Consider the following 56,890-nt stretch of genomic DNA (forward strand, 5'->3'; position numbering starts at 1 on the left):
TGCGACGCGATGCGCGACAGCAGATCGTCGAGCTCCACCGCCGGTGCAAGCGCGGCTTCGGCTTGAGCCGGATTGGCCGGCATCGGACTGGCGGGCGCGGTGGCCGGGGCGCTGACAGTCGCCGTGCTGCTGCCACCCAACAGCACCCCTGACGATGGCGACACCTATGCGCTAACCGCATTCGGCGACATGCAGGGGGACGTGCAATGAGCGAACGCAGCATCAGGATCCTGCTTGCCGTCTCGTTGGCACTGAACGTCTTCGTGCTCGGCGCCGCCGCCGGCGCTGGCTATATATGGCAGGCGCAGCAGGGGCAGCGCGACAGAGCGGGCGACCAGCGCGGCCTGCGCTTCGCCGCGGCCGGCCTGTCGCCCGACCAGCGCAAGGCGTTCCGCCAGGCGCTTCGCAGAGGCGCGGCGCCAGTCGGCTGCCGACATCGAAGCGGCTCGGGTCGGCCGCGAGGCGGTGGCGCGCCTGATCGAGGCTGAGCCGATCGACGCAGCGGCGGTCAATGAGACGCTCGCCTCGGTCCGGCAAGCCGATATGGCGCTGCGCGGCCGGCTCGAACAGGCAATCGTGACCTTCGCGACGGGACTGACGCCAGCCGACAGGGCGCGACTTGTCGACGGCCTGCGCGGCCGCAGCAACATGCTGCGCCGAGCGGGCGAAAAATAGAGCTGGAAACAGCGACGGATTCCAGTCGCTGCCGCGTTGAAGCCTCCAAAAGCAATGCTGACGGAGGCACCATTGGCAAGTCCGAGCGATGTCGCGGTTGCGCTCAACCGCTTCGGCCTGGGCGCCCGGCCCGACGACGAGGCGCCGGCCGACCCGAAATCCTGGCTGATAGCGCAGTTCGAAAGTTACGACGCAAACCCGGCGGTCTTTTCCGGCGCGCAGGACTCGGCCACACTCGGCGCCGGCTATGCCGCAGCGATGCTCGAGGCCAAAGACGCCGACGCGGCCGCAAAGATGGCCGCCCGCAAGGCGGCACGCCAGGAGGCTCAAGCGCTTTATCGCGACGAGGTCGACCTGCGAGCACGCGCGGCGCTCGAAACATCGACGCCCTTCATCGAGCGGCTCGTGCATTTCTGGTCGAACCATTTCGCCATCTCGGCGGAGAAACCGCAGGTGACCCTGATCGCCGGCGCCTTCGAGCGCGAGGCGATCCGCCCACATGTGCTCGGTCGCTTCGAGGATATGCTGCTCGCCGCCGAGCGCCACCCGGCGATGCTGTTCTATATCGACCAGGTGCGCTCGATCGGTCCCAACTCAAAATTTGCTAACCGCGCCGCGAAACGCAACGCCAAGCGCAAACCCGGCATCAACGAGAACCTGGCCCGCGAAATCATGGAACTGCACACGCTCGGTGCACGCTCCGGCTACAGCCAGGCCGACGTGACCGAATTCGCACTGGCGCTGACCGGTTTCAGCACCGGACGCGCTAAAGGGCGAGGCCAGGCCGGCGCTTTCACCTTTCGACCCGGGCTGCACGAACCGGGCCAACGCACGATCATCGGCCAGACCTACGACCAGCGCGGCGACAAACAGGCGCTCGCCGTGCTCGGCGACCTCGCGGCGGCCGAGGCAACCGCAACGCACATCGCAACCAAGCTGGCGCGCCACTTCATCGCCGACGAGCCGCCGGCCGCGGTCGTGACGCGGCTCGCCGAAGCCTTTCGCCGGTCAAAGGGCGATCTCGTCGCGGTCTACCGCGCGCTCCTCGACAGTCCAGAAGCCTGGCAACCAGCAGCGGCGAAGTTCAAGACGCCGTGGGAATGGACGATCTCGGCGCTGCGCGGCCTGGGCCGCAGCGAACTCGGCAAGCCGCGTCTGGCGCAACTGCTCAACCAACTCGGCCAACCGGTATGGCGGCCGCGTTCGCCGGCCGGCTATGACGATGTTGCCGGGAGCTGGGCAGCACCCGACGCACTGGTCCGCCGGGTCGAGGTGGCGCAGCGCCTCGCCGCGCAAGTTGGCGATATCGATCCGCGAGATCTCGCGCGAAAACTCTTTGCCGGCTCACTCAGCGACCTGACGATGGCCGGGATCGAGCGCGCCGAGAGCCGGCGCACCGGCATCGCGCTGCTGCTCGTGTCGCCCGAATTCCAACGAAGATGACTTTCAGCGAAGATGATTTCCAGAGGAGATGACCAAGATGGAACGCCGTCAATTCCTTACTCTCGCCGGCGCCGGCCTCGGCTCGATGCTGATCGCGCCGCGCATCGTCTTCGCCAATGTGGAAACCGATCGCCGCTTCGTTCTCATCATCCAGCGCGGCGCCGCGGACGGGCTGGACACCATCGTTCCCTATGCCGACCCCGCCTACCGCGCACTGCGCGGCCCATTGGCCATCGACGATCCGATAAAGCTTGACGGCACGTTTGGCCTGCATCCTTCGCTCACCGGTCTCCGCAAGCTGCATCAGGACAAGCAGGCGCTGTTCGTCCACGCGGTCGCTTCGCCCTATCGCGAGCGCTCGCATTTCGACGGTCAAAATGTGCTCGAAAGCGGCGGCAGCTCGCCCTACGAGCGCAAGGACGGTTGGCTGAACCGGCTGGTCGGCATGCTGCCGAAGTCTCGCGGCGAAGCAATCGCTTTTGCACCGACCATCCCGCTGGCGCTGCGAGGCGAGGCAGACGTCACCTCCTATGCGCCGTCCGCCCTGCCGGAGGCGCCGGACGACCTGATGACACGCGTCGGCAAGCTCTATGACGCCGACGAACAGCTGCATGCGCTGTGGAGCAGCGCGATGGAGACACGGGCGTTGGGCGCGGTGAACGCGCAGCGCAAGGACGCAGCGAGCGTCGGCCGCACCGGCGCGGGCTTCCTCGCCAAGGCCGGCGGACCGCGCGTTGCCATGATCGAAACCAGCGGCTGGGACACCCATAGCGGCCAGCAAGCCAGGCTGGCCAACCAGCTCAGAGCGCTCGACGCGCTCATCGATGGGTTGCACGTTGGCCTCAGCGATATCTGGAAGGATACGACCGTGCTGGTCGCCACCGAGTTCGGCCGCACTGTCGCCGTCAACGGCACTGGCGGCACCGACCACGGTACGGCATCGGCTGCGATGATCGCTGGCGGAGCGGTGAATGGCGGGCGGGTGCTGGCCGACTGGCCGGGACTGTCTACCGGTGCACTCTACCAAGGACGCGACCTCGCCCCGACGCTCGACCTCGACGCGCTGATTGCGGTGACATCAGCCGAAACGTTTGGTCTCGATCCGCAAGAGACGATGCGCAGGCTCTTTGCAGGAGGTCGATTCGATCCCGCGATCTCCAACATCGTGCGCAAATAGGACTGGCGTACTCAGCCGGTCCGGTTATCCGACGAACTGCCGGGCCAGCACCAGCACGACGGCGCCGGCCAAAAACATCGCCATAAGCCCGCTGCGCAGCGAGACCAGCCCGGCGACGATCAATGCAGCCCATTCCGCCGGCCCGCCGCCAAGTGCTGCCGGCGCCACCAGCGTCGTCAGCACTGCGGCAGGCACAGCGTTCAGCCCGGCCTCGACGCGCGGATGGATGTTTTCGAAGCGCGAGATCACCAGATGGCCGCCGATGCGGGTCAGATAGGTCGCGATCGCGCCGGCGATGATGATCCACAAGGTCGTGCTCATGGCCGCGCCTCCACGCCGCTGTGGCGCGGCGGCAGGATGACCGCGAGCAGCACGCCGGCCACGGCGCCAATCGAGACGTGCCAGGGCGAGCCCACCGTCTTGTAGGCGATGATGGAGGCAGCAGCACTGGCGACGACCACCGGCAGCCACAGTGGCCGTTTGCGAAAGCCCATGACCAGTCCGAGGAAATAGATCGGCAGCAGAAAATCGATGCCCAGCGCATGGGTATCGGGAATAAGCCTGCCGAATACCGCGCCAAGCGCGCTTTCGGTCACCCAGAACACATAGACCGGCAGGCCAAGCCCCATATACCAGGCGAAGCCGACCGTCTCGCCAGCCTCCGCCTTGCGCTCGGCCACGGCGAACTGCGGATCGGTGAGCAGGAAATAGCCGACCGCCTGCTGCACCGGCGGCCAGTGCGCGATGCGCCGGCCGATGCCCGCGGAGTAAAGCACATGGCGGAAATTCACGGCGAAGATCGACAGCACGATCAGCCATGGCGCGACATGCTGCCCGAACAATTCGATGCCGACCATCTGGCTGGCGCCGCCGAAAACCATGGCGCTCATCAGCAAGGCTTCAAGCACCGAAAATCCGTTGTCTACGGCGAGCGCCCCGAACAGCAGTCCAAACGGCGCCGCCGCCACCACGACGGGCATGCTGAGCCGCACGCCTTGCCAGAAATCGCTTTTTGCGCGGTTTTCGGAGATTGCTTCCGCCGACATCAGCCACTCCTCGGAGCACCGCTCGTCCTTTTGGACGATCAAAGGACGCTCTAACACTTTGAATCCACGCGTCGGGCCATCCGAAAATCGATCCCGATTTTCGGGCCGATGCGGGGGGAAAGCTGGTATGTAGGGAGCGCTGTCAGCCTTGTCACACCAATTCGCTTGAGCCAACAATCAGCGGAAGTGATCCTCGTCGCAGGTTCAGGCGTGCGCGTTTCGGCCAGTGCTCAGTCCACCGGGACCTTGGCTTCGATCGCCCTGCCCCAGTCGAGCAGCGGCTTGGCCCGCAAGGCGAAATCGACCAGCTCGTCGACCAGCGCCGGCCCGTGGATTCCCGCAGGGTCGACTTCGTGCCGGACGGCGAAATGCCGGTTGCGGATGGCCGCCGCGAGATCGGCCGCCGTGACATGCTCGAAGCCGCGTGGCGCGCGCTTCATGCAGCCTTCCGCATCGAGTTCGAGGCGGTTTTGCTTCAGCGCCTCGATCAGCGCCCGGAATTCACCCGGCCGCGCCGCGATGGCCTGGCGCATCGCCAGCAGCAGCGCCGGCCCCGGCTGCCACCAGGCAACGCCGGCAAAGCAGCGCTCAAGCCCGATATGGATGAAGAACACGCCCTGTTCCATCTTGGTGCCATCAGGCGAGAGGATTGCCGACAGATGCCGGTTGTAGGGCCGCTTGTCCTTGGCGAAGCGCACGTCGCGAGTGATCCGGAACAGCGACTTCTTGCGATTGCCGCGCAAACCCAGCCCTGCCGCTGCGAAGCGCTCGGAGAGCGTTTCGACCAGATCGCCGAAGGGGTCGCGCAGCTCGCTTTCGAAGAGGTCGCGGTTTTCCAGAAACCACTCCCGGCTCTGATGAAAATCGAGCGCCTTGAGGAAGGGAATGGCCTTTTGGCCGAAACCGGTGAACGCGCCTTCCATCACGCCTTGCCGATCCGCGCCAACCACGCATCCTCGTCGATCACTTCGATGCCGAATTCGGTGGCGAGCTTGAGCTTGGAGCCGGCACCTGGCCCGGCAACGACGAGATCGGTCTTCTTCGACACCGAGCCGGCGACCTTGGCGCCGAGCTTTTCGGCCATCGCCTTGGCCTCGTCGCGCGACATCTTTTCCAGCGCGCCGGTGAAGACCACCGTCTTGCCGGAGACCGGCGACGACACGCCACCGACCGGCTCCTCGTCGAGCACTGTTACTTCCGCCAGCAATGCATCGAGCGCCTGCCGGTTATGGTCTTCAGCGAAGAAATCGACCACCGCCTCGGCAACGATCGAGCCGATGCCGTTGATGCCGTTCAACTCCTGCCAGGCAGCGTTGCCAGGGTCACCCTTGCCGGCCGGCATGACGGCGCTTTGCCCGGTTTCGCGGAAAGCGGCAAAGGAAAGGAAATGGCGGGCCAGCCGCTTGGCATTGGTCTCGCCGATGTGGCGGATGCCGAGCGCATAGAGGAAGCGCGAGAACTCGACCTGCCGCCGATCGTCGATTGCCGCGAACAGCTTGCGTACCGAGGTCGCGCCGAAACCGTCAACGTTCTCGAGCTTGGTCAGCGATGCTGCCTGCCGCTTCTTCAGCGTAAAAATGTCGGCCGGCGAATAGATGCGTAGTGACGGATCCTCGGCGTGGAAGAAGAACTCGATCTGCTTCTCACCGAGCCCCTCGATATCGAAAGCACCCCGAGAGACGAAATGGCGCAGACGCTCCACCGCCTGCGCGGGGCAGATCAATCCGCCGGTGCAGCGCCTGACTGCTTCCCCCTCCTCGCGCACGGCGTGGCTGCCGCAGGCCGGGCAAAGCACTGGGAAAGCATATGGCACACTGTCAGGCGGCCGCTTTTCCATGACCACGTCGATGACCTGCGGAATGACATCGCCAGCACGCTGGATGCTCACCGTGTCGCCGATGCGAATGTCGCGGCCTTCGCGGATCGGCTGGCCGTTGTTGCCGATGCCCTTGATGTAGTCCTCATTGTGCAGCGTCGCGTTGGTCACCACGACGCCGCCGACCGTCACCGGCACCAGCCGCGCCACCGGCGTCAGCGCGCCGGTGCGGCCGACCTGGATGTCGATGCCGGTCAGGATCGTCGTCGCCTTCTCGGCCGGGAATTTGTGAGCGATCGCCCAGCGCGGCGAACGCGAGACGAAGCCCAGCCGCTGCTGCAGCTCGAGGCTGTTCACCTTGTAGACGACACCGTCGATGTCGTAGCCAAGCGTCGCCCGGTTGGATTCGATCAGCCGGTATTGCTCGAGCAGTCCCTCGACGCTGTCGAACAGCTTCATCAGCGGATTGACCCTGAAGCCAAAGCGCTCGAACGCCGCCACCATGCCCATCTGCGTGTCGGCGGGCATGGCGCTCACCTCACCCCAGGTATAGGCGAAAAACCGCAGCGGCCGGCTGGCTGTGATCGAGGTGTCGAGTTGGCGCAAGGAGCCTGCCGCCGAGTTGCGCGGATTGGCAAAAACCTGCTTTCCGGCCTCGGCATTGCGGCGATTGAGCTCGGCAAAGTCGGTGAGGCGCATATAGACCTCGCCCCGCACTTCCAGCAGATCGGGAAAATCGCCTGAGAGCACGTTGGGAATCTCGGCGATGGTGCGGGCGTTGGCCGTCACATCCTCGCCGACCTGGCCGTTGCCACGCGTTGCCGCCGTCACCAGCCGTCCGGCCTCGTAGCGCAGCGACAGCGACAGGCCGTCGATCTTCGGCTCGGCAGTCATCGCCAGCGGCGCGTCGGCGCCGAGCCTGAGGAAACGGCGGATGCGGCCGACGAAATCGATCACGTCCGCATCGGCGAAAGCGTTGTCGAGCGACAGCATCGGAATGGCATGGACGATCTTGCGGAATTTCTCCGACACCGCCGCGCCGACTTTGCGTGAAGGCGAATCCTCGCGCACAAGGGCAGGAAACCGCTGCTCGATGGCAAGGTTGCGCCGCCGCAGCGCATCGTAGGCCGCGTCCGAAATCGTCGGCGCGTCCTCGGCGTGGTAACGCTGGTCGTGGGCGGCGATTTCCTCGGCCAACCGCTTCAGCTCGCTGGCTGCTTCACTTTCGCTGAGTGAATCGACTGGTTTTTCGAGCATGCACGGCTCCTCGACGCTGACCCGGAACGATTTCCTGGGCCATGCGCGAAATCAAATTGCTACAGCGTCCTTGCGCGTTCGAAGGACGCGCGGCGCGCCACAATAGATCAGGATTTTGAGAAAATCATTGCTGAACAGCAGGATGGAGCCACATCCTGACTCGATCCACAACGCCGAGCATGAGCTCTGCTATGCCGCGGTGTTTTCGCGAAGCAGCCGCTCGGCGGCCGCACGCGCCTCGTCGGTGATGGTCGCTCCGGCGAGCATCCGCGCGATCTCTTCCTGGCGCGCCGCCCGGTCCATCTCGGCGATGCCGGTGGCGACGCGATCGGCGCTGCCGGATTTGGAGATCAGGAAATGCGTCGCCGCGCGTGCCGCCACTTGCGGCGCGTGCGTAACCGAAAGCACCTGCACGCGTTTTGACAGCCGCGCCAGCCTTTGGCCGATGGCGTCCGCCACCGCGCCGCCAACGCCGGTGTCGATTTCATCGAAGACCAAGGTCGGCGCCGAGCCGCGGTCGGCCAGCGCCACCTTCAGCGCCAGCAGGAACCGCGAAAGTTCGCCTCCGGAGGCGACTTTCATCATCGGGCCCGGTCTTGTGCCGGGATTGGTGCGCACCCAGAACTCGACCTGATCGATGCCGTCTTCCATGCGGCTCTCGGCCTCGCTTGCCATCTCGACGATGAAGGCTGCCCGTTCGAGCTTCAGCGCCGGCAGTTCGGCCATCACCGCCCTGGTCAACCCGACCGCCGCCGCATGGCGAAGCGACGAAAGCTGGGCAGCGGAAATGTCATAGGTCTCGCACGCGGCGGCGGCCTGCTTCTGCAGCCCGTGCAGGCGCTCCTCGCCGGCGTCGAGATCGGCGAGATCGGCGGCCATCGTATCGCGCAATTGCGCCAGATCGTCGACCGCCACACTGTGCTTGCGTGAGGCGGCGCGCAGCGAAAACAGCCGCTCCTCGGCCTGTTCCAGCCGCCGCGGATCGTACTCGGTGGCGCGAAGTGCCGCTTCCACGCCCGATTGCGCTGCGTCGAGCGACAGCATCGCCTCATCGAGCGATTTGACCACGTCGTCGAGCAGGCCGGGCGCCTCGGTCACCTTGCGCTGCAGCCGTCGCAACAGGCTGGCGAGTTGCGGCAGGGGCGAAGACGGGCCCGAGAGCACATCTTGCGCATCGTGGATTTCCGAGGCGATCTTTTCCGCCCGCATCATCGAGGCGCGCAACTCGGCGAGGTCGGCTTCCTCGCCTGGCTGGGGATCGAGCTTCGTCAATTCGGCGACCGCGGCGCGCAGATAGTCGGCCTCGCGGGCCGCCGCTTCCACCTTGGCACGATGCCGCGAAAGTTCCAGTTCGCAGGCCCGCCAGTACCGCCATGCCTCGCCGGTCGCCCGCACAGCGCCGAGATGACCGCCAAAACTGTCGAGCAATTCGCGATGGGCACCGGGATCGACCAAGGCACGCTCGTCATGCTGGCCGTGGATCTCGACCAGCGCGTGACCGACATCGCGCATCAGTGTCACGCTGGAAGGCTGGTCGTTGACGAAGACGCGGGTACGGCCATCCGCCGTCTGCACGCGGCGCAGGATGATGTCGCCATCGTCCTCGATAGCGTTGTCGGCAAGCAGCATGCGGGCAGGATGGTTGCGCGGCACGTCGAACACGGCGATGACTTGGCCCTGTGCTGCGCCATGCCGCACCAGCGAGGCGTCACCGCGGGCGCCAAGCGCCAGCGACAGCGCATCGAGCAGGATGGATTTTCCAGCACCGGTTTCGCCGGTCAGCACCGAAAGACCGGACGAGAAGTCGATGTCCAGCTTCTCGATCAGAACGATATCGCGGATCGACAGTCTGGAAAGCATGGTGACGCGCCGCTCAGGCGCCGGTGATCAGCTTCCCGGCCTTGGCGATCCACGAGCCCGCATTCTCGCGCGGCTCGAGCCCACCAGTCTGCAGGAGCTTGTAGGAATCCTTGTACCACACGCTGTCGGGATAGTTGGTGCCGAGCACAGCAGCGGCAGTCTGCGCTTCCGATGTCAGCCCCATCGCGTAGTAGGTTTCGGTAAGACGCGCGAGCGCTTCCTCGACATGGCGCGTGTTGGAATAGGTCTCCACCACGACGCGGAACCGCTTGACGGCGGCGATGTATTCACGGCGCTCGAGATAATAGCGGCCGATCTGCATCTCCTTGCCGGCGAGCTGGTCGTTGGCGAAGCGGATCTTTTCCTTGGCGTCGTCGACATATTCGGAATCGGGCCAGCGCGTCACCAGATCCTGCATCGTCTGCACGGTCTGACGCGCTTCCTTCTGATCCTGGGTGACATCCCTGATTTGCCGGTAATAGCTCAGCCCGATGATATACTGGGCATAGGCAGCGTCGTCGGTCGACGGATAGAGCGTGAGATAGCGCTTGGCCGAACCGATCGCCTCGGTATAGTTGCCTTGGCGATAGTCGGCAAAGGCGCCCATCACCATCGATTTGCGGGCGTATTCGGAATAGGGATGCTGGCGGTCGACCGCACCGAATTTGCGGCTCGCCTCCTGCAGGCGCCCGGCATTCAGATTGGCGAGGCCCTGATTGTAGAGAACGTCTGCCGGCTCGGTCTGCTCGACATAGGTCGACAGGTCGACATCCTTTTCGGACGACATGCAGGCCGACAGGAACAGCGATGGAACAACCACCGAAAGCGCCAGGAAAACAGCCCGATGCGGCGCTTTCGATTGACCAATTCGCTTAAAGAACATGATTGGATTCCGCCCTTTCGGCGTCATTTCAGTCGACATCTCGCCCTGGGGCAGCAGGCATAACCATAATCGCCGTGCCCGGCAACGCTATCTCCGGCCATTCGCACATTTTTGTGGCAGCCTGGCGCAACCCGCACACTTGCGTGATTTCGCCGGCCGATGGTGCATTCATGCAACACAGGCCGGCGGCCATAAAACCCGAAAAACGTAAAGAATCAGATCATCCAGGGCGCGTAGACAGGTGCATAGACGGCGCTCTTTTCGACGGTGCGACCGCGCTCGCGGCGTGTCGTCTCGACGATCTCGAACGCCGAACGGTCCGACAAAAGGCGGCGCAGGGCTGCCGCATTCAGCCTGTGGCCGCCGCGATAGGAACGGAAGCAGCCAATGAACCGGGCGCCGGCCAGCGCCAGATCGCCCATGGCATCCATCGTCTTGTGGCGCACGAATTCGTTGGGATAGCGCAAGCCTCCGATGTTGATCACGCGGTTGTCGTCACCGATCACCAGGGAGTTTTCCAGCGAGGAGCCGAGCGCATAGCCGGCTGCCCACAGCCGCTCGACGTCCTTCATGAAACCAAAGGTGCGCGCCCGCGCGATATCGCGGCGAAAAATGTCGGCGTTCATGTCGGATGCAAAGAGCTGACGGCCGATCGCCGGGCTTTCGAAATCGATCTCGATTTCGAAGCGCGTGCCGTCATAGGGCCTGAACTCCGCCCAGGAGGCACCGTTCTCGATGCGAACCGGCTTGACCACCCTGATGTAGCGGCGCTTGACCGGCAGCGTATCGATGCCCGCCTGGTCGATAGCCTCCACGAACGCCATGGCGCTGCCGTCAAGGATCGGAACCTCACGGCCGTCGATCTCGATGACGACATTGTCGATGCCGAGCCCGAAAACCGTGGCCATCAGATGTTCGACTGTGGCGATGTGCTCGCCTGCCGGATCGCCGAGCATGGTGCACAGATCGGTGGCGCCGACCTCGGAAACAAGTGCGCGGAACTCCCGGACTTCGCTTCCATTCGAAAGCTGGAACACGACACCCGCATCAGCGTCTGCCGGCAGGAAATGAACGGTAACGGAATTGCCGCTGTGAACGCCGGTGCCGGTCAGCGTCGCACGCGATCTAAGTGTCGTCTGATAGTCGTGCAAAACAAACCCCATAGCCCATACTGCCTACGTCCGCTTCATAAGCCCAAGGGCGCGGCTCTTTGATCGGCAGGCAGGGCCACTTCCCCGAATCCCAGCAAACCGAAATTGATCGCGGCGAAGATAGTGGTCCGGCAGGAAGTCTCCAAATCACGGTTTCTTACTTTCTGTAACCGCGATCCGAACCGGATACGGTCTCATAACTCCTTGTTTTACAGGCACTTTTAGCGTTAACAGGCAAACAATTTCTTGTCTGCCTGTTAACAACTGTTACGGCCCGTTAACAGGTTAGTTGGCCTGGCGGCGCAGGAATGCCGGAATCTCCAGCTGATCGTCTTCCTGGACAGCCCTGCTCTGCGGCGTCAGCCGGCCCTGGTCGTCCAACTGGCCGCGGCGTGGCGCGTAAAGCTGCGGATCCTGGCTGGCAAGGCGGCGCACTTCGGGTGCCGCCTGGCGCAGTTTCGGCTCGCGCGGCTGCGCCGGCTGCAGCCGTGCAGGCTCTTCTTCGCGACGGGTAAGGCCGTTGGTCAGGCGCTTGAGCAGTCCCATCGGTCCGCTGTTCTCGTGGTCGGCCGGACGGCTTTTGGCTTCCACCTCGGCTTTCACCACCGGCGGAAAGTCCTCGACGCGCGGCATGCGCTGGGGCGCTGCCGGCTGAAGCACTTCACGCTGCGGCGCGGGCTGCATCGTTTGCTGAACCATTGGCTGCAGCATCGGCTGCGGCTGGGCCGGCGGCGCCTGGAAGATCTTGCTCTGCGGGCGGAAATCTTCCGCCTGGGAGGCCGGCGCGGGACGCGCCATCGCCGCCGCATTCGCCTCGGCGAGCTGGATTGCCTCGGCGACCGGATCGGCGGCGCGCGGCTCGTAGCCTCCCTGCTGGACAGGCGCCGGACGGCTTTCCGTGACCGGAGCGGCCGGACGGCTGACCGGCTTTGGCGGAGCCGTGCGGATGGCGATCGGCGCGGCAGCGATTTCTGCCGCCGATTTGTCGATGCCGGTAGCAACCACCGAGACGCGGATGACGCCTTCGAGATCCTCGTCGAAGGTCGCACCCAGGATGATGTTGGCTTCCTGGTCGACCTCCTCGCGAATTCGGGTCGCCGCCTCGTCGACTTCGAACAGGGTCAAGTCGCGGCCGCCGGTGATCGAGATCAACAACCCCTTGGCGCCCTTCATCGAGGTCTCGTCGAGCAGCGGATTGGCGATCGCGGCTTCGGCGGCGGCCATGGCGCGCCCCTCGCCGGAAGCTTCGCCCGTCCCCATCATCGCCTTGCCCATCTCGCGCATGACCGAGCGGACGTCGGCGAAGTCGAGGTTGATCAGCCCTTCCTTGACCATCAGGTCGGTGATGCAGGCGACGCCGGAATAGAGCACCTGGTCGGCCATGGCGAAAGCGTCGGCAAAGGTCGTCTTGTCATTGGCCAGCCGGAACAGGTTCTGGTTGGGGATGACGATGAGGGTATCGACGCATTTCTGCAATTCCTCGATGCCCAGATCCGCCGTCTTCATGCGGCGCTGGCCTTCGAAATGGAACGGCTTGGTGACGACGCCGACGGTGAGAATCCCCTTCTCGCGCGCCGCACGTGCAACGACCGGCGCGGCCCCCGTGCCGGTGCCGCCGCCCATGCCGGCAGTGACGAAGCACATATGGGTGTTGGAGAGATGATCGACGATCTCGTCGATGCATTCCTCCGCCGCGGCGCGTCCGACTTCCGGCTGCGACCCCGCACCCAGGCCCTCGGTGACATGCGCGCCGAGCTGGATCAGGCGATCCGCCTTGGACATGGTCAGCGCCTGCGCATCGGTATTGGCCACCACGAACTCGACGCCGCGCAAGCCGGCGGTGATCATGTTGTTGACGGCATTGCCGCCGCCGCCGCCGACACCGAACACGGTGATACGCGGCTTCAGCTCGGTGATGTCCGGCTTTTGCAGATTGATGGTCATTGTCTCCGTCCTTTGCCTTTCCCGCCGCTTCGCCGCTGCGGCCGCCTATGGGGCTGTCCCCGTCAATTTAAAAACTGTCTCTCAACCACTGACTCATTCGATGCAGTTTTCCGCCAGTTCCGGTCATCCTGAGACCAGAAATTCCTTTCGCCGGATGGCTCTCGAAATTCGCCATCTGCGGGTAGATCAGAAGCCCGACTGGCGTCGAGAAAGCCGGCCCCTTGGCCGCCTCCGGCAGGCCCGCTACACCGAGCGGACGGCCGATGCGCACATTGCGTCCGAGAATGCGGCGCGCTGCCTCGGGCAGGCCGGAAAGCTGGCTGGCGCCGCCGGTCAGCACGACGCGCTTGCCGGCCGCGTTGCCGTAGCCGGACCTGTTCAGCCGGTCGCGCAACAGTTCGAGCGTCTCGTCGATGCGCGCCCGGATGATGCGCGTCATCACCGAACGCGGGATCTGAAGCGGCACCTCGCCGTCCTCGCCGATCGGCTGTATCGAGACCAGGTCGCGGTCGTCGGCACTGCCGGGCAGCGCCGAGCCATGCATCACTTTCAGCCTCTCGGCGGCATCGAGCGAGGTTGACAGGCCCTTGGCCATGTCCAGCGTAACGTGGTTGCCGCCGATGGCGATGGCGTCGCCATGAACGAACTTGCCTTCCGAAAACATCGAGATCGTCGTGGTGCCGCCGCCCATGTCGATGCAGGCTGCGCCCATCTCCAGTTCGTCGTCGACCAGTGCGGCAAGACCGCTGGCATAGGGCGTCGCCACCATGCGCTCGACCGACAGGTGCGAACGGTTGATGCAAAGCTCCAGATTGCGCAACGGTGCCGCGTCACCCGTCAGCACGTGCATGTCGACGCCGAGTTGGTCGCCGACCATGCCGCGCGGATCACGCACGCCGCGCTCGGCGTCCAGCGAAAAGCCGACGGGAAGCGAATGGATCACTTCGCGCTCGGCCCGCAGCGCCTGCTTGGCGCCGGCGGCAAGCACGCGCTTGATGTCGGCCTCGTCCGCCTCATGGCCGCCAAGGTTGATGGTTGCCGAGAAGCTTTCGCTCTTCAGCCGGCCGGCCGTCATATTGACGATCAGCGAATCGACGGTCAGCCCGGCCATGCGCTCGGCGGCATCGACGGCAAGGCGAATGGCGTGCTCGGCCCTGTCGAGATCGATGACGACACCCGATTTCACGCCTTGCGATTTCTGGTGGCCGATGCCGATAACCTGTATGCGATGCGAGCGCCCGCGCAGCAGCATGCCGTCCTCGCGCGGCTTGAGCTTGGCCACCACGCAGCAGACCTTGCTCGAGCCGACATCCAGCACCGTCATGATGCCGGATCGGCGCGACGAGGCATCGCTGTTGCCGCCAAGCCAGCTCATATCTTCGTCTCCGGCTTGCGCTTCGGCATTTTCGGCTTTTCATTGAGCGCGGCCTGACGCTGCGTCGCCGCCTCCGGCGTCAACTGGACGACGAGGCGATCGGAAAGGCGCATGTCAACGGCGGCGATATCGCGCGTCAAAAGCCCGTTCTCTCGGTCCATCCTCAGCAGATCGGCGATCGCCTGGTCCTCGCCATCCTCGGGGAGCTTGACCGTGATGCCGTTTTCCAGCTTCAGGTCCCAACGTCGTTCGCCGATGCGGATGTAGCCTTTGATCCGTGCGGCAAGCTCTGGGTATTTCTTGATCCTGGCCAGGAAATCCGGCGCCTTGGCCGGGGCGCCGGTGCCGACGATCAGCGGCAGCAGCGACTGCTTGCCGCCGGAGAATGGCGCGATCACGGCGCCGGAGCGCTCGATGACCGAAAGCTCGCTGCCCTGCTGCCAGAGCGCGAAGGGCTCACGCTCCTCGATGCGCACCTCCAGCGTGTGCGGATAGACCTTGCGCACCGCCGCAACCTCGACCCAGGGCAGCGTGGCGATGCGTTCCCGCGCGGCTTCGGCATCGAAGCCGATCAGCGACGTCCAGCCATCGAACTGCATCCTGTCGAGAATATCGATCTCGGAGGTTGCGCGGTTGCCGACGACCTTGATCTGGTCGACGGCAAAGCCCGTGCGCGCGGTGATGCCCTGGACGATAGCGTCGACATGCCCGCCGAGATAGGCGCCATAGGCACTGCCCGATACGAGCAGCGCCGCCGACAGCACGGCTGCGGAAAACGGCGGCACCTCGAAGTCGTCCTCGCCCAGACGCGCCAGCATGCGCGCCGGCCGGCGAAGCAGGCGCGGCAGCACGAAATGGTCGAACGACAACGCCACACCGAACAGCGTCGGCCCGGCCGCGCCCTTCCCCTTGCCCTGTCCCCACCTCAACGCAGACACGAAGCGTCCTCCACCATCCAACTCAACAAATCGCCGAACGAGTGTCCCGCCTGCGCGGCGATCTCAGGCACCAAGGATGTCGGCGTCATGCCGGGCTGAGTGTTGACCTCGAGCCAGACAATTTCGCCGTTCTCGGAGTGTCGATCATCATAACGGAAGTCCGACCGGGAAACGCCCCGGCAGCCGATGGCTTGGTGAGCCCTGAGCGTCAGTGTCTGTATTTTTTGGTAAATATTCGGTGAAATTTTTGCAGGGCATTCGTGTTTTGATCCGCCCGCGACGTATTTTGAATCATAGTCGTAGAAGGAATGGCCGGTCGGGATAATCTCGCAGACGCCGAGCGCCACATCGCCCATCACCGCGCAGGTCAACTCCCGCCCGTGCACATAGCGCTCCGCCATGACGGTATCGCCATACTTCCAGTCGGACGAGCCGATGACCTGCGGCGGATGCGACTGCCCTTCGTGCACGATGACGACACCGAAGCTCGACCCCTCATTGACCGGCTTGACGACGTAGGGCGGCTTCATCGGGTGCTTGTTCTGGATGGCGAAGCGATTGACCACCTTCGATTCGGCAACCGGTATGCCGACAGACTTGGCGATCTTCTTGGCTTGTTCCTTGTTCATGGCAAGCGCCGAGGCGAGCACGCCGGAATGGGTGTAGGGGATGGCAAGATATTCGAGGATGCCCTGGATGGTGCCGTCCTCGCCGAAAGGACCATGCAGCGCATTGAAGACAACATCAGGCTTGAGCTCAGCCAGCACCGATCCAACATCGCGCGAGACGTCGACGCGAGTGACCTGGTAGCCTTCCGTCTCGAGCGCATCGGCACAGGCTTTCCCCGAAGACAAGGACACGGGCCGCTCGGACGAGAATCCACCCAGAAGGACGGCCACGTGCTTGCTTTTCATTTCCCGTCATTCCCTGTCACGGCGGGCCCTTTCACTGCGGGTCTGCATCTCACACGCCCCGGAAAGGGCCATACACTCAAACGCTCGGAGCAGTCCCTGCTCTGATGATTTCTGCACCATCGGCCCCCGAGTTTTCCCGGCAGGCAGCCCCTGACGGAAAAACGCTGGTGACGCGTCGAAACGACTCAAATCAGGAAACGCTTCAGGGCAGAGAATCAGAGAGTTGAATCGCTGGCAAGTCCTTACGATTCCGCGAGATTCACTTTCCGCAAAAACGGCCGCGAAAACTGTGTGTTGAGTCCTTACAGCAACTGCCCGAGGAATTCCTGGACCTCGTGCCCCGGCCGGAACTTGCCGATGCGCTTGATTTCCCAATGCAGCCGGATGCCCGACCTTTCGAGCACGCGCGCGCGCACCGTCTCTCCAAGATATTCAAGGTCGTAGCCGGTCGCGGTTCCCGTGTTGATCATGAAGTTGCAATGCATCGGCGACATCTGCGCGCCGCCGATCATCAGCCCCCGACAGCCCGCCCTGTCGATCTCCTTCCAGGCCGAGGTGCCCTCCGGATTCTTGAAGGTCGAGCCGCCGGTCTTTTCGCGGATCGGCTGCACGGTCTCGCGATGATGCTGGACGGCGTCCATCGCCGCCTTGATCGCGGCCTTGTCTGCCACAACGCCTTCGTACACCGCCGATGTGAAGATCAGCCCGGCAGGTGCTGCCGAATGGCGATAGGCGTAACCCATATCGGCGTTGCTCAGCGTGTGCACATTGCCCTTGCGGTCGAGCGCCCGCACCTCGACGACGCGCTCGCGCGTCTCGACGCCATTGGCGCCGGCATTCATCCTCAGCGCACCGCCGATGGCGCCCGGAATGCCGTGGTAGAACTCAAAGCCGCCTATGCCAGCCTGATAGGCGACAGCGGCAAGGCGTTTGTCGGGCGTGGCCGCGCCCGCCTTGATTGTGGTTGGCGCAATCACTTCGGCTTCGCCAAAGCCCTTGGCCGAAAGCCGGATGACGAAGCCCGCAATACCGCCGTCACGGACAAGCAGGTTCGAGCCGATACCGACGGTGGTCAGCGGTATCTCTTCGGGCACTGCTCCCAGGAACGCAGCGAGATCGTCTTCGTCGGCCGGCTGGAACAGCGCGTCGGCCAGCCCGCCGGCGCGGAACCAGGTGATCTTGTCCATCTCGGCATTGGGCGTGATGCGGCCGCGCAGGCCGGCAAGCCGGCCGCCAAGCTTGTCGATCAATGCCTGGCCACGCATCATGAGGCAGTACCGCCGAGTTCCCTGGGCAGCGCGTAGGCCCATTGGGTGATGTTGCCGGCACCGAGGAAGACGATGAAATCGCCTGGATTGGCCAGGTCGCGGATAACCGGCGCAATCGCCGCGGGGCCTTCGATGTAGCGCGCGTCGCGATGGCCGCCGGAGCGGATGCGCGACACCAATGCCTCGGACGTCACCCCGTCGATCGGCTCTTCGCCTGCCGCATAGACCGGCGCCACCATCACCGTGTCGGCATAGTTGAAGCAGACGGAAAACTCGTCGAACAGGTCGTGAAGCCGGGTGAAGCGGTGTGGCTGGGCAATCGCGATGACGCGGCCCTTGGTGGCATCGCGCGCCGCCTTGAGAACCGCCGTGATCTCGACCGGATGGTGGCCGTAATCATCGAACACATCGACGCCGTTCCACGAACCGGTACGGGTGAAGCGCCGCTTGACCCCGGCGAAGGACGACAGGCCCTTCCTGATCGCCTCGGCCGAAAGGCCGAGCTCATGCGCGACGGCGATCGCCGCCGTCGCATTGGCGACGTTGTGACGGCCGGGCATCGGCAGGCGCAGGCCTGATATCGTCGACTGGCCGCCGGTCTTGCGGTCGCGGATCACCACGTCGAATTCCGAGGTCGGGCCATCCATGCGGTGATTGATGAAACGCACGTCGGCCTGTGCGTTCTCGCCATAGGTGATGACGCGCCGGTCCTCGATGCGGCTGACCAGCGCCTGCACCTCGGGATGGTCGGTGCACATGACGCCGAAGCCGTAGAACGGCACGTTTTCGACGAACTGGCGAAAGGCCTCGCGCACCTTGTCGAAGGAGCCGTAATGGTCGAGATGTTCGGGATCGATATTGGTGACGACGGCAATCTCGGCCGGCAGCTTCAGGAACGTGCCGTCGCTCTCATCGGCCTCCACCACCATCCATTCGCCATCGCCCATGCGGGCGTTGGTGCCGTAGGCATTGATGATGCCGCCATTGATCACGGTCGGATCGAGCCCGCCGGCCTCGAGCAGCGTCGCCACCATCGAGGTCGTCGTCGTCTTGCCATGCGTGCCGCCGATGGCCACCGCCTGCCGGAAGCGCATCAGTTCGGCCAGCATCTCGGCGCGACGGACGATGGGAAGCAGTTTCTCGCGTGCCGCCTTCAGCTCCGGATTGGATTTCTTGATCGCCGTCGAGACGACGACCACTTCGGCATCCCCGATATTGTCGGCATGATGACCGACAAAGCACTCGATGCCCTTGTCGCGCAGCCGCTGCACATTGGCGCTGTCGGCCTGGTCGGACCCCTGCACCTGGTAGCCGAGATTATGCAGCACCTCGGCGATGCCGCTCATGCCGATACCGCCGATGCCGATGAAATGCACGAGGCCGATCGTCTGCGGCATCTTCATGCGTGCGTCTCCTTCCTGAATTCCGATACGCTTTTCTTCGACGCAATAGCCTCTGTCAGATCGGCGAGCAACCGTGCCGCGTCCGGTTTTCCGGCCGATTTCGCCGCCGCTGCCATTGTGGTCAGCCGCTCCGGATCGTCCATCAGCGCTCCGACCAGCGCGGCGATGCGCTCGGAGGAAAGCGTCGATTGCGGATGCACTTCGGCGCCGCCTGCCGCGGCCAATGCCGCGGCATTGGCGGCCTGGTCGTGGTCGAGCGCATGCGGATAGGGCACCAGCAGCGCCGGCCGGCCGATCACCGCGATTTCCGATACGGTCGATGCGCCGGATCGTGACATCACCAGGTGCGCCGCAGCCATGCGCGCCGCCATGTCGGTGAAGAAGGGCGACACCTCAGCCTCGACGCCAAGGACGGCATAGGCCGCCTTCACCCGCTCGACATCGTCGGCACGCGCCTGCTGGGTGATATCAAGCCGCTTGCGTTGTGCATCGGAAAGCTGTCGAACCGCCGCCGGCACCGCATCGGAAAAGAACTGTGCGCCCTGGCTGCCGCCGAACACCAGAAAGCGGAACCGCTGCTCCCCGGTCGACGCCGCATAGGGCGTCTTTGCCGCCTCCAGCACTTGCGGCCTGACCGGATTGCCGGTCGTCACCGTCTTGGCGCCTGCAGCGCTTGAATCTTCTGGCAAAAACCCGCCGGCGATGGCATCGACACGGCCGGCGAGCGCCCGGTTGGCGCGCCCCATCACCGCGTTCTGCTCGTGGATCAGCGTCGGCACCTTGCGCCGCGTCGCCGCATAGAGCGGCGGCAGCGTCGGATAGCCGCCGAAACCGACCACCACGGCTGGCTTGACCCGACCGATCACGGCCGATGCCTGCCGCACGCCGCCCCAGATCTTCCAGAAGGCGGCGAGCACGGCGAAAGGATTTTTCGAGCCGATGGTCGCCGACTGGATCGGATGGATGCCCGCCGCCGGGAACTGGCCGGCAAAACGCTCGACACGATCATCGGCGGCCAGATGCACCGTCCAGCCGCGCCTGATCAGCTCGTGCGCCAGCGCCTCGGCCGGGAAGAGATGCCCGCCCGTGCCGCCGGCCGCCAAAAGGATCGCGCCCCTCGACATTTCACTCCGCCGGCATGGCGCGCTGCGACGGCGCGAAGCCCAACTGCTTGCGCTTTTCCGGCCGCTTGCGCGTCAGCGCCAGCACCATGCCCATCGAGATGGCGATGGCGATCTGCGAGGAGCCGCCATAGGAGATGAACGGCAAGGTCATGCCCTTGGCCGGCATCAGCTGCAGATTGACGGCCATGTTGATGACCGACTGCAGACCGAAGACCGTGACCAGGCCGCCGACCGCATAGCGTGTGAAATCGTCCTGCTCCTTGAGCGCGGTGCCGAGGCCGCGCAGCACGATGAAGGCGAAGATGATCATGATGAAGAAGCACATGATCAGTCCGAACTCCTCGCCGGCCACCGAGTAGACGAAATCGGCATGGCTGTCGGGTATCACCCGCTTGACGGTGCCCTCGCCCGGACCGACGCCGAACCAGCCGCCATTGATCAGTGCATCGCGGCCCATGTCGACCTGGAACGTGTCGCCCTCGCCGGTCATGAAGCGATCGATGCGGCCGGCGACATGCGGGAACACGGTATAGGCAGCAAACACGCCGCCGATGCCGACAGCGCCCAGCGCGATGATCCACAGCCATGGCAGTCCGGCCATGAAGAACATCACCCCCCAGGTGCCGAGCACCAGCATGGTCTGGCCGAAATCGGGCTGCGCCACCAGCAGCGAGATGACGAGGGCCAGCAGCAGCATGGCGAACAGATTGCCTGGAATGTCGGGCTGGCGCTTGTGTTCGGCAAACAGCCAGGCGCAGATGACGACGAAGGCAGGCTTCAGGAATTCCGACGGCTGCAGCGACACCCCGGCGAGCGACACCCAGCGACGCGCGCCCTTCACCTCGACGCCGATGTAGAGCACCGCCAACATCAGCACCAGCGTGATGCACAGCATCGCCAGGGCCATGCGCCTGATCTGCCGCGATTCCAGGAAGGAGACGGCCAGCATCACGCCAAGTGCGGGAATGGTGAAGATGATCTGCCTCGTGGCGAAGTGGAAACTGTCCAGGCCGATGCGCTGGGCCACCGCCGGGCTTGCCGCGAAGGACAGCACGATGCCGAGCCCCATCAGCGACAGGAACGCAGCCAGGAACCAGCGATCGATCGTCCACCACCAAGTGGCAACCGGGCTTTTGTCGAGACGGCTTTGCATTATCGTGCCCCTCCGATGAGCTTCACGCCATCAATAGTGCTCGCAGCTTGCCTGAAGGCTTCGCCGCGCACTTCGAAATTCTTGAACTGGTCGAAACTGGCGCAGGCCGGTGAAAGCAGCACCACCACCTCGCCGTTGCAGTCGTCCCTGGCCGCGTCGCTTGCCGCATGCTCGACAGCTGCCGCCAGAGTGCCGGAGATCTCGTAGGGCACCGCCTCGCCAAGCGTCGCCGAGAAGGCTGGTGCGGCCTCGCCGATCAGATAGGCTTTGGCGATGCGCGGAAAGAGGCCGCGCAACGGCTCGATGCCACCCTCTTTCGGCAACCCGCCGGCGATCCAGTAGATGCGCGGAAAGGAGGACAATGCGGGCGCAGCCGCATCGGCATTGGTCGCCTTGGAATCGTTGATGAACAGCACATGGCCCTTGCGGCCGACCTGCTCCATACGGTGCGCCAGCCCGGGAAAGCTCTCCAGCCCCGACTGGATCTCGCCCAGATCGAGCCCGACCTTGAGGCAGGCGGCGAGAGCGGCCAGCGCATTCTGCGCATTGTGCTGGCCGCGCAGCGAGCCGATGCCCTCGAGAAAGGCGACCCGGCTGTAACGGCCGTGCACCGCCTCCATCAGATCGGTGCCCTCGGCGAAATAGCCGTCGGTCAGCGGCAGGCGCTTCGAAATGCGGATGACGTGCCGGCCTGCCCGCTCCAGCCGGTCGGCGAGCTGGGCGCACCAGGAATCGTCGACGCCGACGATGGCCGTTTCGCTGCCGGCCGTCAGCCGCTCCTTGATCGCGGCGTAGTGCTGCATCGTGCCATGACGGTCGAGATGATCGGGCGTCAGGTTGAGCAGGACGCCGGCGGTCGGATTGATCGAGGGCGCCAAGTCTATCTGGTAGGACGAGCATTCCACGACATAATGCCGCCCCGGTTCCGGCGGATCGAGCGTCATCACCGCGCGGCCGATATTGCCGCCCATCTGCGTGTCGCGTCCGGCCGATTTCAGGATATGCGCCGTCAGCGCCGTGGTCGTCGATTTGCCGTTGGTGCCGGTTATGGCGACGAAGGGTGCAGCCGGCGCCAGCAAGGTCCGCTGCCGGCAGAATAGCTCGATGTCCCCAATGATCTCGACGCCTGAAGCGCGCGCCAGTTCCACTGTCCAGTGCGGCTTCGGATGCGTCAGCGGCACGCCGGGCGACAGCACGAAGGCCGAGAACTTCGCCCAGTCGGCGCCACGCAGGTCGCCGGTCGCGATACCGACGGCCGCGGCATTGGCGACACTGCCGGGATTGTCGTCCCAGGCGAGCACCTCCGCCCCGCCCTCGATCAACGCGCGCGCAGTGGCGATCCCCGAGCCGCCGAGCCCGAAGAGTGAAACGCGCTTGCCTGCGAAGGATGCGGCGGGGATCAAGCGGCCTCCTATCGCAGCTTGAGGGTCGACAGGCCGACCAGCGCCAGGATGACGGCGATGATCCAGAAGCGGATCACCACCTGGCTTTCGGTCCAGCCGAGCTTTTCGAAATGATGGTGGATCGGCGCCATCAGGAATACCCGCTTGCCGGTCATCTTGAAGTAGCCGACCTGGATGATGACCGACAGGATCTCGACAACGAACAGGCCGCCGACGATGACCAGCACGATCTCGTGCTTGGTGGCAACCGCAACCGTGCCGATCAGGCCGCCAAGCGCCAGCGAGCCGGTATCGCCCATGAAGATCGCCGCCGGCGGTGCGTTGAACCACAGGAAGCCGAGGCCGGCGCCGATCACTGCGCCGAGGACCACCGCCAATTCACCGGTGCCGGGCACGAAATGGATCTGCAAATACTCGGCGAACACCGCATTGCCGGACAGGTAGGCGATGACGCCGAAGGACGCCGCCGCGATCATGATCGGCACGATCGCAAGGCCGTCGAGGCCATCGGTCAGGTTCACCGCGTTGCCGGCGCCGACGATGACGAAGCACGAGAACGGGATGAAGAACCAGCCGAGATTGATGAGGAACTCCTTGGCGAAGGGGAAGGTCAGCGACGATGAGAACGGCGCCTGGCCATTGTGCATGATCACCCAGGCGGCGATGCCGGCGATGACGAATTCAAGCCCCAGCCGCGCCTTGCCAGAGAAGCCGAGATGCGATTGCTTCGTCACCTTGAGATAATCGTCGTAGAACCCGATCGAGCCGAAACCCAGGGTCACCAGCAGCACCACCCAGACATAGATGCTGGACAGGTTCGCCCACAACAGCGACGAGCCGATGATGCCGCACAGGATCATCAGCCCGCCCATGGTCGGCGTGCCGGCTTTCTTGAAATGCGTCTGTGGCCCGTCGGCGCGGATCGGCTGGCCCTTGCCCTGCCGCAGCCTCAGCGAATTGATAATGGCCGGGCCGAAGATGAAGACGATCAGCGCCGCGGTGATCAGCGCGCCGCCGGTGCGGAAGGTTATGTAGCGGAAGACGTTGAAGACCGAGATCTTGTCCGCGAATTCGACGAGCAGTGTGAACATGCGATTCGGTCCCCGGACCTGGCTCTAGGTCTGTTTGGCGGTTGCGGCTGCCGCCGGAAATTTGCTGAGCAGTACGTCGACCAATTTGGAAAACCCGATGCCTTTCGACGATTTGATCATCACCACGTCGCCCGGCTTCAGTGCCGACAGAAGCACCAGTTTCAGATCCTCTGCGCCGGCGCGATATTCTGTCTCGATCTCATCAGGCAGGATATCGGCCAGCGCCCGCATTTGCGGGCCGGCGAGAAAGACCGTGCGCGTGTCGGTGCCGACGATGAGATCGGCAAGGGCGGCGTGCAGCTTCGCCGAATGGTCGCCGAGCTCGAGCATGTCGCCGAGCACCGCGATGCGCCTGCCTTCGCCCGACACCGGCGTCGCGTTGAGCAGCGCCATTGCTGCGCTCATCGACGCCGGATTGGCGTTGTAGCTCTCGTCGATCAGCGTGATCGGACCTTTCGGGTGGCGCAGCACATGGCGCTTGCCGCGTCCGCGTTGGGCCGAAAGATCGGCCAGCGCCGGCGCCACCCTGGCGATGTCGGCGCCGACCAGGTGCGCGGCGCCCAGCACGGCCAGCACATTCTGCACCATGTGTCGGCCCGGCGCGCCGACCCTGGCGGTGATCTCCTGACCGCCGATCTTGGCAGTGATGACGGAATGATCGGCATGCAGCGCGCATGTCAGCAGCTTGAAGGTCGCACGGGCATTCTCGCCAAAGCCGTAGATGTGCTCGACGCCGGCGGCTCTCGCCATCTTGTCCAGAAGCTTCCAGCGCGGGTCGTCGCGGTTGAGAAGGACGGCGCCGTCCGGTTCCAGTCCTTCGAAAATCTCGGCCTTGGCCCTGGCGATCTCGTCCAGGTTGCGGAAGAAGCCGAGATGTGCCGCGGCGATCAGCGTGACGATGGCGACATGCGGCCGGACCATCCTGGCCAGTGGCCGGACCTCGTCAGGATGGTTCATGCCGATCTCGAACACGGCATAGTCGCAATCCACAGGCAGCCGCGCCAGCGTCAGCGGCACGCCCCAGTGGTTGTTGAAAGACTGCGCCGATGCGTGCACCTTGCCGACTACGGACAGCACATGGCGCAGCGCTTCCTTGGTGGTGGTCTTGCCCGCCGAACCGGTCACCGCGATGATCTTGGCATTCGAGCGCGCGCGCGCGGCCAGCCCCAGCTTTTCCAGCGCGGCCAAGACGTCCTGCACGACGATCATCGGCGCCGTCAGCCGCCCGAGCGACGGCAACTTGCCCTCAGCGACGACCAGCACGCCGGCGCCGGCCTTGATGGCGGCGGTCGCGAAATCGTGGCCGTCCATCGCCTCGCCCTTGATCGCGAAGAAAGCATCGCCCGGCTCAAGACTGCGGCTGTCGATCGAGATGCCGCCGATACCCTCCGGCATCGGCCCGAGCGGTCGTCCGCCCATGGCGGCGACGAGATCCTCTGACGTCCACAGCAAGTTCATGCGGCGTGCTCCTGGAGCGCGGCGCGGACTTCCTCATGGTCGGAAAAATGCAGCGTTTCGGCGCCGACGGTCTGGCCTTCCTCATGCCCCTTGCCGGCCACGATCAGCGTATCGCCGGCATGGAGCATGGCGACTGCCTCGTGGATCGCCTTGCGCCGGTCGCCGATCTCGATGGCGCCGGGTGCAGCGGCAAGAATCGCGGCACGGATCGTTTCGGGCACTTCCGAGCGCGGATTGTCGTCGGTGACGATCACGACATCGGCGAGCCGCGTGGCGATCTCGCCCATGATCGGACGCTTGCCACGGTCGCGGTCGCCGCCGCAGCCGAACACGACGATGACGCGGCCGGTGGTGAACGGCCGCACCGAAGCCAACACGTTTTCCAGCGCGTCCGGCTTGTGCGCGTAATCGACATAGACCGGCGCACCGTTGGCAGTGGTGCCAACAAGGTCCAGCCGGCCCGGGGCGCCCTTCAATTTCTCCAACGCCATCAGGGCTTTGGCGGCAGGTGTTCCAGTAGAAATGGCGAGGCCCGCCGAAACCAGGGCATTGGCGATCTGGAAATCGCCGGCCAGCGGCAGGTCGATCTCGTGGAGAACGCCATCGACTTCCACCTCGGCACGCTGACGGTGGCGCTCGTGCTCGACCCGCTTCAGTGTCAGGAACTCGCCGTGGCGGCCGACCGTCAGCACATCCAGTCCCGCCGCCCTCGCCGCCCGTATCGTCGGCTCCGACCACGGATCGTCGGCAAAGATGACGGCCGGCGCGCCCTTCGGCAGCAGCGCGTCGAACAGGCGCAGCTTGGCGCGATGATAGTCCTCGACTGTCGGATGATAATCCATGTGGTCGCGGCCGAGATTGGTGAACCCGCCGGCTGAGAGCTTCACGCCGTCAAGCCGGCGCTGATCGAGACCATGGCTGGAGGCCTCCATCGATGCGTGGGTGACGCCGGCATCCGCCAGTTCGCGCAGCAGCCTGTGCAGGTCGACCGGGTCGGGGGTGGTCAGCGAGCCGTACTCGTTGCGGCCCGGCGCCACCACGCCGGTCGTGCCGATCGAAGCAGCGGCAAAGCCTGACTGCTCCCAGATCTGCCTGGTGAAAGCCGCAACCGATGTCTTGCCGCTGGTGCCGGTCACCGCGACCATGGTTTGTGGCTGCCTGCCGAAGTAGCGGGCCGCACTCAGTGCCAGCGCCAAGCGCGGATCGTCGACGGCGAAAACCGGCACCGGAAGTCCGGCGACGCTGCCCTTGCCGCCCACGATCGCTGCGGCGCCGCGCTTGGCGGCATCGGCGGCATAGGCCGCGCCATCGGTCTTGGTGCCAGCGAGCGCGAAGAAGACCACGCCTGGTCCTACCTGGCGGGAATCCGAAGAAATCCCGGTAACCTCCGTATCGAAGGAAGCTGTCCCCTCGACAGGCAGGATACCGGCTAGGTCTTTCAGCTTCATCGAACCCCGTTCATAGCAACAAAATAGCGCGCAGTTGCCGGCGCGCCCTCAGAATCACTGATAGGAAACCAGCGTTGCGCCATTTTCATGGCTGAAATCTGGCTTCACGCCAAGCATGGAAGCCGAACGTCGGATAATGTTTGCAGCCATGGCGCCTGCATTCGAGGCGGCCGTCGCACCCATGCCGGGTTTTTCCGGCTTCGGTTCGTCGGCGATGGTAAGCACGATGTATTGCGGATCGTCCATCGGGAACGCCGCGACGAAGGCGTTGAAGTTCTTGTCCTTTGAGTAGCGACCGTTGACAACCTTCTCGGCCGTTCCCGTCTTGCCGCCGACGCGATAACCTGGGACCCTGGCGTTCCTGCCTGAGCCTTTCTCGGCATTGAGTGCATAGAGATAGCGCATGTTCTCGGATGTCTTGTCGCTGACGACTTTCTTGGCCACCGACATCGCCTGTTCCTGCGCCCGTCTCAGGAATGTCGGCTGGATCAGATAGCCGCCGTTCATCAGCGCGGCACAGCCGACCGCCGTCTGCAGCGGCGTCGTCGACACACCGTGACCAAAGGCGATGGTGATCGAATGGACCTGTTTCCAGACCTTTGGCTCGGTCGGGCGGGCGACCTCAGGCAGTTCCGTCTGCATTCTCTCGAGGATGCCCAGGCGATGCAGGAATTCGCGGTGCCCCTCGATGCCGACCGCTTCGGCTTCCTTGGCCGAACCGATGTTGGACGAATAGATGAACACTTCGGGTACCGACAGCACCCGGGCCTTGCCATGAAAATCATGGATGGTCTGGCGGCCGATCCTGATCGGGCGCGTAGCGTCGAAACGGCTTTCCAGCGTCACTTTGCCCGAATCGAGCGCCATGGCGGTGGTGAAGCTCTTCAAGGTCGAGCCCATCTCGTAGAGCCCGGCCGACATGCGGTTCAAGCGGTCCTTGTCGTGCGCATTATAGGGGTTGTTCGGATCGAAGTCCGGAACCGAGGCCATCGCGACCACTTCGCCGGTCTTGACATTGAGAACGACGGCGCCCGCCGCGATTGCGCGGTATTTTTCCATGCCGATGGCGACCTCGTCACGCACGATATGCTGGACGCGCAGGTCGATTGAGAGCTGCACCGGCTTCAGATCCTTGGCCACCGCCAGGCCGGACGCCTGAAGATCGCTCAGCCCCTGTTCGTCGATGTATTTCTCCATGCCGGAGATGCCCTGGTTGTCGATGTTGGTGAGGCCGACAATGTAGGACGAGGTTTCGCCGGCCGGATAGAAGCGGCGCTTTTCGGTGCGGAAGCCGATGCCGGGAATGCCGAGCTGCAGAATGTCAGATTGTTGCTTGGGCGTCAGTTGCCGCTGCAGCCAGACGAAGCCGGCGCCGCTCTTCAGCTTGTGATAGGTCTGCTCGTAGTCGATTTCGGGAAGCACCGTCGCCAGTTTTTCGATCGCCTCGTCGGCGTCGACAATGCGGCGCGGTTCGGCAAACAGCGACGCCGTCTTGATGTCGGTCGCCAGAACTTCGCCGTTGCGGTCGACGATGTCGGGCCGCGACGCCGTCACCCGGCTCTGCGGACCGCCGGACAGGTCGGGGTTCTGGAAACCGAGATAGACCAGCCGCCCGGTGATGGTCAGATAGATGCCGAAAAACACCGCCATCGTCATCACGACGCGGGTCCTGCCCTTGCCGCCGGTCGCCTTGCGGGCGCCTTCGACCACAATCGATCCGTCGTCACCAGACTTGGCGCGGCGCGTCAGCAGACTGGTGATCACTGGAAGTCTGGCGATCATTGGACGATGCCTCCGGTGACCACGGGGTCGTTGCCCATCGGTTCCTTGCTGGAACTGTCGGCCATGCCGCCCAGCCGCTCGGACGAAAGGTCCTCGATGGTGAGGGGTTTTGCCGGCAGATCGTCCAGCCCGATGATCTGGCGGGCGCTGACCGGCTCGAGCTCGAGTTGCGATTTATAGGTCTCGGCCAGCTTTTGCAGGCGCGACGGTTGGGTAAGCAGGCTCCAGTCCGCCTTGAGGAGATCGATCGTATCCTCCTCGTAGCGGATCTGCGCCTGGATCTTGTGCACCGCCGCCAATTGTTCCTCGGCCTCGCGCTTGGTCTTGAAGGTCAAGGCCGCGGCCGAAACCATGACGGCGATAAGGACTATGTCGCTGGTACGAAACACGTGCTCACCTCTCTCCCGGCCGCTCGCCACCGGGAAGTTTTGGATCAGGAAGTTTTGGAAGCCCGAAAATCGAAAAATCGCCGGCGCGCGCCGGCGCGTCGGTGCGGATCGCCGCGCGCAGCCTTGCCGAGCGCGCCCGCGGATTGGCCGATATCTCGGCCTCACCGGGCGTCACGCCGCTGCCCACCTTTTTGAAGGTGGCGCTGCGCGCCTGCGCCTCGGGCAGGTGCCGCGATCCGGTCGCCGCATCGGCGCGATCGGCGATGAAGCGCTTGACGATGCGGTCTTCCAGGGAATGGAACGTCACCACGGCCAGCCGTCCGCCCGGTTTCAGCACGCGTTCAGCCGCAAACAGCGCTTTGGCCAGTTCGCCGAGTTCGTCATTGACGAAAATGCGCAGCGCCTGGAAGACGCGGGTCGCTGGATGGATCTTGTCCTTCGGCGCGCGGCCGATATGCGTCTCAATGGCGTCTGCAAGGTCGAGCGTGCGCTCGAACGGATGTTTTTCGCGACGGCTTTCAATCATGCGGGCGATGCGGCCGGCATGGCGCTCTTCGCCAAGAAACCCGAAGATGCGGGCAAGATCGCCCACCTTGAAAGAGTTGACGACATCGGCGGCGCTGAGGCCAGCCTGCGCCATGCGCATATCGAGCGGTCCGTCGGCACGGAACGAAAAACCGCGCTCCGCCTGATCGATCTGCATGGAGGAGATGCCGATGTCGAGCACGACGCCGTCAGCGCTTTCGACATGCTCGTCCAATGTCGAGAACGGCGCCTGGACGAGCCGGAGCCTGCCGCCCGATTGTTGCTCTAGAACACGACCGGCAGCAATCGCATCCGGATCGCGGTCGATCGCGACAACCGAGGCGCCTCTCGCCAGAATGGCTTTGGAGTAGCCGCCGGCGCCGAATGTGCCGTCGACGACCACCTCGCCCGTCTTGGGCGAAAGCGCCTCCAGCACTTCGACAAGGAGGACCGGAATGTGACGGGCCGGTCCGCCAACGGCGTGAGGGTCATCGCCGTAGCCCGCCATCATTCCGGCCGCTCCCCAGGCTTCGTCCCCTGCCGAAGCTGCAAAAGCCGGGCGCGTGCTTCCGCCCCATAGGCGGTGAGCCGTCCAGGTTCCCAGATCTGAAAGAAATTGCCGCGGCCGACAAAAGCCACTTCCGCGGAAATGCCGGTATGCTCGCGGATGAAATCGGTCATCGAGATGCGGCCGTCCTGATCGAGCTTGAGAAAGGTTCCATCGCCATGGCAGAAGAACGACATGTCGTCCGAGGTCTGCAGGAAGGCGTCTTCCTGTGCGATGCGCTGCTCGTAGCGGTCGAGCAGGTCGAGCCCGCCGACATCCATCGCCGGACGGTCCAGGCAGCGCAGCGCATAGAGTTCCGAATAACCGCGCTTCTGCACAACCGCACGGAAATGCGCTGGAACGGACACCCGCCCCTTCGCATCGATCCTGTTCACCGCGCTTGACAGAAACCGGTCCATTACGCGTTACGGCCGCTTGCACCGCCGCACCCCTCTGCATTTTCCCGCCCGCGCCGCCGCAGCGCGGTCCCTGCCCAAAACTCACTTCGTTCCAAAAGGCAAAAACAGGCGAACGCGCAGCCGCCGCGGCTGCCCGATTGGCGTACGCTTCACCCTGACGCGGAACGAAGGCTTGAATATCTGAATGGGATATCATGGGGTACTATGGGCGTCAACGGGAATAGGCTTCACAAAACGCGCGCCACAACCGATGAGGGCAGCTTTGACGGCACTCCCGTGTTTATGCTCCATTAAGCCTAACGAAGCGTTTAGAGCGGTTTGGCCTAACCGGAGGCGGCTTGCCGCGGAGCGCCACCACGCATAGCGTCGGCCTGTCTTTTCTCGGTCAGAAACAGGTTCTTTTCTCGGTCAGAAGGTTGAAAATACATGTCCGAAACAGCCAAATCGCGCGCGGCCACCCTTGCCCATTTGCGTGGCGTCAAGCTCGCCAAGGGCGACCCGGTCTCGCTGCCGCTGACAATGACGACCACTTTCCATCTGCCCGGCAATCCGGCCGGCGTCAGCCAGTACGGGCGCTACGACAATCCGACATGGGAAGCGGTGGAAGACATGCTCGGCCACCTCGAGGACGCGCCGTCCGTAGCGTTCCCGTCGGGCATGGCCGCGATCGCGGCGGTCTTCTTCGCGCTGCTCAAGGCGGGCGATCGCATCCTGTTGCCGTCCGACGGTTACTACACGCCGCGCCTGCTTGCCGAGCGCTTCCTCAAACCTTTCGACGTCCCGTTCAACACACGACCGACCAAGTCCTTTGTGGACGGCGGTTTTTCCGGCTACCGGCTGGTGTTCGTCGAGACCCCATCCAATCCCGGGCTGGACATTTGCGACCTTGCCGGCGTGGCGCGCCTTGCGCACGAGGCCGGCGCGCTGGTCGTCGCCGACAACACCACGATGACGCCTTACGGTCAGCGCCCGCTCGACCTCGGCGCCGATATCGTCGTTGCTGCTGACACAAAAGCGCCCAATGGCCATTCCGACGCGCTGTTCGGCCATGTCGCCAGCCGTGACGCCGGCATCATCACCGCCATCCGCGAGTGGCGCAAACTGTCGGGCTCCATCCCCGGACCATTCGAAGCCTGGCTGGTCCATCGAGGCCTCGAGACGCTGGAGGTCCGCTTCGACCGCATGTGCAAATCGGCCGAACTGATCGCCCGACGCCTGACAGATCATCGGGCCGTGAAATCCGTCCGCTTTCCTGGACTGGAGGATGACCCTTCACACAATCTGGCGACCACCCAGATGGAGCGTTTCGGCTTCCTTGTCGGCCTCGACCTGGGGAGTGAAGCCAGGGCCGAAGCGTTCATCGGCGCCTGCGCCCTGATCCAGCCGGCGACCTCCTTCGGCGGCGTCCACTCTTCGGCCGAGCGGCGCGCCCGCTGGGGTGATGCGGTGCCGCCCGGCTTTGTTCGCCTGTCGGTCGGCTGCGAGCCGGTGGAAGCGCTTTGGCAGGCGATCGAGGCGTCGCTGGACGGCGTCGACGGTTGACCGAACCGATCACGAAGCCAGATCGTCGGCTTCGATATTGCGCCGGCCATGCAGCACACGCAGGATCTCGACTGCATCCGCGCCGACACGGTACAAGGTAAGGTATTCGCCGACGACCAGATGGCGGATGCCGGGCGCAATGTCTTCCCGCGGTGCGCCCGAGAAAGGATGCAGGGTCAGCAAATCACAGCGCCTCTCCAGGATATTCACGAGGCGGATCGCTGCATCAGGGTTGTGTTCGGCAATGTGGTCGCCGATACGTTCGAGGTCGATTACTGCCTGGGGAAGCAGGCGGTATTTCACTCCTCAAGGCCTTTGGCCTCGGCCATTTTCAGATATTTGGCGCGCAGTCGTTCCATGATTGGCGGGCCGTCCAGCGCCGGTCCGCTGTCGATCCCCTCCTGCACCAGCTTGCGCAACTCCTCGAGCGTGTAGCCGTGCAAGTCACGGCGGTCCTTCCATTGCCTGAGTGCGTCGCGGATCACCTCGCTCGCCGAAGCATATTCGCCGGCGGCGACCACATCGTCGACCGCCGCCGCCAATTCCGGCGAAAGCGTGATGCTGCGTTTGTCGACCTGACCCATGGTGCGCTCCTGATACCGCCCGTAACAGGAAAGTACGATTTAATCGCACCAGTTTCAAGAATCCATGCACAGCCCAGTAAAAGCTGATTCAGCCAATGAAGCGCCTGAACCAGCAAGCGCGCCCGAAGACGCAACCTGCTGATATCAGGGAGTTTCCCCCCAAGAATCTGGACGAAAACGTAGAATCTGGACGAAAATTGCCAGCTGGCCTGTAAGCCGGGTTCTGTATGGCCCTCGCCCCTTGCGGCGCGAGAACGTGGCGGCCATTCATCTTGGGCGCATATTGCCATGCGCCTCACGCAACCTACCCGGGCGGTGAGCCGGAAACAGCCCTCGAGGGTTTCCCCTCGCACCGCCCCTATTCGGTCTTGCTCCCGGTGGGGTTTACCGTGCCGCTCCTGTTGCCAGTCGCGCGGTGGGCTCTTACCCCACCCTTTCACCCTTACCACGACGGATCGTGGCGGTTTGCTTTCTGTGGCACTTTCCCTAGGGTCGCCCCCGCCGGCCATTAACCGGCACCGTGTCTCCATGGAGCCCGGACTTTCCTCACCCGCAGCCTTTCGGCTTCGCGGGTGCGGCCGCCCGGCCAGCTGGCAAGGCGTATAAAGGGATTCACATTCGAAAACGCAAACAAAAAAGCAGGTCCCGGTCTATTACGCCGGCGCTCCAAGCGCGGCCAGTTGCACTTTGACCTTGCCGCAATAGGCCGCTGAAATCGGGTTCATCCGCTTGGCGCCATGGCCGGCATTGTACTTCAGGATCGTGCCGCAAGTCGTGCCGTCGCCGAGGTTGCGCGCCATGGCGAGGTATTTCATGCCGTATTTGATGTTGGTCTCGGGATCGTGGAGACCCTTGATCGAGCCGCTGTAACCCATCATCCGCGCCGTCGACGGCTTGATCTGCATCAGGCCGATCTCACCGGCGCGGCCGACCTGGTTCGGCTGAAACCTGCTCTCGATCATGATGACGGCCTTGGCGAGCGAGATCGGCACACCATTGCTGGCCGCATGACGCTCGATGATCGTCAAATACTGGCCACTATCGCCAGCGGCCGCCGGCTTCGGCGCCGCCGCCCGGCTTTGCCGGCCGATCGACGCCGTCGTCGACTGGTCGATGCGGGTCCTGTTGCGCTTCACATGCCGCTTGGAGACTGCCTTCTTTGCAAGGACTGGCTTCTTTGCAACGACTGCCTTCTTTGCAGAGACCTTTTCCGCCTTTGCGGATGCTGGCTTTTTCGCTTTCACCGCAGCAACTTTTTTCGCCTTTGCGGAGGCTGTCCTTTTTTCTCCGGCATCTTGCCCGGCTTTCGGCGTGGCAGTCTTATCGGACGCGGTCATGAAACCCTGGTCGGCCCGCTGGCTCAAAGGCGCGCCATTGGCCGCACCGATGGCAAAAGTCATTACGCCGGCAGCAACAGCTGCCGTTAAAACGGTCAATTTCTGCATGGGATCCTGTTCTGTTTGAACCGCGCGAAGAACTTCACGCAGCTACGCCAATCAACGTCGGAACATTTGGGAGGCTGTAGGTCCGACAACTTGCACGGATCGCCTTTGACGGTCGAATTTGCGGCAAAAAAGGCGGAGCAAGTCACTTTAAATGACAGGCTGTAACTTACAGCCAGGAAAAGACTACTTGGACGGAACTGCCCTCACCGAGCCAAGCAGCCGTTCCAGCGTGCGAAATGTCGATCCGTCGGCCACGCCATCCACTTTGCGTTGCCGGAAATGCCTCTGGAAAGCCTCGACCACGATTTCGGTTTGCCGATCGAAAGCGCCTGATATCTCCACGCCATAACCGTAGAGCGCCAGCATCGACTGCAACGCCTCGACCTCTGCAGACGCGTAGCCGGCCTTCAGCACCGCGCCGCGCCTGACGGGTGCCGCTTCGACAAGATGGCCGACACCGGCCTCGAACAGGGCCTTCCAGGGGAATCTCTCGCCCGGGTCGATCTTGCGTCCCGGCGCCACGTCGGAATGGGCGAGCACCCGTTGAGCCGGGATGGAATGGCGCTGAACAATCCCCTTGCACAGGCCGATCAGGGCATCGATCTGCCGTCTCGGAAAATTCCGGTAGCCCAGCGAATGTCCCGGATTGACGATCTCGATGCCGACCGAACAGGAGTTGAGGTCGCTACGTCCGAACCAGGAACTCTTGCCGGCATGCCAGGCACGGTCGCTTTCCCTGACCATCTGGACGATGCGGCCGTCCTCATGGACGAGGTAGTGCGACGAAACCTCGCTGGCCGGATCGCACAGCCATGCTTCGGCGCCGGCGCCGGTCTCCATGCCGGTGTAGTGCAGCACGATCATGTCGACCGTCTCGCGTCGTGGACCGAAATTCGGCGATACCCTGACCTCGGCGCTCGGCTCGTCGGGCAGAAAGCCGCTCATGCGTGCCGCAGGCCTCGTTCGATCATCTCGTAGGCCGCGTTGATCGCTGCTATCCTGCTGGTTGCGATCTTGATGAATTCCTGCGGCAGGCCGCGTGCGATCAGCCGGTCGGGATGGTTGTCCGAAACCAGCTTGCGGTAACGCTTCCTGACCTCCTCGAAGGTTTTTCCCCGCTCGATGCCGAGCACGACATAGGGATCGGCCGCACCCAGATCGACATGCCGGGCCAGAATGCTCTGGTAATGCGCCTCCTCGATCCGGAAGATCTCGGCGATGCGATGCAGGAACTGACCTTCGCGCTCGTGGACCAGCCCGTCGGCCTTGGCGATATGGAACAGCCCGTCGAGAATGTCCTCCAGCATCGCGCAGTTCGAATGGCCGGAGCCGCAAAGCTGCGCCATGCGCGCGGCATAGGTCTCGAATCCGGCGATGTCGCGCTTGGCCAGATCGTAAAGCCGCGCCACATTGCGCGTCTGCTCCTTCGGCACTTCGAATATCTGCTGGAAGGCGCGCACCTCGTCCTGGGTGACGATGCCGTCGGCCTTGGCCATCTTGGCCGACAGCGCGATCATCGCCACCGAGAAGGCGACGCGCCGGCGCAGGTCGGGGTCGCCGGAGAAAACCGTGCGCACAGCCTCGACCACGTCGGCGACGCCGGACGAGGTTGAGGACGAAACGCGGGTGATGAAGTCGCCGAGGCGATCCCAAATCGACATGGGCACCTATTAGGGCTAACTGGCCGCTGCTATCAAGCCCACCGCTATCAAACTGAAGACAATGCCGCAGGGCCGGCCCAGCCGATTTCGCGGCCGCCTGAGCAGCTGGCGCAACCGTCGATCATGGAAATTAGCAGGCAGCAACGGCCATAGCGCGCGAAACTGCACGCCTTCGTCACCTCGCCATTTCGGCCCCTTCTGCTGGGCCAAAAAGTGACAGGCGAAACCGAGCTTGCGGCGGCGGCCGCAACAAGACTGTCCTGAAGTCAGAAGGCCGGCAGGATGCCGGCCTTCTGTTCATCACATAAGAATTACTGCGCCGGCGCAGATGGCTGTGCCGGAGCCGGCTCGGCCGGCTTGGTCGCGTCGGGAGCCGGCTGCATCGGCTGTTCGTTCGCCGGCGGATTGGTGCTCTGCGTGGTGGTGGCGTCCCCGCCCGTGCCGCTGTCGCTGCAAGCCGCAACGCCAAGCAGGGCAAGCGCCGAAACCGACGCAAGAATGAGTTTCTTCATGACATCTCTCCTCTAATCACGCCCCCGCTACCGGTGACGATCGAGGACAGAATGCACCAAATGTCCCATGGGTTTCATAACGTTGCATTTCCGTATGTAACATCATCTGCTTTTGCGTTGCCGGCGAAGCCATGGCGAATTAACACCAGACCATGGCGAATTAGCACATTTGAATCAATAAAATGCCCGGGAGAGCTGCCGTGACCGCCAAATGGGATTTCTGGATCGACCGCGGCGGCACCTTCACCGATGTCATCGGCCGGGACCCGCAAGGCGGGCTGCACCCGCGCAAGCTGCTATCCGAAAATCCCGAAGCCTATGCCGACGCCGCCATCCAGGGCATTCGCGATCTGCTCGGGCTAAAATCCGGCGCGCCGATCCCGTCCGGCCTGATCGGCGACATCAAGATGGGCACCACCGTTGCCACCAACGCGCTTCTGGAGCGCAAGGGCGACCGTGTGCTGCTGCTCATCACCAGGGGATTTCGCGACGCGCTGAGGATCGCCTATCAGGCGCGGCCCGATATCTTCGCCAAGCAGATCATCCTTCCCGAACAGCTCAACGAGCGCGTCATCGAGGTCGATGAGCGCGTGCGCGCCGACGGCCGCGTCGAAAGGCTGCTCGACATCGCCGCCATGCGCCCGGCCATCGAACAAGCCAGGGCCGACAGCATCGACGCGGTGGCGATCGTGTTCATGCATGCCTGGAAATATCCCGACCACGAAAAGGCGGTTGCAAAAGTCTGCAGGAAACTGGGGTTTTCGCAGATCTCGGTCAGTCACGAGGTCTCGCCGCTCATCAAGCTGGTCGGCCGCGGCGACACGACCGTGGTCGACGCTTATTTGTCGCCGATTCTGTCGCGCTATGTGCAGGTGGTGGCAGAAGAGCTGGGCGTCCTCTCCCCCCTCGAGAGGGAGATGGCTGCGCAGCAGCCAGAGGGGGTCATCTCAGAAGGCACCGCCAGAGCGTCGGACCCAGTCGAGCCGACCCCATCCGGCGGCTTCGCCGCCACCCTCCCCTCGAGGGGAAGGGAATCCCCTCGCCTGATGTTCATGATGTCGTCCGGCGGCCTTACCGCCGCCGATATGTTCCAGGGTAAGGACGCGTTGCTGTCCGGTCCGGCCGGCGGCGTCGTCGGCATGGTCGAGACAGCAAAGCTCGCCGGTTTCGACAAGGTCATCGGCTTCGACATGGGCGGCACCTCAACCGACGTCGCCCATTATGACGGCGACTACGAGCGCGCCTTTGACACCGAGGTTGCCGGCGTGCGCATCCGCGCGCCGATGATGCGCATTCACACCGTCGCCGCCGGCGGCGGCTCCATCCTGCACTACGAGGCCGGCCGTTTTCGCGCCGGGCCGGATTCGGCCGGCGCCAATCCCGGCCCGGCCGCCTACCGGCGCGGCGGACCGCTGGCCGTCACCGACGCCAATGTCATGCTGGGCAAGCTGCAGCCCGACTTCTTCCCGGCCATTTTTGGACCCGGCCAGGACGAGCCGCTCGACGTGCAAACCGTGCGCGAGAAATTCGCCGCACTCGCCGCCGAAATCGGCGACGGCCGCACGCCGGAGGCGGTCGCCGAAGGGTTCGTCACCATCGCCGTCGAAAACATGGCCAACGCCATCAAGAAGATTTCCGTGCAGCGCGGCTACGACGTCACCGAGTATCTCCTGAATTGTTTTGGCGGCGCCGGCGGCCAGCACGCCTGCCTCGTTGCCGACGCACTCGGCATGGAGGCGGTGCTGATCCATCCCTTCTCCGGGCTGCTGTCGGCCTATGGCATTGGGTTGTCCTCGATTTTTTCGTCGCGCCAGCAGGCGCTGCTGAAACCGCTGGCGGAAGTGTCCAGGCCGGCAATCGATGAACTCATCGCGACGCTGCGCAAAGCCGTCATCGACGAGCTTGCCGCGCAAGGCATTGCCGAGGACGCCGTCGCCTCGAAACCGGTGCTGCAGATCCGCTACGACGGCACCGACACCGCGCTGCCGGTGAATTTCGAGCACGGTTCGATCGCACGGGCCAAGGCGGATTTCGAAGCCGCCCACAAGGCGCAGTTCGGCTTCGTCTATGACGACAAGCCGATGATCGTGGAATCGGTCGGCGTCGAAGGCATCGACAGCGGCGACGCCGGCCGCGAGGAAAGTGATTCAATCCTTGAGGACATCGCCGCAAGCCCTTCGGAAAATCGGCAAATCTTCATCGACGGCACTTGGCGAGACGCCGGCATTTTCCGCCGCGAGGCGCTCAAACCGGGGCACAAGCTTGGCGGCCCTGCCCTGGTCATCGAACCGAACCAGACCATCGTCGTCGAGCCGGGCTGGCAGGCCGAAATCACCGCCAGGAACCACGTGCTCCTGCGTCGCATCGAGAAAAAGCGCCGGCTGGCGGCGCTCGGCACCGAGGCCGATCCGGTCATGCTGGAGGTGTTCAACAACCTGTTCATGTCGATCGCCGAACAGATGGGCGTGACGCTGCAAAACACCGCCTATTCGGTCAACATCAAGGAACGGCTGGATTTCTCCTGTGCCGTCTTTGACCGCAATGGCGCGCTGGTCGCCAATGCGCCGCACATGCCGGTGCATCTCGGCTCCATGGACCGTTCGGTGGAAACCATCATTCGGCTGAACTCCGGCGACATCCACCCCGGCGACGTCTTTGCACTGAATGCGCCTTATAATGGCGGCACGCATCTGCCAGACATTACGGTGGTGACGCCGGTCTTTGAGGATGGGCGCCCAATCTCCCCCCATGTGGGGGAGATGTCGGCGAAGCCGACAGAGGGGGGCGCTGTCCCGCCAACGCCTCCAATTGGCGAGCCGGCATACCGCGAAGCTGAGCGCTCGACGTTGCCCCCCTCTGCCCTGCCGGGCATCTCCCCCACAAGGGTGGAGATCGGCCAATCGCCAAAGATCCTCTTCTACGTCGCCTCGCGCGGCCATCATGCCGATATCGGCGGCACCGCACCCGGCTCGATGACGCCGCTCGCCACCACCGTCGACGAGGAAGGCGTGCTGTTCGACAATTTCCGCATCGTCGATCGCGGCCGGTTCCGCGAAAAGGAGCTGGAGACGCTGCTCACCGACCACCCCTACCCGGCGCGCAATCCGCACCAGAACATCGCCGACCTCAAGGCGCAGATTGCCGCCAATGAAAAGGGCGTTGCCGAGTTGCGCGAGATGGTCGGGCATTTCGGCCTTGGCGTGGTCGAGGCCTATATGGGCCATGTCCAGGACAATGCCGCCGAAAGCGTGCGCCGCGTGCTGGAGCGGCTGCCCGACAGCTCCGTATACGAGTATCCGACCGACACCGGCCAAATCATCAAGGTGAAGATATCGGTCGACCGGCAAAAGCGCGAGGCAACCGTCGACTTCACCGGCACATCGCCGGTCATGAAGAACAACTTCAACGCCCCCGAGCCGGTCGCCCGCGCAGCCGTGCTCTATGCCTTCCGCGTCATGGTCGAGGACATGATCCCGATGAATGCCGGGTGCCTGAGACCGATCAACATCATCATTCCCGAGGGTTGCATGCTGAAGCCGACCTACCCGGCCGCGGTCGTCGCCGGCAATGTCGAGACCTCGCAGCATGTCACCAATGCGCTGTTCGGCGCCATGGGCGCGATGGCCAATGCGCAAGGCACGATGAACAACCTCACCTTCGGCAACAAGCAGTACCAGTATTACGAGACGATCTGCTCCGGCTCGCCGGCAGGCCGGATGAACTCCGGCCGCGGCTTTGCCGGCACCTCCGGCGTCCACACCCACATGACCAATTCGCGCCTGACCGACCCGGAAGTGCTGGAGTTGCGCTTCCCCGTGCTGCTCGAGGAATTCCACATCCGCGAAGGCTCCGGCGGCAAAGGCAAATGGAGTGCCGGCGACGGCACCGAGCGCACCATCCGTTTCCTCGAAAAGATGGAATGCGCGATCCTGTCCTCACATCGCAACCGCCCGCCGCAAGGCCTGGACGGCGGCGGCAATGGCGAGGTCGGCTCGACCAAGGTCCGTCGCAAGGATGGCCGCATCGAAGTCCTGAAGGCTTGCGACCAGACGCTGCTCGAGGCCGGTGAAGCCGTCATCGTGACCACGCCGACGCCGGGCGGATTTGGCAACGCCTGAACTCGCCTCAACAGACTGTCACCGGCCTGTCATCCACCTGCGCTACCCGCTTGCGCCAGAGCAAACGGGGAATCGCCTTGTCATGACGGATGTTTCCGGAGAACTGGTTTTTCGCCGCGGCAAGCAAGTTGGCAAGGCCGTCTACCAGAACCGCCCGCTGTCTAAGGCCGGCCTCTCCGAGCGGCTCTTCGCCTTGCTGTTTTCCGGCCTCGTCTATCCGCAGATCTGGGAAGACCCCGACGTTGACATGGAGGCGATGCAGCTTGGCCAGGGCCACCGCGTCGTCACCATCGCCTCGGGCGGCTGCAACATCCTTGCCTATCTCACCCGGTCACCCGAAAGGGTCGACGCCGTCGATCTCAACGCCGCCCATATCGCGCTGAACCGCATGAAGCTCGAAGCGGTGCGCCATCTGCCGTCGCAGGGCGACCTGTTCCGTTTCTTCGGCGCTGCCGAGACCCGTCACAATTCGCAAGCCTACGACCGTTTCATCGCGCCGCATCTCGACCCGGTCAGCCGCCATTACTGGGAACATCGCAACTGGCGCCGGCGTCGCCGCATCGCCGTCTTCGACCGCAATTTCTACCAGACCGGCCTGCTCGGCCTGTTCATCGCCATGGGCCACCGCACCGCCAAATTCTTCGGCGTCGATCCGGCCGGCATCATGGAAGCCAAAAGCCTGGCCGACCAGCGCCGCTTCTTCGACGACGAGCTGGCGCCGGTCTTCGAAAAACCGCTGCTGAAATGGGCAACATCGCGAAAGGCCTCGCTGTTCGGCCTCGGCATTCCGCCGGCGCAGTACGATTCGCTGATCACCTCGGGCGACGGCACCATGGCCAGCGTGCTGAAGGCCCGGCTGGAAAAGCTCGCCTGCGATTTTCCGCTGGAGAACAACTATTTCGCCTGGCAGGCTTTTGCCCGCCGCTACCCCAATCCCGGCGAGGCGGCGCTGCCTGCCTACCTCGAAAAACGCAACTACCAGGCGATCCGCAACAATGTCAACCGCGTCGCCATCCACCATGCCAATCTGATCGAGTTCCTTGCCGGCAAGGATGCCGGTTCGGTCGACCGCTTCGTCCTGCTCGACGCGCAGGACTGGATGACCGACGACCAGCTCAATGCGCTGTGGGCCGAGATCACCCGCACCGCGTCGACCGATGCTCGCGTCATCTTCCGCACCGCGGCCGAACCCAGCCTGTTGCCCGGCCGGGTCTCGAATTCGCTGCTCGACCAGTGGAGCTATGCGGACGAGGCGTCGCGCGAATTCTCGGCCCGCGACCGTTCGGCCATCTATGGCGGCTTCCACCTTTATGTGAAGCAAGCCGCATGAGCGCGACCGAACTGCCGGCCAGGCACGGCGAACCGCCGGCCGGGCACGCCGAGCTGATGGACGGCGTCTACCGCTGGCAGCGCCACGCCTACGACCTGACCCGCAAATATTACCTGCTCGGCCGCGACCGGTTGATATCAGGGCTGGAAGTGCCGGCCGGCGGCACCGTGCTCGAGCTTGGCTGCGGCACCGGCCGCAACATAGTCCTCGCCGCCCGCCTTTATCCCGACGCCCGCTTCTTCGGTCTCGATATTTCAGCCGAAATGCTGGAAACGGCCACTGCTGCCATTGCCCGTAAAGGCGTCTCAGGCCGCGTCACGCTGGCGCGCGGCGACGCCACTGATTTCGACGCGAAGGCGCTATTCTCCGTCGAACGTTTCGACCGCATTTTTGTCTCCTATTCGCTGTCGATGATCCCCGGCTGGGAGAAGACCGTATCAGCGGCACTTGCAGTCCTGTCACCCGGCGGCTCGCTGCACGTCGTCGATTTCGGCCAGCAGGAGGCCCTGCCCCGCTGGTTCCGCACGCTGCTGCGCGGCTGGCTGAAGAAATTCCACGTCGAGCCGCGTCAATCCCTGCGGGACGTCCTGCAATCAGAATCTGCAAGACGCGGCGCAACCCTTCGGTTTAGAACGCTTTATCGCGGTTACGCCTGGCTGGCCGTGATCAAGATCGCCAGCTAGTTCCGCAGCCCAGAGGATTTGCTCTTTGACTGAGCCCTGTGGAGGGTCGCTGCCGACCGGCCTGCAACCGCCAATCTCCAACGTCTGCGATTAGCCATAAGCCCCCGCGCCTTCGTCATCCTAGGTCAAGCAAGGAGCGAAGCGACACGGCGCAGAACCTGGGATCCATTCCGTGACATCAGCCGAAGAATGCAGCGGCTCAGAACGAAAACAGCAGTGATCCGTCGCGCCCCCCTCTGTCCTGCCGGACATCTCCCCCACTTGGGGGGAGATCAGATGTCGCGTCCGGCTTCGCCAATCTTCAACGTTGAAAGAAGGGTGAGGCGCGCGAACTGCCAATCTCCCTCCTTGTGGGGGAGATGTCCGGCAGGACAGAGGGGGGCGCCTCGCTCCGCGATCGAAGGTTCTGCACCGCAGCAGCGCTCCAAGGTCACGGAATCCCAAGATCGGTCGCGTCGCTTTGCTCCTCGCCAGACGGGCGGGCGCGTGTTGATCGTGGAAGGCCTTTGGCGACAGCTGCATAGACCCTGCGGCGAGCGATCGCCGCATTCCTCTAATGCAGCGCCTTCACCAGTGCTGCCAGCATGATCTGCGGCCGGTAGCCGAGCTTGGCCGGCGTCAGGCCGAGCCGCACCACCACAAGCTGCGCCGAGGGGATTATGGCGACCGTCTGCCCGTCATGGCCTTCCATCCAATAGCTATCCCTTGGCAGGCCCGCAGCGATACCGGCGCCGGGGCTCTCCTCGTCGCCCGGACCCTCGATCCACACCTGGCCCCTGCCGTAGACTTTCGAGGCGGTTGCGGCTTCCCGCATCCAGGCGACGAAGCCCGCAGGCAGGACCTCCTGGCCGTTCCAGACACCATCCTGCAGCAGGAACTGGCCGAAGCGCGCCCAGTCGCGGGCGGTGGCGTAGAGATAGGACGAGCCGACGAAGGTGCCGTGCTCGTCGGTCTCCAGCACCGCGCTCTGCATGCCGAGCGGGTCGAACAGCGCAATCCTTGGCCACGCCAGCGCCTTGTCCTTGTCGCCGACCGCATCCTGCCAAAGCCGCGACAGCATCGCTGCCGTGCCGCTTGAATAGGAAAATACCTTGCCCACCTCGCCGGTCAGCGGCTTGGATCCGGCAAAGCCCGCCATATCAGGCTCGAGGTAGAGCATCCGCGTCACGTCGGTGACGTCGCCATAATCCTCGTTGAACTCCAGCCCGCTCGACATCGCCATCATGTCGGCGAGGCTGATGGCGGCGCGGCCGTCCGCTTTCCAGGGCCCGAACAGGCCCTGGTTCGTCATCACCATCTTGCCGTCCTTCACCAGCGTGCCGACGATCGCGGCATTGACCGTCTTGGTCATCGACCAGCCAAGCAGCGGCGTCTTTTGGGTAAAGCCTGCGCCATAACGCTCGGCGACGATTCGGCCGTTCTTGACCACCACCACCGCCCGCATACCGGCGCCGGTCATTGCAGGATCGTCGAGGATTTTCGCGATCTCGGGGTTTTGCGATGCGTCGACCTTGTCGCCCTCCGGCCAGAGCGCGTCGAGCGGCGGCGCCGGTGTCAGCGCCGGCCCGGCGACTGCTTTGGCCCTGGCGATGTCGCCGCCCGGAACCGCGGTGCAGCCAAGCCCGTCTCGAACGACGGCGACGCTCTTGCCGAACACGCCGAACAGCCCGGCCGAAACCGTGCCCTGTTCCTTGTCGACCGACATCCTCATCAGCCGCAGCAGTGGATGGCCCGGCGCCTGCACGTCGACGGCGAGCACCTCATCGGCATCGCGTCCGGCGATGAAGACGTTCGAGCAGACGATCTTGGCCGTATAGCCCGAGCCGACGCGGATCAGTTCCGGCGGCGCCAGATACAGCCAGGCAGCGAGTGCTGCGACCGCCAGCACGGCCAGCCCGAGCAGCCATTTCACCAGCCTCAGAACAGTCAGCATTCTTCCGACTCTCCCCGGACGCTCATCCATGCCATTGATTTGCCGTCATTGCTTCGGCAAAATCGCGGTTCTGGTCGAGCGCTGTCAACGGAATATCAACCATGATCAGCGATACACCAGGGATAGGAGAGCGGTCCTGTGGGGCGATCGCTTGGGGGCACGGTCGAGGGACCACCTGCAGCAACAACCCATCAGCGGCCGGCTGAAACCGGTTCAGGAGTAGCGATGCGCCGTTTCGCGGCTTTCATCTTGCTGACGCTGCTGGGCGCCTGCTCGACCGTCGACGATCTTGCGCCTCCCTCATCGGGCGCGCCGAGCGTTGCGGTGCGCGCACCCCGTTTTGACGACTCCGACCCGCATGAGTGGGACAGCGGCGCGCCGTGGAGCTATGCCGTTCATGGCACCGACGTCTCCAAATACCAGACCTCGGTCGATTGGCCGGCGGCCAGGGCCAGCGGCATTTCCTTCGTTTTCGTCAAGGCGACGGAAGGTGGCGATCGCTTCGACGCGTATTTCAACGAGCATTGGAGCCGCACGAAAGCCGCCGGAATCCCCCGCGCCGCCTATCATTTCTACTATTTTTGCACGCCGGCCGCGACGCAGGCGCGCTGGTTCATCCAGAACGTGCCCAGAGACCGGTCGGCAATGCCGCCGGTTCTCGACATGGAATGGAACCCGCAATCGCCGACCTGCAAGCTGCGCCCCAATGCGGCCACGGTGCGCAGCGAGATGAGCACTTTCCTCGAAATCGTCGAAAAGCACTATGGCAAGAAGCCGATCATCTACACCTCGATCGATTTCTTCGACGACAACGGCCTGTCGGCCTTCCGCGGCTATCCCTACTGGCTGCGTTCGGTGGCCGGCCATCCGCGCAAAAGATACGGCAGCCACCCGTTCACCTTCTGGCAGTACACCGGAACCGGTATTGTGCCGGGCATCTCAGGGAAGGCCGATATCAACGTATTCAACGGCTCGGAAGCCACCTGGAACAAATGGCTGCGGCAGAACACCCGTTGACAGCGGGCCTGCAGCCTGCTTTTCGACACAGCCAATGAAGGACGCCTGCAACCGCCGGTAATCTTCTCGGGAGGATGGCGATGCGATTGCGCTTGGAAATTCTCGCGGCGCTGTTTCTGGCCGCCACGTCGCCGGCGGTGGCACAGCAATGCGGCGGCGATTTCCAGGCCTGGAAGCAGGGCGTTGTGGCCGAGGCGAAGAACGCCGGCGTCGGCACTGCCGGACTTGAGGCGCTGGAAACCGCCGCTCTCGATGGAAAGGTGCTGGCGCGAGATCGCGCCCAAGGCGTCTTTACCCAGACCTTCATCGAGTTTTCGAACCGCATGATATCGGCCTATCGGCTGAAGCAGGGCGCGGTCATCTTAAAGGAATATGCCGACGTGTTTGCCCGCGCCGATCGCGAATTCGGCGTTCAGGCCCCGGTCATTGCCGCCTTCTGGGCGCTGGAAACCGATTTCGGCGCCGTGCAGGGCGATTTCCAAACGCTGAACGCGTTGGTCACGCTCTCTCACGACTGTCGTCGCCCGCAGCTCTTCCGGTCCCAGATCGTGCCATTGTTGACGCTGATCGATCGCGGCGTGGTCCCGGCCGACGTCACCGGCGCCTGGGCGGGCGAAATCGGCCAGACGCAGATGCTGCCTTCCGACTATCTCGGCCGAGGCGTCGACGGCGACGGCGACGAAGTGATCGACCTGCGCGGCAGCGCGCCTGATGTGATCATGACCACCGCCAACAAGATCACGTCGCGCGGCTGGAAACGCGACCAGCCCTGGATCGAGGAAGTCCGCGTGCCCGACGCCTTGCCATGGGACCAGACCGGCCGCACCAACAAGCTGCCGCTGGCGCAATGGGCTCAGTGGGGTGTCACCAACCCGAACAGCACGCCGCTTGTCGACAACGGACTGAAGGCAGGCCTCGCACTGCCTATGGGCCGCAAGGGGCCAGCCTTCCTCGTCTACGACAATTTCGACGTCTACCTCGAATGGAACCAGTCCTTCACCTATGCGCTGACTGCGGCAAATCTCGCCGCGCAGCTGGCGGGTGCGCCGCAATTCGACCCGCGCAATCCCGAACCCGGCCTCAACGGCGACCAGATGAGGGCATTGCAGACAAAGCTCGAGGCCAAAGGCTATGACGTAGGCACGGTCGACGGCATCCTGGGCACCAACACCCGCGAGGCGATCCGCAAGGAGCAGATGCGGCTAGGCCTGCCGGTCGACGGCTGGCCGACACCAGAGCTTTTGGCGAAGCTGTAGCAGGTTAGTGAATAGTAGTGAGTAGTGAATGGTGAATGGTGAATGGTGAATGGTGAATGGTGGTGAGTGGAACTAGGTACTCACTACTCACTACTCACTACTCACTACTCACTACTCACTACTCACTACTCACTACTCACTACTCACTACTCACTACTAACTACTAACTACTCACTACTCACTACTCACTACTGACTACTGACTACTGACTTATTCACTATTCACTATTCACTATTCACTATTCACTAATCCGTCATCGCTTGGCAAGCAGGAAGTCGATAAACACACGCAAGGCCGGCGGAACCTGCCGGGAGCTCGTATGATATAGATAAAAACCCGGAAATCTCGGCGACCAGGCTTCGAGAAAACGGATGAGCTTGCCGGTTTCGATCCACGGCCGAACCTGGTAATCCAGCATGTAAGCCACGCCGATCCCATCCAGGGCCGCCCTGATCATCAGTTCCGTGTCGTTGACCGTCAGACCGCCGTTCACGGCTATTTCGAAAGCGCGTTGGCCTCGCGCGAACTCCCATCGATAGATGTTGCCGCCACCGGGCCACTGGAAATTGATGCATTGGTGATGGTGCAGGTCGGCGGGATGACGGGGCATGGGGTGATCCTCGAGATAGCTGGGCGCCGCCACCGCAGCCATCTCCAGTTCGTCGCTGAGTTTCACCGCCACCATGTCCTTATGCAGCCGCTCACCAAGCCTGATTCCGGCATCGAATCGTCCCTCGACAATATCGGTCAGCATGTCGTCGACGATGATGGTGAGGGCAATTTCGGGATAGGCACGGCGGAAATCGCCGAGGATGGGCACGATGAAACGCATGGCGGCGATGCGCGGAACATTGATGCGCAGCAAGCCTGCCGGTCGATCGCGTGATGCATGCGCGTCGGCGACAGCCCCTTCGAGTTCGCTGAATGCCGGAGCGAGGCGGGCAAACAGCGTTTCGCCTGCAGCGGTCGGCGACACGCTGCGGGTCGTGCGGCTGAGCAGCCGGACACCGACACGCTCCTCCAGCCCGCGTATTGTCTGGCTAAGCGCCGGCGGCGAAATCCTGAGCCTGGCCGCGGCTTGGACAAAGCTGCCTTCCTCGACGATCGTCGCGAACGCCTTCAGCTCGGAAAACTCGGTCCCTCGCATTATGTACCTCAGACTTAACAAGGCTGTTTGATAATAGACTATTATCTGAGCAATAGCATGCCCTAACTTCGACATGGAACCGACGCTCGATTTGGAGCGGCCGTAGCCAGACGAGAAAAGGACAGCAGCTATGTATCATTCGCTTGATGGCAAAACCGCGCTCGTGACCGGCAGTTCGCGCGGCATCGGCCGCGCCATCGCCGAGGGGCTAGCGGCAAACGGCGCGGCCGTGGTCCTCAATTATGTCGGTAACGAGAAAGCCGCCCAGGAAGCCGTTGCTGCCATCCGCGAGAATGGCGGCAAGGCCGTCGCCATTCAGGCCGATATCTCCAGTGTTTCCGACATTCGTCGGCTGTTCGATGAAACAAGAAGCAGATGGGCGCGATTGACATCGTCGTCGCCAATGTCGGCGTCGCCGTCATAAAGCCGCTGGTCGAGGCCACCGAAGCCGACTTCGACCACGTCTTCGGCGCCAATGCCAAAGGCACCTTCTTCACGCTTCAGGAAGCGGCGCGGCGCGTGCGCGACGGTGGCCGTATCATCGCGGTTTCCACCGGTGGAACCAAGATGTTCTTCACCCAGACCGCCCTTTATCTCGGCAGCAAAGGAGCCGTCGAGCAGTTCGTCCGCGTCCTCTCTCGCGAACTCGGACCGCGCTCCGTCACCGTGAATGCGCTTTCGCCGGGCTTTAGCGACACCGACCTGCTTCCGCAGCGGGATCGCGCGATCGCCGCCGGGATGTCGCCCTTCGGCAGGATCGGAGCGCCGCGCGACGTTGCCGATGTCGCGGTTCCTCGCCTCCGACGAGGCCCGCTGGCTGACCGGCGAGAACATCCAGGCCGGCGGCGGCGTTGCTTAGTGGGTAGTGAATAGTGAATGGTAGTGGCAGTGGAATTAGGCAGTCACCGCTGACTACTGACTACTGACTACTGACTACTGACTACTGAATACTGACTACTGACTACTGACTACTGACTACGCACTATTCACCATTCACTATTCACCATTCACCATTCACTAATCCGCCATCGTCTCCAGGCTGGCAAACCCCTGCGGCGCGTCACCTTCATCGAACGGCGTCGTCACCTCGACGAACGTGTCGGGATAGAAGCCGTTGAACCGTGTCCTCAGCGACAGCGAATAGGCGCCGATATGGCCGATCTCGATCCAATCGCCGGTATCGACCGTTTCCGGCAGCCAGAACGGCCGCGACAGGATGTCGACGGAATCGCAGGTCGCGCCGCAGACCTTGAACGGCACGATGGTCTTCTCCTCGCCGTTGCGCGAGCGGATCGCCGGGTCTGGAATGAAGCGCGCCGGCAGCGTGATCTTGCCGGTCCATGAATCCGACAGGGACGCCCAGATGCCGTCATTGATGTAGAGCCGCTTGCCCTTGCGCAGCAGCACACGCACGATCAGCGACAGGCAGCGCGCCACGATCACCCGGCCCGGCTCCGCCATCAGCGGCATCTGGTCGAACTGGTATTCCTTGAGGTCGCCCGACAGCCGCGACATGATCTGGCCGAGCGACGGCATCTCGATCTGCTTGCGGTTGGGATCATGGCCGTATTCGGCGGGAAAACCACCGCCGACGTCGAGGCCGGCGATGTCGAAGCTGACGCGGTTGCGCACCCAGTCGGCCGAGGCCAGCGCGCGCTCATAGGTGTCGGGATCCTCGATCTGACTGCCGACATGAAAGCACAGGCCGACCTTGTAGCCGGTCCGGTTCAGCCGTTCGGCCAGATCGACCGCATTGGCCGGTCCGGCGCCAAACTTCTTCGACAGTTCGTAGGCGGCCGATCCTTTCGTCTGGATGCGCACGAACACGGTGATCGCACCCGGATCGATATCGAGCGCCCGCACCACGCGGGTCAGCTTGGTGATCTCGTCCTCGTGGTCGAGCGAGATGACCCGGATGCCATATTTCTCCAGCGCCAGCTTGATGTCCGACTGTGCCTTGACCGGATGCATGTAGAGCATCTCGGCGTCCGGCGAGACTGCGCGCACGGCGGCGAACTCACCGGGCGAGGCCACGTCGAAAGCGCCGACGCCGGCCTCGACCAGCGCCTTCAGCACGATCTGCTCGCCGTTGGTCTTGACCGCATAGGCGGTCTTGCCGGGAAACATGCCCATGAACTGCCTGGCGTCCGCCTTCAGCACCTGCGGGCGGAAGCAATAGATCGGATCGTCCGGGCGAAGCGCCAGCGCCGCTTCGCGCGCATTTTCGAATTGCTGCATGGACGAATCCCTTGGCTTAGACTGCGCACAATTAATCCAACCTATGCGGGAATGAAAACAATTCTGTGTCTCGCACCCCTGACGCTGCGGCGCTACGGCAGATGATGCAATGCTAGTCCACTGATCTGGTTTCGGGTGGCCCTTGCCATCGAACAGAATATGGCCTGAACAGACGCCTGATTGACTTGGCATTCAGAACCATCCGGGAGGATTCTCCATGGCGATCACAACCACGACGGCAATGCGCGGCCCCATGGTCTTGAAAGACTGGGCGCAGCTTCTGCTGCTCGGTGCGATCTGGGGTGGCTCGTTCTTCTTTGCCCGCATTGCGGTTGCCGAGATTCCGCCGCTGGTACTGGTGCTGTTTCGCGTCGCCATCGCGGCGCTGGCGCTGCATCTCTATCTCGGCCTGCGCGGTCCGTCCTTCCGCATCGCCTTGCCGCATGCCGGCCTGTTCTTTCTGCTGGCGCTCGTCAACAACGTCATACCGTTCTCGCTGATCTTCGCCGGCCAGACCGAGCTTGGCGCCGGTGTCGCCTCGGTGCTCAATTCGACGACGCCGTTCTGGACGTTGATCCTCGCCAACGCGCTGACATCAGACGAAAAGCTCTCCTGGAACAAGCTTGCCGGGATCGCGCTCGGCATCGTCGGCACTGCGGTGATGATCGGTCCCGGCCTGCTTGCCGGGCTGGGCGGTCCGGTCTGGGCGAAATTTGCGCTGGTCGGCGCCTCGCTGTCCTATGCGGTGGCCCTGATGATCGCCCGCCGCTTCAAGGGTGTGCCGTCACCGGTCATCGCCACCGGACAATTGACCGCTTCGACCATCATCATGATCCCGATCGTGCTGCTTGGCCACGGCACTGCCAACCTGTTTTCGGCCTCGCCGCCGGTCTGGGCGGCGGTGTTGGCGCTGGCCCTGCTGTCCACCGCCTTCGCATACATCCTCTATTTCAACCTCGTCGCCTCGGCCGGCGCCACCAACGCCTCGCTGGTCACGCTCATCGTGCCGGCCAGCGCGATCCTGCTCGGCTTTCTGTTCCTGGGCGAACGGCTCGAATTGTTCGAGCTCGGCGGCATGGCGCTGATCGCGATCGGCCTCGTCACCATCGACGGCCGCCTGTTCGGCCGACGCTGATGCATGTCGCCCAAAAGCACGCCCTCGGGCTTGAACCGAGGGTGCGTAGCGGTTTGCGATAACGACATGCATGACCAACAAGCTGAAGCGGATCGCTTCCCAGGCCTGACACGCTTGAGGGTCCAATGGGACGCCCAAACGACGCTCCAACTCAACTTGTCGAATCTTCGTACCGACGCGAAAATCGATTCCGACTTTCAGCGGCGGTAGCGCTGCCATACCCATTCTTGCCCCAGCTCCGTCACATTTTGTACACAGGGCCGAAGCGGGATTTTGCCGAAGAGTTTCAATGCCTAACGGCAAATGGCCTGTCCCAAATTCCACATTGTCGTCGCATTGCAGCATAGTTTCCGCTTGCCTGTGGCAGAAATGCCCCTAGACTCTGGCCATAGCTCTTTAAGAGGAGGCTATGACATGGGGCTTACCAGGCCAATCAACGCGTTGATGATTTGTGCTGCATTTGCATTCATCGGGGCGCTGATTATGGGCTTTCTTCCGTAGACCCGCCAAGCAACGGAAGCAGCACAAAATAGTCCAAGTCATTGAAAAGGCCGGGTTTTTTACCCGGCCTTTTTGCATCCGGATTTGACGGGGAGTTACGCCGCGGCGGACCCCGCGGCTTCAGCCTCGTGCGAGCGGATGCCGATCATGTGGCAGATGGCGAAGACCAGATCGGCGCGGTTCATGGTGTAGAAATGAAAATCGCCGACGCCGCGCTCGACAAGGTCCAGCACCTGCTCGGCCGCCACCGCGGCCGCCACCAGCGCATGTGTCTGCGGGTCCGTCTGCAGCCCGTCGAAGCGCTCGGCCATCCACGCCGGCACCAGCGCGCCGCAGCGCGCCGAGAAATTGGCGACCTGGGTAAAATTGTGGACTGGCAATATGCCCGGCACGATCGGTATGTAGATGCCCGCCCGCCGCGCCCGCTCGACATAGCGCTCGTAGAGGTCGTTGTCGAAGAAGAACTGGGTGATCGCCCGCGTCGCGCCATTGTCGACCTTGCGCTTCAGCATATCGATATCGGTGGCGAAATCCGGGCTCTCCGGATGCTTTTCCGGATAGGCGGAGACCGAGATGTCGAAATCGCCGACACCTTTCAGCGCCCCCACCAGTTCGGCGCCGTTGGCATAGCCGTCCGGATGCGGACGGTAGGCGGCGCCGACGCCCTCGGCCGGATCGCCGCGCAGGGCGACGAAGCGGGTGACACCCATGTCGGCGAATTCCTGGATGACTTCATCGACCTCGTGACGCGCCGCATCGACGCACGTCATGTGCGCCGCCGGCGTCAGCGTCGTTTCGTTGAGGATGCGCTTGACCGTGCGCGCCGTGCGCTCGCGGGTCGAGCCGCCGGCGCCATAGGTGACGGAGACGAATTTCGGCTTGAGCGGCTGCAGCCGGGTGACGGTGTCCCACAGCCTTGCTTCCATCTCGTCGCTCTTCGGCGGGAAGAACTCGAACGAAACCCTGATCTTGTCGCCAATGTCAGGGCGGCGGGAAAAGCGGAACTGGTTCATCAAGCGGTTTCCCCTATCGGAAAGGCATTGGCCGGTTGTGCGTGGTTGGAAGGATCGGCGATCAGCATGCGCTGGTCACGGCCGAGCCACAGTTTTACGGTGAGCCTGGGCTCGTTGCCGGCGCGCGGCTCGAATTCCTGGCTCTCCTCGAGGTCGAGCCCAGCCTCGGAAAACCACTCGGTGATCTGCCGGTCGGCAAAGCCGAGCCGCACATGCGCGTGGGCGTCGCGCAGGAATTCCAGCGAATGCGGAGCGAAATCCACGATCACCAGCCGGCCTGCCGGACGCAGCAGCCTTGCTGCCTCGCGGATGGCGCGGGCAGGATCGTCAAGATAGTGCAGCACCTGGTGGATGGTGACGAGATCAAAGGCGTCGCGCTCGACCGGCGGCGCAAAAATGTCGCCCTGGCGCACCTGCGCATTCGAGATGCCGGCCTTGTCGAGATTGGCGCGCGCCACCGTCAGCATCTCGCGCGACATGTCGATGCCGATGCCGCGCCGGTAGAGCGGCGAAAAGATCTCGAGCAGCCGCCCGGTGCCGGTGCCAAGGTCGAGCATCGACTGGAACGGCCGCTTGCCGACGAGCTTGAGCAGCGCTGCCTCCACGGCGCGGTCCGGCACATGCAGCGAGCGGATGTGATCCCAGCTTGCGGCATTTACGGAGAAATATTCGGCGGCGCGATCCTGCCGCTTGCGCTTGACCGCCGCCAACCGCTCGAGGTCACGCTCGACCTGCGGATCGGCGCCCCGGATACCGGAGACCAGCCTGAGCACGAAGTCCCGCGCCGCATCCGAATCCGACAGCCGGAAGAAGGCCCAGGAGCCCTCCTGATAGCGGCCGATCAGCCCCGCCTCGAGTAAAAGCTTCAGGTGGCGCGAGACGCGCGGCTGCGACTGGCCGAGGATTTCGGTGAGATCGGAAACGGTGAGGTCGCCGCGCGACAGCAACGCCAGGATGCGCAACCGGCTGGATTCGGCCGCCGCCTTCAATGTATCTACCATGGTGTCGAGCGCGACGTGCATGCGAGCATTCTCTTTGAAAAGATATAAACATATGTTTATGTCGATTTTGATAGGCTTGCAAGCGCTATGTCGCTCCCGGACAAGAAAATGACGCATGCGTGGCGGATCGCGCACAGCCGGAAGCAGGATCGGGGCAAAAACCATGTTCGAAACGCGCAGCGGCGAAAAGCTTCTGGAAACTGATCCCGCCGATATGGCGCCGGACGGCCACGTCGTCTTCATCGGCCGCATCGCCTCGCCCTGGACCTCGCGGGAAACTTGCCCCAAGAACATGAAAGCCGCGCGCGAAACCGGACAGCCGGCGGTTCTCACCATCGACCTGCCCTATCGCGAGGGTCTGATCGGGCTTGCACGCGCCAGTCACGTCATCATCCTGTCCTGGCTGCACCACGCCCCGCGGACCTTGATTGTTCAGAAGCCCCGCCATGCGGCTGAACCGACGGGCGTTTTTTCGCTGCGCTCCCCGGCCCGGCCGAACCCGGTCGGGTTGCATATCGCCAGGCTCGTCGCCCTCGACATCGAAACGGGCCGTATCGATCTCGATGCCATCGACGTGCTCGACGGCACGCCGGTGATCGACATCAAGCCTTATTTCGCTTCGACCGACGCCTTTGCCGATGCGACCATTGCCGGACGGGACGAGCCCGGACAGGTCGTGCCAAGACGGGACGGGCAATGAGCGCGCCGACCGGTCGCCGCCGCGCCATCGCTAAGGTGCTGACAGCGCTTTTGCCGCTGGCGCCCTATGCCGACATGGAAAAGATCCGCGCCGACGCCGGCGCGGTGCATATGAAGAGCTTGCCGCCGAGCATTGCCGTATGGCTGGCGACAATAGCCCACATCCGTCATGTGCACACCGACTACGAGAAACTGCTGGCCGAAGGCTATGACCGCGACTCGGCGCGTTTCTTCGTCATGGAACAGACCAACAGGGTGCTGACCCGCTGGCGCGCGACACGTCTGCTCGAGGACGACGGTGAGGAATAGCCAGATACCCCGATGGCTCATCCGCAACCCCGGCCTGTGTCTTGTACCACCCGCCGCAGCGCTCTATCGCGTCTGGACGAAGACGACCTGACGGAGGACGTGATGAGCAACTTGATCGATCCGCACGCCAAACCACTGCCCTCGCTCTCCGACCGTCACATAGACCCGCACTCCTACCCCGATGGTGTTGCCTTCCTGGACGGGCAGTATCTGCCGATGTCGCAAGCCAAGATCTCGGTGCTGGATTGGGGCTTACTGCATTCCGACGCCACCTACGACACGGTGCATGTCTGGGACGGTCGTTTCTTCCGCCTCGACCTGCATCTCGATCGCTTCTTCGGCGGGCTGGAAAAGCTGCGCATGACGATCCCGTTCGACCGCGATGGAGTCGCCGAAATCCTCCACAATTGCGTGGCGCTGTCGGGTCATCGCGACGCTTATGTCGAGATGCTGTGCACGCGCGGCGCCTCGCCGACCTTCAGCCGCGACCCGCGCGACGCCGTCAACCGCTTCATGGCGTTCGCCGTTCCCTTCGGCTCGGTCGCCAACGCCGAGCAATTGCAGCGCGGCCTGCATGTGGCGATCAGCGACAAGGTGCGCATCCCACCAGCCTCGATCGACCCGACAATCAAGAACTACCACTGGCTCGACCTGGTGCGAGGCCTCTACAACGCCTATGACCGCGGCGCCGAGACCGCACTGCTCCTCGATTTCAACGGCAATGTCGCGGAAGGCCCCGGCTTCAACGTCTTTTGCCTGGACGACGGCAAACTATCGACGCCGGCTGTCGGCGTGCTGCCAGGCATCACCCGCCGCACCGTCTTCGATCTCTGCACGGAGGCAGGGCTTGCCGTTGCCGCGGCCGATGTCAGCGTCGCTGCGCTGCGTCAGTCCGATGAGGTCTTCATCACCTCGACCGCCGGCGGCATCATGCCGGTAACGGTGATCGACGGTGTTCCGGTCGCGGACCGCAAGGTCGGTGCGATTACCAGGCGCCTCATGGCGATCTATTGGCAAAAGCACCGAGATCCGACCTAGTGCAGCCCGGTGCACTATTCCTGACCATCCCTGGCCTCAGGCCCGGTAAATGCACTGCTCGGGCACACGCACCGAAATCTCCTCGCCGGCCGTGATGCGTCCTGGTTTTTCCACCCAGGCGACAAGGCCGCGCAACCGTTTTGCCGCTTTCGGGAACAACAGCGCGCCGGCTTCACGGTCGGCCATTCCGGCATTTTCCGCAACCGATCGCCCGGCGATGCGGCAAGGTCCGTTCTGCGCATCGACCTTGACGGTGACGCCGCCTTTGAAGAACAGCAGCGTGCCGGACGGCAGCATCGAGAGATGCGGCAGGCCTTCGATCAACAGATTGGCGCCGATCCACTCCGGCTTGATCTCGGCGATGGCCATCCGCCCTGCCACGATCGCCAGTTCGTCCGCGGCCACGATCGACAGCTGCCGCTCGTTGCGCATCTCGGTGCCGCGTGGATACCAGGGCTCGCGCCCGCCGGAGCGCCGCGTCGCGCCGGCGTGGAAATCGCCGTCGATGCCGTCGAAGCCAAGCCGCAATTCATCCACCGCGCGTGTCTCGAAATGATCCGATGGCGCGACGTAAAGCGCGGCCACCCGCGCGACAAGTTTCCGCGCCGGGATGATTTCGACCGGGTTTACCCTCTCGGGGAAGAGGTCCAGCATAGGCTTCGCTCCGTGCGTGATGCCAAGCAATTAGCCGCAGTGAGTTCATCAGGTCCAGCCTAAAGCACTGATGCTCCAGTCAAGCAGGCTGATGCGATTACACCGGCGCCTTCCAATGCCGGTGCCGTTCGCGCCAATCAGAGCATGCGCAACAGCGCCCCGCCGATCGAATAGCCGGCGCCGAAGGCGCAGAGCAGGCCATAGTCGCCGGCGTTCATGTCGGCGTGGTTTTCCGACAAGGCGACGACGGCACCGGCGCCGGCGGTGTTGCCGAGGCGCTCCAGCACCATCGGCGCGCGGTCATGGTCGACCTCGTGGCCGAACGACAGCTTCAGGATCATGGCGTTCATACGTGCATTGGCCTGATGCAGCCAGAAGCGCCGGATCGCTTGCGGCGTCAGCCCATGCTCGGCCAGGAACTCGACGATGAATTTGTGCCCGGCGACGGTGACTTCCTTGAACACCTTGTTGCCGACCTGATTGATCAGGTTGCCTTCCAGGTTGATCATATACGGATCGTCCTGGGCGGTGCGCGTGTAATAGCCGAGATTGGTACGGATGTTGTTGGACATCTGCGTCCAGGTC

Annotated in this window: 51 protein-coding genes, 1 other RNA gene and 1 pseudogene (1 of these 53 cut by a window edge); 16 read left to right on the plus strand and 37 right to left on the minus strand. The window is 63.7% G+C overall.

Translation table 11 applies throughout. The features are described from left to right. The first annotated feature begins 206 nt into the window (after positions 1–206). The 4 genes from AC0L3O_RS17260 to AC0L3O_RS17275 all read left to right on the plus strand — a co-directional run bounded on the left by AC0L3O_RS17260 (position 207) and on the right by AC0L3O_RS17275 (position 3,295). Positions 207–488: a periplasmic heavy metal sensor gene (locus AC0L3O_RS17260; RefSeq protein WP_287173496.1), complete on the plus strand. Its 282-nt coding sequence runs from the start codon at positions 207–209 to the stop codon at positions 486–488. Next, the gene (locus tag AC0L3O_RS17265) at positions 436–675 is read left to right on the plus strand and encodes a periplasmic heavy metal sensor (RefSeq protein ID WP_287173571.1); all 240 of its coding nucleotides are present in this window, start codon (positions 436–438) and stop codon (positions 673–675) included. Before AC0L3O_RS17260 ends, AC0L3O_RS17265 begins: the two co-directional genes overlap by 53 nt. Before the next feature lie 72 nt (positions 676–747). After that, positions 748–2,118 (plus strand): DUF1800 domain-containing protein, encoded by a 1,371-nt coding sequence (locus AC0L3O_RS17270; protein ID WP_473537030.1) that lies wholly within the window; start codon positions 748–750, stop codon positions 2,116–2,118. Positions 2,119–2,155: 37 nt separating this feature from the next. Beyond that, positions 2,156–3,295, plus strand: a complete 1,140-nt coding sequence (locus tag AC0L3O_RS17275) for a DUF1501 domain-containing protein (protein ID WP_473537029.1) — start codon at positions 2,156–2,158, stop codon at positions 3,293–3,295. 24 nt (positions 3,296–3,319) lie between these two features. Here AC0L3O_RS17275 and AC0L3O_RS17280 read toward each other — a convergent pair whose 3' ends face one another. The 23 genes from AC0L3O_RS17280 to mraZ all read right to left on the minus strand — a co-directional run bounded on the left by AC0L3O_RS17280 (position 3,320) and on the right by mraZ (position 30,489). Further along, on the minus strand, positions 3,320–3,616 hold the full coding sequence (locus AC0L3O_RS17280; RefSeq protein WP_023798752.1) for an AzlD family protein: 297 nt from the start codon (positions 3,614–3,616) through the stop codon (positions 3,320–3,322). Continuing rightward, positions 3,613–4,341: an AzlC family ABC transporter permease gene (locus AC0L3O_RS17285; protein ID WP_128167158.1), complete on the minus strand. Its 729-nt coding sequence runs from the start codon at positions 4,339–4,341 to the stop codon at positions 3,613–3,615. The genes AC0L3O_RS17280 and AC0L3O_RS17285 overlap by 4 nt, the downstream gene beginning before the upstream one ends. A gap of 230 nt (positions 4,342–4,571) precedes the next feature. Next, positions 4,572–5,264, minus strand: coding sequence for a DUF2461 domain-containing protein (locus AC0L3O_RS17290; RefSeq protein WP_287173579.1), 693 nt, complete (start codon positions 5,262–5,264; stop codon positions 4,572–4,574). Continuing rightward, positions 5,264–7,414 (minus strand): NAD-dependent DNA ligase LigA, encoded by a 2,151-nt coding sequence (gene ligA, locus AC0L3O_RS17295; RefSeq protein WP_473537028.1) that lies wholly within the window; start codon positions 7,412–7,414, stop codon positions 5,264–5,266. Before ligA ends, AC0L3O_RS17290 begins: the two co-directional genes overlap by 1 nt. A 189-nt stretch (positions 7,415–7,603) precedes the next feature. Beyond that, positions 7,604–9,274, minus strand: a complete 1,671-nt coding sequence (recN, locus tag AC0L3O_RS17300; RefSeq protein WP_128174184.1) for a DNA repair protein RecN — start codon at positions 9,272–9,274, stop codon at positions 7,604–7,606. A gap of 13 nt (positions 9,275–9,287) precedes the next feature. Beyond that, on the minus strand, positions 9,288–10,157 hold the full coding sequence (locus tag AC0L3O_RS17305; RefSeq protein WP_128174186.1) for an outer membrane protein assembly factor BamD: 870 nt from the start codon (positions 10,155–10,157) through the stop codon (positions 9,288–9,290). A gap of 215 nt (positions 10,158–10,372) precedes the next feature. Next, the gene (gene lpxC / locus AC0L3O_RS17310) at positions 10,373–11,320 is read right to left on the minus strand and encodes a UDP-3-O-acyl-N-acetylglucosamine deacetylase (RefSeq protein WP_473479898.1); all 948 of its coding nucleotides are present in this window, start codon (positions 11,318–11,320) and stop codon (positions 10,373–10,375) included. A 273-nt stretch (positions 11,321–11,593) separates the two neighbouring features. Next, entirely contained in the window at positions 11,594–13,252 is a 1,659-nt protein-coding gene (gene ftsZ / locus AC0L3O_RS17315) for a cell division protein FtsZ (protein WP_023798745.1), read from the minus strand. A 67-nt stretch (positions 13,253–13,319) separates the two neighbouring features. Next, positions 13,320–14,627: a cell division protein FtsA gene (gene ftsA / locus AC0L3O_RS17320; RefSeq protein WP_023798744.1), complete on the minus strand. Its 1,308-nt coding sequence runs from the start codon at positions 14,625–14,627 to the stop codon at positions 13,320–13,322. Further along, the gene (locus tag AC0L3O_RS17325) at positions 14,624–15,565 is read right to left on the minus strand and encodes a cell division protein FtsQ/DivIB (protein WP_473537027.1); all 942 of its coding nucleotides are present in this window, start codon (positions 15,563–15,565) and stop codon (positions 14,624–14,626) included. Before AC0L3O_RS17325 ends, ftsA begins: the two co-directional genes overlap by 4 nt. Further along, complete coding sequence (locus AC0L3O_RS17330) at positions 15,553–16,479, minus strand: D-alanine--D-alanine ligase (RefSeq protein ID WP_091594156.1); 927 nt, start codon at positions 16,477–16,479, stop codon at positions 15,553–15,555. Before AC0L3O_RS17330 ends, AC0L3O_RS17325 begins: the two co-directional genes overlap by 13 nt. Positions 16,480–16,781: 302 nt before the next feature. After that, positions 16,782–17,747 carry a UDP-N-acetylmuramate dehydrogenase gene (murB, locus tag AC0L3O_RS17335; protein WP_473616140.1) on the minus strand — a complete coding sequence of 322 codons (966 nt, stop codon included), beginning with the start codon at positions 17,745–17,747 and terminating at the stop codon, positions 16,782–16,784. Continuing rightward, positions 17,744–19,150: a UDP-N-acetylmuramate--L-alanine ligase gene (murC, locus tag AC0L3O_RS17340; RefSeq protein ID WP_473616141.1), complete on the minus strand. Its 1,407-nt coding sequence runs from the start codon at positions 19,148–19,150 to the stop codon at positions 17,744–17,746. Before murC ends, murB begins: the two co-directional genes overlap by 4 nt. Continuing rightward, the gene (murG, locus tag AC0L3O_RS17345) at positions 19,147–20,274 is read right to left on the minus strand and encodes an undecaprenyldiphospho-muramoylpentapeptide beta-N-acetylglucosaminyltransferase (protein ID WP_473616143.1); all 1,128 of its coding nucleotides are present in this window, start codon (positions 20,272–20,274) and stop codon (positions 19,147–19,149) included. Before murG ends, murC begins: the two co-directional genes overlap by 4 nt. Before the next feature lies 1 nt (position 20,275). Next, positions 20,276–21,427 (minus strand): putative lipid II flippase FtsW, encoded by a 1,152-nt coding sequence (gene ftsW / locus AC0L3O_RS17350; RefSeq protein ID WP_023798738.1) that lies wholly within the window; start codon positions 21,425–21,427, stop codon positions 20,276–20,278. Beyond that, positions 21,427–22,830 (minus strand): UDP-N-acetylmuramoyl-L-alanine--D-glutamate ligase, encoded by a 1,404-nt coding sequence (gene murD / locus AC0L3O_RS17355; RefSeq protein ID WP_287259785.1) that lies wholly within the window; start codon positions 22,828–22,830, stop codon positions 21,427–21,429. Before murD ends, ftsW begins: the two co-directional genes overlap by 1 nt. 8 nt (positions 22,831–22,838) lie before the next feature. Then, positions 22,839–23,921, minus strand: a complete 1,083-nt coding sequence (mraY, locus tag AC0L3O_RS17360) for a phospho-N-acetylmuramoyl-pentapeptide-transferase (RefSeq protein WP_023798736.1) — start codon at positions 23,919–23,921, stop codon at positions 22,839–22,841. Positions 23,922–23,945: 24 nt separating this feature from the next. Next, positions 23,946–25,379, minus strand: coding sequence for a UDP-N-acetylmuramoylalanyl-D-glutamyl-2,6-diaminopimelate--D-alanyl-D-alanine ligase (locus tag AC0L3O_RS17365; RefSeq protein WP_473616144.1), 1,434 nt, complete (start codon positions 25,377–25,379; stop codon positions 23,946–23,948). After that, on the minus strand, positions 25,376–26,827 hold the full coding sequence (locus AC0L3O_RS17370) for a UDP-N-acetylmuramoyl-L-alanyl-D-glutamate--2,6-diaminopimelate ligase (protein ID WP_473616145.1): 1,452 nt from the start codon (positions 26,825–26,827) through the stop codon (positions 25,376–25,378). The genes AC0L3O_RS17365 and AC0L3O_RS17370 overlap by 4 nt, the downstream gene beginning before the upstream one ends. Before the next feature lie 54 nt (positions 26,828–26,881). Beyond that, entirely contained in the window at positions 26,882–28,609 is a 1,728-nt protein-coding gene (locus tag AC0L3O_RS17375) for a peptidoglycan D,D-transpeptidase FtsI family protein (protein ID WP_473616147.1), read from the minus strand. Further along, on the minus strand, positions 28,606–28,998 hold the full coding sequence (ftsL, locus tag AC0L3O_RS17380) for a cell division protein FtsL (RefSeq protein ID WP_023798732.1): 393 nt from the start codon (positions 28,996–28,998) through the stop codon (positions 28,606–28,608). The genes AC0L3O_RS17375 and ftsL overlap by 4 nt, the downstream gene beginning before the upstream one ends. Before the next feature lie 4 nt (positions 28,999–29,002). Beyond that, a complete protein-coding gene (gene rsmH, locus AC0L3O_RS17385) occupies positions 29,003–30,034 on the minus strand; it encodes a 16S rRNA (cytosine(1402)-N(4))-methyltransferase RsmH (RefSeq protein WP_128167171.1) in 1,032 nt (343 codons plus the stop codon). Beyond that, the gene (mraZ, locus tag AC0L3O_RS17390; RefSeq protein ID WP_473616148.1) at positions 30,031–30,489 is read right to left on the minus strand and encodes a division/cell wall cluster transcriptional repressor MraZ; all 459 of its coding nucleotides are present in this window, start codon (positions 30,487–30,489) and stop codon (positions 30,031–30,033) included. Before mraZ ends, rsmH begins: the two co-directional genes overlap by 4 nt. 426 nt (positions 30,490–30,915) lie before the next feature. On the opposite strand from mraZ, the gene AC0L3O_RS17395 reads away from it, so the two are divergent. After that, positions 30,916–32,031 carry a cystathionine gamma-lyase gene (locus AC0L3O_RS17395; RefSeq protein ID WP_473616149.1) on the plus strand — a complete coding sequence of 372 codons (1,116 nt, stop codon included), beginning with the start codon at positions 30,916–30,918 and terminating at the stop codon, positions 32,029–32,031. Positions 32,032–32,040: 9 nt separating this feature from the next. Here the strand turns inward: AC0L3O_RS17395 and AC0L3O_RS17400 are convergent, their stop codons facing one another. The 4 genes from AC0L3O_RS17400 to AC0L3O_RS17415 all read right to left on the minus strand — a co-directional run bounded on the left by AC0L3O_RS17400 (position 32,041) and on the right by AC0L3O_RS17415 (position 33,643). Then, the gene (locus AC0L3O_RS17400) at positions 32,041–32,334 is read right to left on the minus strand and encodes a type II toxin-antitoxin system RelE/ParE family toxin (protein ID WP_473616151.1); all 294 of its coding nucleotides are present in this window, start codon (positions 32,332–32,334) and stop codon (positions 32,041–32,043) included. Next, complete coding sequence (locus tag AC0L3O_RS17405; RefSeq protein ID WP_091594133.1) at positions 32,331–32,615, minus strand: type II toxin-antitoxin system ParD family antitoxin; 285 nt, start codon at positions 32,613–32,615, stop codon at positions 32,331–32,333. The genes AC0L3O_RS17400 and AC0L3O_RS17405 overlap by 4 nt, the downstream gene beginning before the upstream one ends. Positions 32,616–32,811: 196 nt before the next feature. Continuing rightward, positions 32,812–33,209, minus strand: an RNA gene (rnpB, locus tag AC0L3O_RS17410) — RNase P RNA component class A. Between the two features lie 59 nt (positions 33,210–33,268). Beyond that, a complete protein-coding gene (locus AC0L3O_RS17415; protein ID WP_473616152.1) occupies positions 33,269–33,643 on the minus strand; it encodes a lytic transglycosylase domain-containing protein in 375 nt (124 codons plus the stop codon). Here AC0L3O_RS17415 and AC0L3O_RS17420 point away from each other — a divergent pair. Then, positions 33,633–34,079 (plus strand): hypothetical protein, encoded by a 447-nt coding sequence (locus tag AC0L3O_RS17420; protein WP_473616153.1) that lies wholly within the window; start codon positions 33,633–33,635, stop codon positions 34,077–34,079. The two genes, AC0L3O_RS17415 and AC0L3O_RS17420, sit on opposite strands and share 11 nt — an antisense overlap. Before the next feature lie 164 nt (positions 34,080–34,243). Here the strand turns inward: AC0L3O_RS17420 and AC0L3O_RS17425 are convergent, their stop codons facing one another. The 3 genes from AC0L3O_RS17425 to AC0L3O_RS17435 all read right to left on the minus strand — a co-directional run bounded on the left by AC0L3O_RS17425 (position 34,244) and on the right by AC0L3O_RS17435 (position 36,233). Then, a complete protein-coding gene (locus AC0L3O_RS17425) occupies positions 34,244–35,005 on the minus strand; it encodes an N-acetylmuramoyl-L-alanine amidase (protein ID WP_473616155.1) in 762 nt (253 codons plus the stop codon). Next, positions 35,002–35,721 (minus strand): J domain-containing protein, encoded by a 720-nt coding sequence (locus tag AC0L3O_RS17430; RefSeq protein WP_023798724.1) that lies wholly within the window; start codon positions 35,719–35,721, stop codon positions 35,002–35,004. The genes AC0L3O_RS17425 and AC0L3O_RS17430 overlap by 4 nt, the downstream gene beginning before the upstream one ends. Positions 35,722–36,032: 311 nt before the next feature. After that, complete coding sequence (locus AC0L3O_RS17435; RefSeq protein WP_023798723.1) at positions 36,033–36,233, minus strand: hypothetical protein; 201 nt, start codon at positions 36,231–36,233, stop codon at positions 36,033–36,035. Positions 36,234–36,433: 200 nt separating this feature from the next. Between AC0L3O_RS17435 and AC0L3O_RS17440 the strand changes: the two genes are divergently transcribed. The 3 genes from AC0L3O_RS17440 to AC0L3O_RS17450 all read left to right on the plus strand — a co-directional run bounded on the left by AC0L3O_RS17440 (position 36,434) and on the right by AC0L3O_RS17450 (position 42,364). Continuing rightward, positions 36,434–40,351, plus strand: coding sequence for a hydantoinase B/oxoprolinase family protein (locus tag AC0L3O_RS17440; protein WP_473616156.1), 3,918 nt, complete (start codon positions 36,434–36,436; stop codon positions 40,349–40,351). 82 nt (positions 40,352–40,433) lie between these two features. Then, positions 40,434–41,681 (plus strand): BtaA family protein, encoded by a 1,248-nt coding sequence (locus AC0L3O_RS17445; protein WP_473616157.1) that lies wholly within the window; start codon positions 40,434–40,436, stop codon positions 41,679–41,681. After that, positions 41,678–42,364 (plus strand): class I SAM-dependent methyltransferase, encoded by a 687-nt coding sequence (locus tag AC0L3O_RS17450; protein ID WP_473616158.1) that lies wholly within the window; start codon positions 41,678–41,680, stop codon positions 42,362–42,364. Before AC0L3O_RS17445 ends, AC0L3O_RS17450 begins: the two co-directional genes overlap by 4 nt. Positions 42,365–42,917: 553 nt before the next feature. Here AC0L3O_RS17450 and AC0L3O_RS17455 read toward each other — a convergent pair. After that, positions 42,918–44,297, minus strand: a complete 1,380-nt coding sequence (locus tag AC0L3O_RS17455) for a serine hydrolase domain-containing protein (RefSeq protein ID WP_473616160.1) — start codon at positions 44,295–44,297, stop codon at positions 42,918–42,920. A gap of 225 nt (positions 44,298–44,522) precedes the next feature. On the opposite strand from AC0L3O_RS17455, the gene AC0L3O_RS17460 reads away from it, so the two are divergent. Together AC0L3O_RS17460 and AC0L3O_RS17465 are read left to right on the plus strand one after the other, a co-directional pair. Then, the gene (locus AC0L3O_RS17460) at positions 44,523–45,314 is read left to right on the plus strand and encodes a glycoside hydrolase family 25 protein (RefSeq protein ID WP_023798718.1); all 792 of its coding nucleotides are present in this window, start codon (positions 44,523–44,525) and stop codon (positions 45,312–45,314) included. Positions 45,315–45,394: 80 nt separating this feature from the next. Further along, on the plus strand, positions 45,395–46,570 hold the full coding sequence (locus AC0L3O_RS17465; RefSeq protein ID WP_473616161.1) for a lytic murein transglycosylase: 1,176 nt from the start codon (positions 45,395–45,397) through the stop codon (positions 46,568–46,570). 253 nt (positions 46,571–46,823) lie between these two features. On the opposite strand, the gene AC0L3O_RS17470 is transcribed toward AC0L3O_RS17465, so the two are convergent. Continuing rightward, the gene (locus AC0L3O_RS17470) at positions 46,824–47,717 is read right to left on the minus strand and encodes a LysR family transcriptional regulator (protein WP_473616162.1); all 894 of its coding nucleotides are present in this window, start codon (positions 47,715–47,717) and stop codon (positions 46,824–46,826) included. 130 nt (positions 47,718–47,847) lie between these two features. On the opposite strand from AC0L3O_RS17470, the pseudogene AC0L3O_RS17475 reads away from it, so the two are divergent. Then, positions 47,848–48,590 (plus strand): annotated as a pseudogene (locus AC0L3O_RS17475) (SDR family oxidoreductase). 144 nt (positions 48,591–48,734) lie between these two features. Here AC0L3O_RS17475 and AC0L3O_RS17480 read toward each other — a convergent pair. After that, a complete protein-coding gene (locus AC0L3O_RS17480; protein WP_473616164.1) occupies positions 48,735–49,955 on the minus strand; it encodes an alanine racemase in 1,221 nt (406 codons plus the stop codon). Between the two features lie 217 nt (positions 49,956–50,172). Between AC0L3O_RS17480 and AC0L3O_RS17485 the strand changes: the two genes are divergently transcribed. Further along, complete coding sequence (locus AC0L3O_RS17485; protein ID WP_128167191.1) at positions 50,173–51,090, plus strand: DMT family transporter; 918 nt, start codon at positions 50,173–50,175, stop codon at positions 51,088–51,090. Positions 51,091–51,686: 596 nt separating this feature from the next. Here AC0L3O_RS17485 and metF read toward each other — a convergent pair. Both metF and AC0L3O_RS17495 read right to left on the minus strand, forming a co-directional pair. Beyond that, positions 51,687–52,604, minus strand: a complete 918-nt coding sequence (gene metF / locus AC0L3O_RS17490; RefSeq protein ID WP_128174212.1) for a methylenetetrahydrofolate reductase [NAD(P)H] — start codon at positions 52,602–52,604, stop codon at positions 51,687–51,689. After that, a complete protein-coding gene (locus AC0L3O_RS17495; RefSeq protein WP_128174215.1) occupies positions 52,604–53,626 on the minus strand; it encodes an ArsR/SmtB family transcription factor in 1,023 nt (340 codons plus the stop codon). Before AC0L3O_RS17495 ends, metF begins: the two co-directional genes overlap by 1 nt. Before the next feature lie 142 nt (positions 53,627–53,768). Here AC0L3O_RS17495 and tsaA point away from each other — a divergent pair, with 142 nt between their 5' ends. From tsaA to AC0L3O_RS17510, 3 genes are all read left to right on the plus strand, one after another. Further along, positions 53,769–54,305: a tRNA (N6-threonylcarbamoyladenosine(37)-N6)-methyltransferase TrmO gene (gene tsaA, locus AC0L3O_RS17500; RefSeq protein WP_473616165.1), complete on the plus strand. Its 537-nt coding sequence runs from the start codon at positions 53,769–53,771 to the stop codon at positions 54,303–54,305. Then, positions 54,302–54,613 (plus strand): DUF2293 domain-containing protein, encoded by a 312-nt coding sequence (locus AC0L3O_RS17505; protein WP_473616167.1) that lies wholly within the window; start codon positions 54,302–54,304, stop codon positions 54,611–54,613. The genes tsaA and AC0L3O_RS17505 overlap by 4 nt, the downstream gene beginning before the upstream one ends. Before the next feature lie 102 nt (positions 54,614–54,715). Beyond that, a complete protein-coding gene (locus AC0L3O_RS17510; protein ID WP_473616168.1) occupies positions 54,716–55,651 on the plus strand; it encodes an aminotransferase class IV in 936 nt (311 codons plus the stop codon). Between the two features lie 36 nt (positions 55,652–55,687). Here AC0L3O_RS17510 and AC0L3O_RS17515 read toward each other — a convergent pair whose 3' ends face one another. Both AC0L3O_RS17515 and AC0L3O_RS17520 read right to left on the minus strand, forming a co-directional pair. Continuing rightward, positions 55,688–56,305 (minus strand): MOSC domain-containing protein, encoded by a 618-nt coding sequence (locus AC0L3O_RS17515; protein WP_473616169.1) that lies wholly within the window; start codon positions 56,303–56,305, stop codon positions 55,688–55,690. Between the two features lie 137 nt (positions 56,306–56,442). Continuing rightward, positions 56,443–56,890 carry the 3' end of a beta-ketoacyl-ACP synthase III gene (locus AC0L3O_RS17520; RefSeq protein ID WP_287237216.1) on the minus strand. 674 nt of this gene lie beyond the right edge of the window, so the window shows 448 of its 1,122 coding nt (coding positions 675–1,122); its start codon lies off the right edge, out of view; it ends in the stop codon at positions 56,443–56,445.

The organism is Mesorhizobium sp. WSM4810, assembly GCF_055811235.1.

Excerpts from the sequence above, each read along its gene's own strand:
- AC0L3O_RS17375 (WP_473616147.1), bottom strand. The coding sequence starts at position 28,609 with ATGATCGCCAGACTTCCAGTGATCACCAGTCTGCTGACGCGCCGCGCC.
- AC0L3O_RS17305 (WP_128174186.1), bottom strand. The coding sequence starts at position 10,157 with ATGTTCTTTAAGCGAATTGGTCAATCGAAAGCGCCGCATCGGGCTGTT.
- AC0L3O_RS17480 (WP_473616164.1), bottom strand. The coding sequence starts at position 49,955 with ATGCAGCAATTCGAAAATGCGCGCGAAGCGGCGCTGGCGCTTCGCCCG.
- AC0L3O_RS17485 (WP_128167191.1), top strand. The coding sequence starts at position 50,173 with ATGGCGATCACAACCACGACGGCAATGCGCGGCCCCATGGTCTTGAAA.
- murB (WP_473616140.1), bottom strand. The coding sequence starts at position 17,747 with ATGATGCGTGGCCAGGCATTGATCGACAAGCTTGGCGGCCGGCTTGCC.
- AC0L3O_RS17395 (WP_473616149.1), top strand. The coding sequence starts at position 30,916 with ATGTCCGAAACAGCCAAATCGCGCGCGGCCACCCTTGCCCATTTGCGT.
- AC0L3O_RS17420 (WP_473616153.1), top strand. The coding sequence starts at position 33,633 with ATGATCGTCAAATACTGGCCACTATCGCCAGCGGCCGCCGGCTTCGGC.
- AC0L3O_RS17435 (WP_023798723.1), bottom strand. The coding sequence starts at position 36,233 with ATGAAGAAACTCATTCTTGCGTCGGTTTCGGCGCTTGCCCTGCTTGGC.
- murC (WP_473616141.1), bottom strand. The coding sequence starts at position 19,150 with ATGAAGATGCCGCAGACGATCGGCCTCGTGCATTTCATCGGCATCGGC.
- mraY (WP_023798736.1), bottom strand. The coding sequence starts at position 23,921 with ATGTTCACACTGCTCGTCGAATTCGCGGACAAGATCTCGGTCTTCAAC.
- ftsA (WP_023798744.1), bottom strand. The coding sequence starts at position 14,627 with ATGAGCTGGCTTGGCGGCAACAGCGATGCCTCGTCGCGCCGATCCGGC.
- AC0L3O_RS17260 (WP_287173496.1), top strand. The coding sequence starts at position 207 with ATGAGCGAACGCAGCATCAGGATCCTGCTTGCCGTCTCGTTGGCACTG.
- AC0L3O_RS17465 (WP_473616161.1), top strand. The coding sequence starts at position 45,395 with ATGCGATTGCGCTTGGAAATTCTCGCGGCGCTGTTTCTGGCCGCCACG.
- AC0L3O_RS17505 (WP_473616167.1), top strand. The coding sequence starts at position 54,302 with ATGAGCGCGCCGACCGGTCGCCGCCGCGCCATCGCTAAGGTGCTGACA.
- AC0L3O_RS17470 (WP_473616162.1), bottom strand. The coding sequence starts at position 47,717 with ATGCGAGGGACCGAGTTTTCCGAGCTGAAGGCGTTCGCGACGATCGTC.
- AC0L3O_RS17370 (WP_473616145.1), bottom strand. The coding sequence starts at position 26,827 with ATGAAGCTGAAAGACCTAGCCGGTATCCTGCCTGTCGAGGGGACAGCT.
- AC0L3O_RS17515 (WP_473616169.1), bottom strand. The coding sequence starts at position 56,305 with ATGCTGGACCTCTTCCCCGAGAGGGTAAACCCGGTCGAAATCATCCCG.
- rsmH (WP_128167171.1), bottom strand. The coding sequence starts at position 30,034 with ATGATGGCGGGCTACGGCGATGACCCTCACGCCGTTGGCGGACCGGCC.
- AC0L3O_RS17330 (WP_091594156.1), bottom strand. The coding sequence starts at position 16,479 with ATGAAAAGCAAGCACGTGGCCGTCCTTCTGGGTGGATTCTCGTCCGAG.
- tsaA (WP_473616165.1), top strand. The coding sequence starts at position 53,769 with ATGTTCGAAACGCGCAGCGGCGAAAAGCTTCTGGAAACTGATCCCGCC.
- AC0L3O_RS17455 (WP_473616160.1), bottom strand. The coding sequence starts at position 44,297 with ATGCTGACTGTTCTGAGGCTGGTGAAATGGCTGCTCGGGCTGGCCGTG.
- ligA (WP_473537028.1), bottom strand. The coding sequence starts at position 7,414 with ATGCTCGAAAAACCAGTCGATTCACTCAGCGAAAGTGAAGCAGCCAGC.
- AC0L3O_RS17405 (WP_091594133.1), bottom strand. The coding sequence starts at position 32,615 with ATGGGTCAGGTCGACAAACGCAGCATCACGCTTTCGCCGGAATTGGCG.
- AC0L3O_RS17275 (WP_473537029.1), top strand. The coding sequence starts at position 2,156 with ATGGAACGCCGTCAATTCCTTACTCTCGCCGGCGCCGGCCTCGGCTCG.
- AC0L3O_RS17510 (WP_473616168.1), top strand. The coding sequence starts at position 54,716 with ATGAGCAACTTGATCGATCCGCACGCCAAACCACTGCCCTCGCTCTCC.
- AC0L3O_RS17460 (WP_023798718.1), top strand. The coding sequence starts at position 44,523 with ATGCGCCGTTTCGCGGCTTTCATCTTGCTGACGCTGCTGGGCGCCTGC.
- mraZ (WP_473616148.1), bottom strand. The coding sequence starts at position 30,489 with ATGGACCGGTTTCTGTCAAGCGCGGTGAACAGGATCGATGCGAAGGGG.
- AC0L3O_RS17365 (WP_473616144.1), bottom strand. The coding sequence starts at position 25,379 with ATGAACTTGCTGTGGACGTCAGAGGATCTCGTCGCCGCCATGGGCGGA.
- AC0L3O_RS17450 (WP_473616158.1), top strand. The coding sequence starts at position 41,678 with ATGAGCGCGACCGAACTGCCGGCCAGGCACGGCGAACCGCCGGCCGGG.
- AC0L3O_RS17495 (WP_128174215.1), bottom strand. The coding sequence starts at position 53,626 with ATGCACGTCGCGCTCGACACCATGGTAGATACATTGAAGGCGGCGGCC.
- ftsZ (WP_023798745.1), bottom strand. The coding sequence starts at position 13,252 with ATGACCATCAATCTGCAAAAGCCGGACATCACCGAGCTGAAGCCGCGT.
- recN (WP_128174184.1), bottom strand. The coding sequence starts at position 9,274 with ATGCTTTCCAGACTGTCGATCCGCGATATCGTTCTGATCGAGAAGCTG.
- AC0L3O_RS17290 (WP_287173579.1), bottom strand. The coding sequence starts at position 5,264 with ATGGAAGGCGCGTTCACCGGTTTCGGCCAAAAGGCCATTCCCTTCCTC.
- murG (WP_473616143.1), bottom strand. The coding sequence starts at position 20,274 with ATGTCGAGGGGCGCGATCCTTTTGGCGGCCGGCGGCACGGGCGGGCAT.
- AC0L3O_RS17425 (WP_473616155.1), bottom strand. The coding sequence starts at position 35,005 with ATGAGCGGCTTTCTGCCCGACGAGCCGAGCGCCGAGGTCAGGGTATCG.
- AC0L3O_RS17430 (WP_023798724.1), bottom strand. The coding sequence starts at position 35,721 with ATGTCGATTTGGGATCGCCTCGGCGACTTCATCACCCGCGTTTCGTCC.
- ftsW (WP_023798738.1), bottom strand. The coding sequence starts at position 21,427 with ATGCAAAGCCGTCTCGACAAAAGCCCGGTTGCCACTTGGTGGTGGACG.
- lpxC (WP_473479898.1), bottom strand. The coding sequence starts at position 11,320 with ATGGGGTTTGTTTTGCACGACTATCAGACGACACTTAGATCGCGTGCG.
- AC0L3O_RS17445 (WP_473616157.1), top strand. The coding sequence starts at position 40,434 with ATGACGGATGTTTCCGGAGAACTGGTTTTTCGCCGCGGCAAGCAAGTT.
- AC0L3O_RS17285 (WP_128167158.1), bottom strand. The coding sequence starts at position 4,341 with ATGTCGGCGGAAGCAATCTCCGAAAACCGCGCAAAAAGCGATTTCTGG.
- metF (WP_128174212.1), bottom strand. The coding sequence starts at position 52,604 with ATGAACCAGTTCCGCTTTTCCCGCCGCCCTGACATTGGCGACAAGATC.
- AC0L3O_RS17280 (WP_023798752.1), bottom strand. The coding sequence starts at position 3,616 with ATGAGCACGACCTTGTGGATCATCATCGCCGGCGCGATCGCGACCTAT.